We start from the raw sequence: 55776 nt of genomic DNA on the forward strand, positions 1-55776 counted from the left end.
ACGAGTCGGCGCCTCGGGTCACCTTTCTCGCCCGGGACGGGGGCCGGGGGTGGGCCGATCTGTGCCGGGTTGTCTCGGCCGCGCACGCCGGTGAGGGACCGCCGCTGCTGCCTCGGGGGGACAACCGGGGGGACGGGCTGATCGTCCTGCTCGGTGTCGAGTCCGATGTGGGGCGTGCGCTGGCCGCCGGGCGTCCCGATCGGGCGGCCCGGCTGCTCGAGCCCTGGCGGGAGGTCTACGGGGACTCCCTGCGGCTGGAGGCCGTATGGCACGGGCGTCAGGGCACCGGGCCGGGGTCGCTGCGGCTGGCCGCCCGTACCGTGGGCTTCGCCGCCGAGCAGCGGGTGCGGCCGGTGCTGAGCAATGCCGTGCGATACGCGGATCCCGGGCTGGGGCCGGTCGCCGATGTGCTGGACGCCGCGCGTCGGCTCGTGCCCATCGACCCCACCAAGGAACTGGACTCCGGTGAGGCCTGGCTCAAGGGCGCGGGGGAGATGGCGCGGGTCGCCGAGCGGGTCGTCGAGGCCGCGGGTTTTCGGCGCGATACCGCGCACCGGTTGCTGGAGCAGACCGGGGCCACTGCCGCCGAGTGTCTCGTCGATCCCGAGGACGATCTCGGTATCGGCACCGTCCACTTCCCCGAGCCGTATCTCGTCGGGGCCGGGCAGCGCACCGCCCAGCGGGCGCTCGCCTCGCGGGCGGTGGCGGGCATGGTGCGGCGCGGCTATGACGGCCGGCGGACGTACTGGGAGCGGATGCACCAGGAGCTGGACATCATCGCCCATCACGGCTTCGCTTCTTATTTTTTGACGGTCGCTCAGGTTGTTGACGATGTGCGGAGGATGGGGATCCGGGTGGCCGCCCGTGGCTCCGGCGCGGGGTCGCTCGTCAATCATCTGCTCGGTATCGCGCACGCCGATCCCGTGGAGCACGGGCTGCTGATGGAGCGCTTTCTGTCCAAGCGGCGGCCGGTGCTGCCGGATATCGATGTCGACGTGGAGTCCGCGCGGCGGCTCGAGGTCTATCGCGCGATCATCGACCGGTTCGGGAGCGAGCGGGTCGCGACCGTCTCGATGCCGGAGACCTATCGGGTGCGGCATGCGATCCGGGACGTGGGCGCGGCCCTGTCCATGGACCCGGCCGACATCGACCGCGTCGCCAAGTCCTTCCCGCACATCCGGGCGAGGGACGCCCGGGCGGCCCTGGACGAGCTGCCCGAGCTCAGGCAACTGGCGGGGGAGCGGGAGAAGTACGGGGAGCTGTGGGAGCTGGTCGAGGCGCTCGACGCCCTTCCGCGGGGGATCGCCATGCATCCGTGCGGGGTGCTGCTGTCCGACGCCTCCCTGCTGTCCCGTACGCCCGTCATGCCGACCAGCGGCGAGGGCCTGCCCATGTCGCAGTTCGACAAGGACGACGTCGAGGACCTCGGGCTGCTCAAGCTCGATGTGCTGGGCGTGCGGATGCAGTCGGCGATGGCGCACGCGGTCGCGGAGGTGGAGCGGGTCGCGGGGGAGCGGATCGATCTGGACGCGCTCGACTTCGAGCGGGGGGACGGCGACCCGGAGACGTACCGGCTCATTCGTTCGACGGAGACGCTCGGGTGCTTCCAGATCGAGTCGCCGGGGCAGCGGGACCTGGTCGGGCGGCTTCAGCCGGCCACCTTCCATGATCTTGTCGTCGACATCTCGCTCTTCCGGCCCGGTCCTGTCGCCGCCGACATGGTGCGGCCGTTCATCGAGGCGCGGCACGGGCGGGCGCCGGTGCGTTATCCGCACAAGGATCTTCAGGGGCCGCTGCGGGAGACGTACGGGGTCGTCGTCTTCCATGAGCAGATCATCGACATCGTGCACATCATGACCGGGTGCGGGCGGGACGAGGCGGACCGGGTGCGGCGGGGTTTGTCGGATCCCGAGTCGCAGGGGCGGATCCAGGTGTGGTTCGCGCAGCACGCGGCGGCGCGTGGGTACGACGCGGAGACCATCCGGCGGACCTGGGAGATCGTCGAGGCCTTCGGGTCGTACGGCTTCTGCAAGGCGCACGCGGTCGCCTTCGCGGTGCCGACCTATCAGTCGGCCTGGCTGAAGGCCCATCACCCGGCCGCCTTCTACGCGGGGCTGCTCACCCATGACCCCGGGATGTATCCGAAGCGGCTGCTGCTGGCGGACGCGCGGCGGCGTGGGGTGCCGATCCTGCCGTTGGACGTGAACGTGTCGGGGGTCGCCCATCGGATCGAACTGGTGTCTGAATCAGGGGGGTCGGGAGGCGTCTGGGGGCTGCGGCTCGCCCTCTCCGATGTGTACGGCATCAGTGAGGCCGAGGCGGCGCGGATCGCGGACGGGCAGCCGTACGCCTCGCTGCTCGACTTCTGGGAGCGCGGGCGGCCCAGTCGTCCGCTCGCTGGGCGGCTCGCACAGGTCGGCGCGTTGGACGCCTTCGGGGCCAACCGGCGTGATCTGCAACTGCATCTGACCGAGCTGCACCGGGGCGCCCGGAGCGGCGGCGGGGGACAGCTCCCGCTGGCCGGCGGGCGGAAGACGGCGGCGGCCGGGCTGCCCGACCTCAGCTCGGAGGAACGGCTCAGCGCCGAGCTGGGCGTGCTGTCCATGGACGCCTCGCGCAATCTGATGGACGACCACCGGGAGTTCCTGGACGAGCTGGGCGTGGTCAGCGCGCGGCGGCTGCGTGAGGCCCGGCACGGCGAGACCGTGCTGGTCGCGGGGGCCAAGGCGGCCACCCAGACGCCGCCGATCCGGTCCGGCAAGCGGGTCGTCTTCAGCACGCTGGACGACGGGACGGGCCTGGTCGACCTCGCTTTCTTCGACGACTCGCACGACGCGTGCGCCCACACCGTCTTCCACTCCTGGCTGCTGCTGGTGCGCGGGGTCGTGCAGCGGCGGGGGCCGCGCAGTCTGAGCGTGGTGGGCTCCGCCGCCTGGAACCTCGCCGAGCTGGTCGAGCTGCGCGCCGAGGGCGGCCTCGACGTGGTGGCGGCGCGGCTGGCGGCGCCCGTGGCCGAGGGGGACGGAGACGATCCGACGCACGGTCGGCGCATCCACATGCCGACCGGATACGAGATGCACCCGTGGGCCGATCTGCGACCGGCGGGTCAAGAGCCCTCACGGGTACGGAAGTTGTGGCACCAGAGTCCGGGGAGTGCGGGATGACCATCCTCTGCGTACGTTTCCAGCTGCCGCCGACGGACGAGACGGCCCTGCCGGGGCTGCTCGGACTGCTGGAGGACTTCACGCCGGTCGTTCAGGCCCTGGCGCCCGACGGGGCGCTGGCCGATCTGCGGGGCGCCGAGCGGTACTTCGGGCGCGACGCGCTCGAGCTGGCGTCGGTGATCCGGGTGCGCGCCCTCGCCCACCACGGGATCGACTGCGCGATCGGCGCCGGGCCGGGGCCGATGCTGGCCCGCGTGGCGCTGCGGGACGCCCGGCCGGGGGTGACCTGTGCCGTTCCCGAGGAGGCGGACGCCATCGCGGAGTTCCTCGCCGACAAGCCCGTCGCCGCGCTGCCCGGAGTCGGCGCCGCGACCGCCCGCACCCTGTGCGAGTACGGCCTCGACACCCTCGGCCTGGTCGCCGCCGCGCCGCTGTCCACGCTCCAGCGGCTGGTCGGCGCGAAGGCCGGGCGTGAGCTGCGCGAGAAGGCGAACGGAATCGACCGGGGCCGGGTCGTCCCGAACGCCGTCTCCCGTTCGCTGGCCACCGAACGCCCCTTCGCCCGCGACGAGCTGGACGCCGACCGGCATCGCCGCGCCCTGCTCTCGGCCGCCGAGGAACTGGGCGGCCGACTGCGCGCCCTGGACAAGATCTGCCGCACCCTGACCCTCACCGTCCGCTACGCCGACCGCTCCTCCACGACCCGCAGCCGCACCCTGAAGGAGCCGACGGCCCACTCGGCGGCGCTGACCAGGGTGGCGTACGGCATGTACGAGGCCCTCGGCCTCCAGCGCGCCCGCGTGCGTGCCCTGGCCCTGCGCGCCGAGGGGCTCGACCCCGCCGAGCAGGCCTCCTACCAGCTCACCTTCGACCCGCTCGACGAGAAGGCCCGCCGCCTGGAGGAGGTCGCGGACCGCGCGCGGGCGAAGTTCGGGCCGCATGCGGTGATGCCGGGATCGCTCGCCGCGTAGTTCCCCGTGCGCCGAGGTCAGTTGGCCCACGGGGGTGTGACGCGGGTGCCGTCGGCCAGTTCGGCTGTGAGGCCGATGGAGGTGGTGACCCAGGTGACCGCGGTCCGGTCGGTCGGGTTCTCGACGGTCAGGGTCGCTCCGGGGTTGATGATCAGGGTGTCGCCCGCCGTGATCCGGTCGGTGCGGTCGTCGAGCGTGACCAGCAGCTCGCCGTCGAGGAGATGGAGGATCTCCTCCCGGTTCACGGTGTGGGCCGGCGCCTTGGTCCCCGCGGGGATCTCGCCGCGCCAGGCGCACAGCTCCTTGCTGCCGGTCAGCGGGGTGGCGTAGGAGACGAAGCGGGCCCCGTGGATCTCATGGGTGACTGCCTCGGACGCGCGGACTACGGGCATGGGTGCCTCCTGGCGTGGACGGCGAGATGGCAAATGGTCAAGCAGCTTGACCATATGAGGCTATGGTCAAGCCGCTTGACTAATTCGTCAAGGGTGTTTCAATGCCACCGTGCAGAACTCCGAAGCCATGGCCCTGTCCGCCGCCCTGCTCGCCGTCGCCGGTGAGCTCACGCAGCGCATCAACGACGGCGTGGTCGCCCGCGGCTTCGAGGGGGTGCGGCCCGCGCACGGGTTCGCGTTCGCCAGGCTGGCCCCGGACGGCGCGACGGTCACCGACCTCGCCGTCCACCTCGGTGTGACCAAGCAGGCCGCGAGTCAGCTCGTCGACGAGATCGTGCGCAAGGGATATGCCGAGCGTCGACCGCATCCCGGTGACGCGCGGGCCCGGCTGGTCGTGCTCACCGAGCAGGGGTGGGCCTGCACGCGTGCCGCCGAGGAGGCCGCCGCGGATGCCGTCCGAGGCTGGGTGGACGTGCTCGGTGAGGGCGAAGTGCGGTCGCTGCTCGGGAGGTTGGGGCGTATTGCGCCCCATGGGCCTATCAGGCCTGCTTGGTGACGGTTCATCAGGGCTTGTGAATCCGCCCCTTACTATCACTGGAAGTTTTTACTGACGCGTAACTTCACACGTCTACTACTCGCCCGTAACTTGACGAGTGAACAGCATCCTCGTGATCCGGATCACAGGGCGTAAGGCCGTCGCACCTCCCCTTGAGCCGCAAGGAGATCACCCGATGCTGCCCTGGAAACGAGCGCTCAGACCCGTCGCCGCGCTGCTGCTGACCACCGCGGTCGCCGTCGTCCCCGCCACCACCGCCCAGGCGGCCGAAGCGACGGCGACCTCGCACAGCGGCTGGAACGACTACTCCTGCAAGCCCTCCGCCGCCCACCCCCGCCCCGTCGTCCTCGTGCACGGCACCTTCGCCAACTCCGTCGACAACTGGCTGGGCCTCGCGCCCTATCTGGTGAACCGCGGCTACTGCGTCTTCTCCCTCGACTACGGCCAACTGCCGGGCGTGCCCTTCTTCCACGCCCTCGGCCCCATAGACAAGTCGGCAGGGCAATTGTCGACCTACATCGACACTGTCCTCGCCGCCACCGGCGCCGCGGAGGCCGACCTCGTGGGTCACTCGCAGGGCGGCATGATGCCCCGCTACTACCTCAAGTTCCTCGGCGGTGCCGCCAAGGTGAACGCCCTCGTCGGCATCGCTCCCAACAACCACGGCACCACCCTGGCGGGGCTCACCAACCTGCTGCCGTACTTCCCCGGCGCCGAGGACCTGCTCAGCGCCGCCACCCCCGCCCTCGCCCAGCAGGTCGTCGGATCCGAGTTCATGACCAAGCTCAACGCGGGCGGCGACACCGTCCCCGGCGTCCGCTACACCGTCATCGCCACCAAGTACGACGAGGTGGTCACGCCCTGGCGGACCCAGTTCCTGAACGGGCCCGACGTGAAGAACGTCCTGATCCAGGACAAGTGCGCGGTCGATCTGTCCGAGCACGCGCTTCTGGGCCTGACCGACCGGATCGCCTTCCACGAGGTGACCAACGCGCTCGACCCGGCGCGTGCGACGCCGACCACCTGTGCGTCGGTGGTCGGCTGAGCGACTGCGCGACCGAACACCACCGGGGTCTGACCGGCCTGAGCCGCCGGTCAGACCCCGGAGCCTTGCGTCAGCGGCGTCCGCCGCCCGCCGCCCGTCGGCGCACCGACGCGAACAGGACCGCCGAACCGAGCGCGAGCGTCGCCGCACCGCCCATCGCGAGATACGCCGTACCGCTGTCACCGCCGGTCTCCGCGAGGTTCTCGGTGGCGCCGGCTGCCTTCGGCCGGTTGGCCGGGGCGGACCCGGACCCCTCCTCGTCGGCCGCCGCGACCGGCTCCGCCGACGTACTGGCGTCCTGGTCACCGTGGCCGTGGTGCTCGATCGTCGACTGGTCGGCGCCGGCCTCGATCTGCTCCTCGGAGGGCGCGGAGGCACTCGGGGCGGGGGCGGCCGCCTCGCTGTCGGAGCCGGAGCCGGAGTCGTCGGTGCTGCCGGAGCCGTTGCCCGAGCCGCCGGTGTCAGCGCCGCCGAACGCCACGTCCGAGCAGGAGTAGAAGGCCTCCGGGCTGTCCGAGCGCTGCCAGACCGCGTACAGCAACTGCTTGCCGGAACGCTGGGGCAGCGTTCCGGAGAACGTGTAGAAGCCGCCCGTGGCCGCCGGGTCGGTGGCCGTGGCCACCGGGTTCGCCAGGTCCAGGTCGTCCCAGGCCAGCGGCTTCGTCGGGTCGTATCCGGCCTTGGTGATGTAGACCTTGAAAGTGCCCTTGTGCGGTGCGGTCACGCGGTACTTGAAGGTGTGCGACCCGCTGCTCACGCTCGTCGCCGGCCAGTCGGCGCGGGCCAGGTCGAGGCCCTTGAACTCCTCGCTGTTCGCGCTGCACAGCTTGCCGTCCGGGATCAGCTCCTGGTGCCGGCCGTCCGCGTTGCCGATGCGTATGCCGTTCCAGTCGTACAGCGCCTGCGTACCGCCCGCCGCGACCGCCGCCTTGCACGCGCCGGACTTCGGGCTCTCCGGACCCTCCGCGTAGCACTGCGAGACCCGGCTGACCGGATCGCCCATCGAACCGTGCGCGGAGGCGGGCGCGGTGGCGAGGGCGGTGAGGGCGAGCGGGGTCAGGCCGAGGGTGGCGACGGCGGCGGCCTTGCGGCGTGCGGGCATGGAAGATCTCCTCAAGGGGGTTCTGACGCGTGGGGTGAATCCCGTGGGGGCGATCAGAAGCTAGCCCGAGGAAACCGCGAAATCGCCTGCTGGAGGCGGGTGATGGCGATCTTTAGGGTCGCCTTAAGGGAGTGCTGAGACTGCGATCAGGTAGGTACCGTCGCGGTATGACGGACCACGACATCAGGGCGGCGGTCGCCGCCGACGCACCAGCCGTGAAGGCCGTGACCGATGCCGCCTATCACCGCTACATCGAGCGGATCGGGCGGGCGCCCGTGCCCATGCTGGCGGACCACGCGGCGAACGTGGCCGAGGGGAAGGTGTTCGTCACCGGCGATCCCGTGACCGGCCTCGTCGTGGTCGAGGCGCACGAGGACCATCTGTTCCTCGACAGCATCGCCGTCCACCCCGACGCGCACGGCAGGGGCGTGGGGCGGCGGCTGCTGCACTTCGTGGACGCACACGCGCGTGCGCTCGGCCTGCCCGAGGTCAGGCTCTACACGAACGCGCTGATGTGGGAGAACCAGAAGATCTACCCGAAGTACGGCTACGAACTCATCGAGCGGCGCATGGACGGGCCGTACGACCGCGTCCACTACCGCAAGCGGCTCGACTGACGTGTCTCACCGGGGTCGACGGGCGTCTCAGCCGTCCGGCCACCAGACGCGCGCGATGTCCTTGCGGACCTCGGGTCGTCCCGAGGGGCGCTCGTCCGCCTCCTCCTGGACCCGGCGGGTCTCAGACTTCCTCTTCAGGGGCTTCTGCACGGTCACACGGAGCATGGCTGCCTCCTTCAGGGCCCACCGAGTTCCTCGTTCTTGTGGAGGTAGACCCTTCCGGGGAGAGTTCCTCATCGCCGCTGGTCCTGTCAGTGGCGGCTGTCACGATCCGACTGTCAGTGGCGGGTGTCACTCTTGGCCCATGACGAACGGTGAACACGCCATCACAGGCACGCAGGCGGGCCTGGACGTGGACTGGGACGCGGCCGCCGCGGACTTCGACGACGAGCCGGACCACGGCCTGCGCGACCCCGAGGTGCGCCAGGCCTGGGCGTCCCGGCTGCGGTCCTGGCTGCCCGAGCGCGCCTGCGACCTGCTGGACCTCGGCTGCGGCACCGGCAGCCTGTCGCTCCTCGCGGCCGAACAGGGACACCGGGTCACGGGTGTGGACCGGTCCCCGGCGATGGTGGACCTGGCCCGCGCCAAACTGGCCGGACGGGACGCGGCGTTCCTCGTCGGTGACGCGGCGGCGCCACCGGTCGGGGAGGAGCGGTTCGACGTGGTGCTCGTCCGCCATGTCCTGTGGACGCTGCCCGACCCCGGCAGGGTCCTGCGGCACTGGCGCGGGCTGCTGCGCCCCGGAGGACGGTTCGTGCTGGTCGAGGGGGTGTGGGGCACCACCACGCCGACGGTCGGCATACCGGCGGACCGGCTCACCGCACTCCTCGCCCCGCTAGCCGACGACCTCCGCGTGGAGCGCCTGTCCGGGGACGCGCGGCTGTGGGGGAGGGCGGTGGACGACGAGCGGTACGCGACCGTGGCGGTGGTGGCCTGACCCGGGCGCCCGGACAGGGCCTAGGCCATGAGCGCGCCGAGGCCGGTGCCGCGGGCCAGGTCCTCCAGGGCGTCCAGCGCCGCCACGGCGGCCGCGGCGGCCTTCGGGTCGGTCCGTTCGAGGCCGCTCTCGGCGAACTCGTCCTCGTCCAGGCGGCGTACGTCCGTGCCGTCGGCGGAGCACCACAGGTCCAGGTCGAGATCCTCGACGACCAGCTCGGCGCCGGACAGCGTCGCCGGGCGGGTGACGTCGCAGTACCAGCCCTTGAGGGCCCCCGTGGCGGCGCGGACCTCCTTCACCGCGTACCAGCGGTCCCGCCAGTAGTACTCGGTGAAGACGTCGCCCGGCTCGAAGCGGACGAAGCCGAAGTCGCGGACCCCGGTGCCGGCCCAGGGCGCGCGGACGGCGATCCGGGTGCCGTCGTCGGAGAGCAGCTCGGCCGCGTAACGGATCTTTGTACGGCCGGCCTTGACCAGGACGACGTCCAGCAGACGTCCCTGGTCAGTCGAGTTCACGGACATGGCGCACCTCCGTCGCGCAGATCTCGTAGCCGAACCACTTGTTGATCGCGAGCATGGGCCCGTTGCCGGTGTCGTTGCCCGTGAACGCCTCCGTGTACCCCGAAGCGCGGGCGCGGTGCAGGGAGTCGTTCTTCGCCAGCTTGGCCAGGCCGCGGCCGCGGAAGGCGCGCGCCGTACCGGTCATGACGGTGCCGTACCGGGTGCCGCTGTCCGTGCGGGCCGCGCTGAAGGCGGCGGGCCGGCCGTCGACCAGGACGACGGACGTCAGCTCGCGGCTGAAGAGGGGGTGCTGCCAGGTGTCCTGGAGCCAGGCCTCGTAGTCGGTGAACTCGTAGGCGATGTCGCTCGGTTCATCGGACAGCGTCTCCGCGTCCAGCTCGAACAGCGGATGCGGGTCGTCGGCGAAGTCGGCGCCCGTGCGCAGCTCCACGCCCGGTGGCAGGCTCCGGAGCGGGGGCAGTGTGCCGTTCGCCAGGTCCAGGCGCAGGAAGTGCGCCGAGCGGCTCTCACGGTAGCCGCACGCCTCGGCGAAGGCGCGGTTGCCGGGCTCGTCCAGGACCCAGGCGAACAGCCTGGTCGCGCCCACGGCGGCCAGATGCCGCTCGGCGGCCCGGACCAGCGCCGAGCCGGCGCCCCGGCCCGTGCGCTCCGGATGCACGTACACGTTGACGTAGCCCTGTCCGGGCTCCGGGCTCTCGTGGACGAGCCCGACCTGCGCCGTGCCGATCACCTCGCCGTTCTCCTCGGCGAGAAGCGGCTGGTAGTGGGCGTCGGGGTGCATGTGGGTGACGTCGTAGGAAACGGATTCCGGGGTGATCAGGTAGCAGGGGAGGGCGCGGTGGCGGACGTGGGAGAAGCCCTCGGCATCGGCTCGCACGTCGGGGCGGAGCGGGCGCACGGTAATAGTCATCACCGCGCACGCTATGAGGCGGAGCCGCCGGGGTGCCTCTCATTTTCCTGCGGTACGGGACAATCGCCCTGTGACCTTGAAGATCCACATCGATGACAGTGCCGCGCCGTACGAGCAGGTGCGGGCGCAGATCTCCGAGCAGGCGCGGTCGGGGGTGCTGCCGGTGGGGTACCGGCTGCCGACCGTGCGCGGGCTGGCCGAGTCGCTGGGGCTGGCGGCCAACACCGTCGCCAAGGCGTACCGGGCGCTGGAGAGCGACGGCGTGATCGAGACGCGGGGCCGCAACGGCACGTTCGTGGCGGCCGCCGGTTCGGCCGCCGAGCGTGAACTGGCGTCGGCCGCGCAGGCCTACGTGGAGCGGGCGCGGCGGCTCGGGCTCACGGAGGCCGAGGCGTCGGCGGCCGTAGGGGACGCCCTGCGGGCGGCGTACGGGGAGTAGTCAGCGCCCGGCCTTCGAGCGCGCCGCGAGCTCCGGCGTACGGGTGACGGCAAGACCCGCTCGGGCCGCCGCCCTCCCGAGGACCACCGCGTCCCGCACCGCCGCCCCGCCGGGGTCGTTGTTGAAGTACGCGTACATGTCCTCGGTGTCGGACCAGGTGGTCGCGATGCGGTCGACCCAGGTCTCCAGCGAACGCCGGCCGTAGCCGGGCCAGGGGCGGGCGCGGCCCTCGTGGAAGCGGACGTAGCCCCAGTCCGCCGTACGCCACAGGGGCGTCACCGGGCGGGCCTGGACGTCGGCCCAGCACAGGGCGGCCCTCCGGGACTCCAGAACCTCACGGGTCCGGGCCGTCCACCAGGACTCGTGGCGGGGCTCGACCGCGACCCGCGTGCCGGACGGGAAGCAGGCCAGACAGGCGTCCAGGAGATCGGGGTCGGCGCGCAGGGTCGGCGGGAGCTGGAGCAGCACGGGCCCCAGACGGTCACCCAACCCCTCGGCGTGGGACATCAGACGGTGCACCGGCTCCTCGGGATCCTTGAGGCGCTTGATGTGGGTGAGATACCGGCTCGCCTTCACCGCGACCACGAAGTCCCCCGGCACCCGGTCCCGCCACGCCTCGAAGTTCTCCCGCGTCGGCAGGCGGTAGAAGGCGTTGTTGATCTCGACCGTGGCGAAGTGCTCCGTGTACTCCTCGAGCCAGAGCCGCATGGGCACGTCGGCCGGGTACAGGACGCCCTTCCAGTCCCGGTACTGCCACCCCGATGTGCCGACGAACAGGGTCATACCCTCCATCAAAGCACTACAGATACAGCCCCGCGTCCGCCCCGTCCCGCGGGTCCGGCAGCGACGTCGGGGACGTGCCCCGCCGCAGCGCGTACAGCTCCGCCAGCGTGGCGCCCTCGCGGCCGATGCCCTCCTCCGTGCCCAGCCAGTTCGTCGCCTCCCGGCGGGTCAGCGCCCCCACCTCGATCCGGGCCAGACAGCGCCCGGGCCGGACGACGGCGGGGTGCAGGCGCTCCAGGTCCTCGTTGGTGGTGACGCCGACCAGGACGTTGCGGCCCTGCCCGAGCAGTCCGTCCGTCAGGTTGAGCAGGCGCGACAGCGCCTGGCCCGCCGTGTGCTTCGCCTCGCCGCGGATCAGCTCGTCGCAGTCCTCCAGGAGCAGCAGCCGCCAGCGGCCCTTGCCCGTCGAGTCGTCCTCGCCGATCGCGATGTCCATCAGATAGCCGACATCGCTGAAGAGCCGCTCGGGGTCCAGGACGCAGTCGACCTGGCACCAGTCCCGCCAGGAGCGGGCCAGCGTCCGCAGAGCCGACGTCTTGCCGGTGCCCGGCGGGCCGTGCAGCAGGAGCAGCCGGCCCGCGATGTCCTGAGGGGTCGTCTTCATCAGGCGGTCCATCGCGTCCGCCACCGGCGCGGTGTAGTTGGCCCGCACCTCGTCCCAGGTGCCCGCCGAGATCTGCCGGGTCGTGCGGTGCGGGCCGCGCCTGGGGGAGACGTACCAGAAGCCCATGGTCACGTTCTCCGGCTGCGGTTCGGGCTCGTCCGCCGCGCCGTCCGTCGCCTCGCCCAGCACCCGCGCCGCCAGCTCCTCGCTGGTCGCGGTCACGGTGACGTCGGCGCCGCGGTTCCAGCGGGAGATCAGCAGGGTCCAGCCGTCGCCCTCCGCCAGTGTCGCGCTGCGGTCGTCGTCGCGGGCGGCACGCAGCACCCGGGCGCCCGGCGGCAGCAGCGTCGCACCGGACCGCACCCGGTCGATGTTCACCGCGTGCGAGTACGGCTGCTCGCCCGTCGCGAAGCGGCCGAGGAACAGCGCGTCGACGACGTCGGACGGCGAGTCGCTGTCGTCGACGTTGAGCCGGATCGGCAGAGCGTCGTGTGGGTTCGCAGACATGCGGCCATGATCCGGCACAGGGCGGCCCGGTGCACCCGGTTTCCCCGGCGCGTACCGCGGGCGGCCCAGAGTGACGAAACCTGCCCCAGCGGCCGTCACCCCCGATACCGTTGTCCTTGATGGGACGTCATGGGTGGAATTCGGGGGCACGGCGGTGGCGGCTCACCGCGCTGCTCGGTGTGGGCGTGGCCGCTCTGGCCCTGGTGGTGACCCTGCTCAACACGCTTCCCGGGAACGGCGCGAGCACCGAGGGCACCACACGCGACGGCGACAAGGTGCACGGCAGCCCGACGGCCACGCCGGACGCCACGAACCCCGAGGTCGGCTGGGGGTTCACCCACACCCAGTACAGCGCGGACGAGGGCGCCGCCGCGGCCGTGAAGCGCGTCGAGGGGCGGCTCGCGGACGCCGGAGGGCTGCCGCAGATCCAGCACATCATGGGCTGGGGCGCCGACAACCCCGAACCGGTCGAGGGGCGCTACGACTTCGAGGCGATGGACCGCCGGATCGACTTCGTCCGCGCCTCCGGCAGCACCCCGGTCGTCACCCTGTGCTGCGCCCCCGACTGGATGAAGGGCGGCAAGGCCGGCGTCGACAACACGAACTGGAGCCAGGCCGCCCTGGAGACGGCACCCGAGCCCGAGCACTTCGACGACTTCGCCGCGCTCGCCGTGACCGTGGCCAAGCGCTATCCCGACGTACGCCACTTCATCGTGTGGAACGAGTTCAAGGGCTTCTGGAACGACGCCGAGGCCCGCTGGGACCACGAGGGCTACACGAAGCTGTACAACCTGGTCTACCGGGCGCTGAAGAAGGTCAACCCCGACATCATGGTCGGCGGGCCGTATCTCGTGATGGACAGCGTCGACCCGCGCGCGGAGGAGGCTTCGAAGGCCCTCACCGGCCCCTGGGGCGCCCTGGACCAGCGCACCGTCGATGCCTTCGCGTACTGGAACGAGCACAAGGCGGGCGCCGACTTCGTCGTCGTGGACGGCTCCAGCTACACCCGTGACGACGAGCTGCTGCCCGACGAGTTCACGGCCACCGACAAGTTCACGGCCGTCGGTCAGTGGGTGCGGAAGCAGACGGGCGATCTGCCGCTGTGGTGGGCCGAGTACTACGTCGAGCCCGCCGACGGCAACGACGACCGCAAGGGCTGGTCCGAGGCCCGTCGCGGTGCCGTCCAGGCCGCCGGGATGATCGCGCTGGCCAAGGGGGGCGCCACCTCCGGCTTCTACTGGAACCCGCAGGAGGAGAAGGGCACCGAGTGCGCCGGCTGCCTGTGGACGCCGACCGACACCGCGGGCGGCGGTGCGAAGCTGCCGATGTACGACCTGGTCGCGCGCTTCAGCAAGGAGTTCCGGCCGGGCACCGAGCACCGGCCGGTGTCCGTCGACAAGCCCGACGTCCGGGTCCTGGCCACGAACCACGTGATCCTCGCCGTGAACACCCTCGACCGGCAGACCAGCGCGAAGATCGACGGCGAGAAGGTCGAGCTGCAGGCCTATGAGGTCAGGTGGCTCGAACGCTGAGCCACCCGCCCCACTCCGCTACTTGATCGTCAGGAACCGCTGCACCAGCGAAGCCAGCAGCACCGCCAGCAGCGGCAGCGAGAACCAGAAGCTGCTCTGCAACCAGCGCAGCTGCCGCACGCTCGGCGCCATCGCCACCCGGACGATCTCGCGGGCCGCCAGCAGCACGATCAGCGCGAGCGCCGCGAGCCCCCCGACCACCGACCACGGTGTCCAGGTCACCTGCGGCCCGATCGGCCCGGGATCGGCCTTCGGCACCTCGCCCGCCGGCTGCTTGCCCAGCGCGTACATCGTCACGTCGGCGTTGGCGAAGACCTTCCTCAGCTCCTGCCGCTCGTCCAGATGCCGGATCAGCCGGGACTCCCACGTCGCCGAATAGCCCACGTCCATCCGGAGGTAGGCGACCTGACCCCGGTTGATCATCAGATACGAGTTCGGGCCCGCGTCCTTCAGCGACTTGACCAGCCCCGACACCAGCACGGGGTCGGCGGGCGCCAGCGTCGGCAGGTACTCCACCTTCTCCATGTCCTTCGCGCCCCACGGCATCGACGGCGTCACCACGTTGACCGGGTCGTCGCTCAGCCACAGCAGCCGCACGGTCGGATCGTCATGGGCGTACACGAACTCCATGGCCGCGACCTCGCCGGGCCGGATCCGCTCGAACGGCTCGTTGCCCCACCGGGCCACCAGGAAGCCGCCCATCAGCACCAGGCCCGCCATCAGCGCGGCCAGCGGGGCGAGGCTCACCCGGTCCTTCTCGCGCTCCTTCGCGGTGACGCCGGTGCGCGGGAAGAAGGCCAGACCGGTGAGCAGCGCCGCGCCGGGCAGGGCGAACATGAAGACGCGCAGCGCCATCTCACCGCCGTACGACTGCATGCCGAAGCCCAGGAACGGCACGAAGGTGAGGACGAGCAGCGAGCGCTCCCGGTAGTGGTGGAAGCGCCGGCGCCACCAGCCCCAGCAGGCGAAGGCCATCACACCGCCGGCCAGCAGCACCCGCACGTACAGCACGAGCTTGTGGGTGGAGCTGCCGCCCTCGATCCGGCCGGAGACGGACGAGGACACGTTGCCGCCGACGCCGCCGACCCCGCCGAAGAGTTCGTCGAAGTGCCCGGACCAGTACGGCTCGGCCATGAAGCCGATCCAGACCGTCACCATGACGCCGAACAGGATCGGCAGGCCGCGCAGTTCGGACTTGCCGATCAGCACGAGCCCGGTCAGCACGCCCAGCATCACGAACGGCGTGAGCTGGTGGGCCGGGACACTCGCCGCGAACAGCCCGATGACGACCGCGAGCAGCACGGCCTGCTGCCGCCGGTTCGCCGGCTCCACCTCGACCTCGCCCGGCCGCCGCTTCGTCCAGATCACGTGCGGCGCCCGGAACCAGACCAGCAGGATCGCGGCGAAGGCGAGATACAGCAGATATGTGAAGCCCTGCGGCGAGAAGTAGTCCTGGCCCACCCAGCCGCTGAGCACGAACACCCAGAGACCGGTCCACTTGGCCCGCCAGCTCGCCCGCATCGAGCGCACCAGCAGGAACATCGGCACCAGGTACAGCAGTTGCACGGCCAGCGGCCACCAGCGGATGACCTCGGTGAGGTCACCGACCCCGCACGCCTTGGCGAAGAAGGCGGCCACCGCGAAGAAACCCGGCCAGCTCCAGCGCGCGTCCAGATCGGGCACGGCCGACCCGGTGCGGTCGATGTAGTCGAGGAAGCCGAGGTGCTGCCAGGCCGTCGCGAACCGCGGCTCGACCTCGATCAGCGCGGGCAGGGCGTGCAGCGACACCACCGTCGCCAGCAGGGTGACCAGCAGCAACGCCCGGTGCTCCCGGCCCAGCCACAGCAGTGAGGCGAACACCACCGCCAGCAGCGCGGCCCCGACCAGCGTCGGCAGCGGCAGCACGGAGATCAGCCCGAGCCCGCCCATACCGTCCAGGTCGGCCTCGCCGAGCCGCAGCGCGGGCACCCAGTACAGCAGCAGCGCGGCGATCAGCAGACAGCCGAGGACGACCCCGAGACGGGTGGGCAGCAGCCGCTCACGCCAGGTCGGCAACGACGCGTCCGGCTGCCGTACAGGCTCTTCGTCGGGCATCGGCGGCTCTTCCCGTACGGCGGTCTCCTGCCGTACGGCAGCCTCCTCGCGCTCCTCCGGTCCGGCACTCTCCTCGACCTTGCCGGCGTTGAACGCGTCCTCGAACGGCGCGTCCACCTCGGCCGGCCCCAGCGACACCTCCGAACCCGGCGCACGCTCCTCGACCGGCAGCCCGACCTCCGGCTTGCGGGCCCAGGCCGGCCGGTGGTCCGGGCGGACCGGCGGGGTGCCCGTGGGCGGCGTTCCCGGTCCCGGGCGGACGTCGGGCCGGCGTTCCAGGTGGTCGAAGTCGACGTGGATGCCGAGCGCGAGGGTGTCGGTGTCGAGCGCCCACCCGGGCCCCCGCCTGCGCGCCCCGGGCACGTCGCGAGCCCCCAGGTCGGCGAGGTCACCGTCGGGTGCCGCGTCCTCGGGGACCTCGGCCGAGGACGCCCGCGCGATCCGGTACAGCTTGGGCGCGGCGATGGCGACGATCACGGAGAGCGAGACGATCTCGGCGACACCGGCGCCGGTCAGGCCCATACGGGGGAGCAGCACCAGCGTCAGACCCAGCACCGACGCGCACAGCAGGCCCTGCAGCCACGCCAGTCCGGCGGTGCGGCTCTGCGCGCGCAGGACCGCGAAGTACGTCTCCATGACGACCCGCAGCAGCGCCCCGACCGCGAACCAGCGCAGCAGCGGGGTCGCCGCGTCCGCGTAGCCCTGGCCGAAGACGCCCAGGATCCAGGGCGCTCCGAAGAACAGGACCGCGGCGACCGGCACCATGATCCGCGCCATGCGCCGCAGCGCGGCCCGGGTGTTGGCGGCCAGCCGCCTCGGGTCGTGCGAGCCCTCGACCGTGAGGGAGGCGCCCATGTTGATGGCGAGCAGATTGACCGTGCCGCCGATCGTGGCCGTGATGTAGAAGTACGCGTTGTCCTCGGCGGACACCCGCGCGGCCACGATCACCGGGATCAGATAGACCACGGCGAGGGAGAACAGCGAGCCGGTGTAGTCGCCCGCCAGGAACCGGCCGATCTCCCGCAGCGACGGCGGACGGGCGTGCTCCTCGGTGGCCGCCACATGGCGGGGCACCAGCCGCCGGAACACCAGCCAGCCCAGCGGCAGCACCGACACCGCGATGGCCGCGACCCACGACACGAAGACCCCGGCGGTGGGGATCGCCACCGCGAAGGCCACCAGCAGACCCAGCTTCACCGCCGAGAACACGGTGTTGCCGACCGGCACCCACACCGCGCTGCGCAGCCCCGTCAGCACACCGTCCTGCAGGGTGAGCAGATTCCAGGCGATGACGGCCACGACGAAGAAGAGTCCGCCCGCCGCCCCGTTCAGGAACCGGTACGACGGCCCCCACAGGTCCAGCGTCAGCAGGAAGGCGCCGGCCGCCAGTGCCACCACGACGCAACTGCCCGCGTACGTCCGGAAGATCAGACGGCCGCTCGCACGGCCCGCGACCGGGATGAACCGGGCCAGCGCCCCCGTCAGGGTCACCGCCGTCAGACCCGCGAGGAACTTCATCGCGGCGATCGCGGCGGACCCCTGACCCACCGCGGACTCGGAGTAGTAGCGGGCGGCGGCCAGCCAGAAACCGAGCCCCAGCACGGCGGAGACACCCGTGTTGATCATCAGGGCGTAGGCGTTGCGGAACAGCTGGCTGCCCCCGGAGGACCCGCCCAGGCCGGGCAGGCGAAGGCGGCGCCCCGACTGCTCGGGCGCCGTGGCGGCGGTCGATGCGGGCTCGGTCGTGGTCGTCGTGTCAGACACGGGAACGGATGGCCTTCCGGCGGACCTGTCGTGCTCTGCGGACCACGGCGTACCCCTTGGTGAGGGCGCGGTCCCTGGCGAAGGTGCGGGCGATGGCACGGCCCTCGACCATCCGCCCGAACTCCTCGACACCGGTGGTGCGGCGCACGGTCAGCCGGGTGAGGGCGTACGGCCCCTGCCGGCGCCGCGCGAGGCCGTTGTTGACGGCGAGTGCCTGGGCGTACCCGGTCTCGTGCACCGCCTCGCGCACCCGGCGGCTGGAGTATCCGTACGGGTAGGCGAACGACGCCGGGACGGTGCCGAGTTCGTCGCTGATGATCTCCTTGCACAGGATCAGCTCGGAGCGCAGCCTGTCGTCCGGGAGCTGGTCGAGCTGGGGATGCGTGTGGCTGTGGCCGCCGATCTCGACTTCCGCCTCGGCGAGTTCGCGCACCTGGTCCCAGTCGAGCATGGCGTCCAGGCCGCCGCCGGTGTCGTGCGGGCCCCTCAGCCAGCCCGTGGAGACGAACAGCGTGGCCGGGAAGCCGTGCTTGGCCAGCACGGGCAGGGCGTGCCGGTGCACGCCTTCGTAGCCGTCGTCGAAGGTGATCAGCACCGGCCGTTCGGGCAGCGGCCTGCCCGAGCGCCACCGCGCCGCGAGATCCGCCGTCCGCACGGGTGTGAGGCCCAGGTCGGCGATCAGCGCCATCTGTTCCGCGAACGCCTCCGGCGCCACCGACAGCTCGCGGGTGGCGTCGTTCGGCGAGGTGGAGACGGCGTGGTACATGAGGATCGGTACGCGCCCGTCGGTCATCTGCCGCCCCCCTCGATACCGGCCTCCCCCTCGGCGCCGGCTTCCCCTTCGATCCCCACCACCGAGTACGTGACCCCGCCCCGGCGCGCCCGGACACTCCCCACGACGTACCCACCGGCCGCCGTCAGCACCCCCGCGACGATCGCGCCGGCGCGCCCCGCGCCGCCCGGCCGGGCCAGCACGGCGTCCCGCAACCCGCGCGCCACCCCGGCCGGCAGCACCCGGGTGGTGTACCGGCGCTCGGACTCAAGTCCCTTGTCCGCGCCCACACTTCGGGCCACCAGCGCCTTGGAGAGACCCTCGGCGTACGTCCGCGTGCGGAAGTACCGGAAGTGTTCGCGCGGTCCGGGCACCCGGTGGTGGATCACCGCACGGTCGTCGATCAGCAGGACGGCGTCGGGCCGGGCCCGCGTGAGCCGGATGCACAGCTCCGTCTCCTCGCCGCCCAGCGGCAGCCGGTCGCCGTCGCGCCCGATGCCGGTGGCGAACCCGCCCGCGAAGTCGAACGCCGTACGCCGGAAGGAGGCGTTGCCACCGAGGACGTTGCGCACCTTCACCCGGCCGCGCGGTAGGCCACGGTAGGTGCAGCCCACCACCCAGTCGAACTCCTCCGGGAACCAGGCCGGCCGGCGCCCCGACGCCCAGATCGGCTCGGTGCGCCCGCCGACGGCCATGACGCTCGGGTCGGCGTACCCGGCCGCGAAGTGCCTCAGCCAGTCCCGCTCGGCCACGGCGTCGTCGTCGAGGAACGCGATCACCTCGCCGTAGGAGGCCGCGATCCCGGTGTTGCGCCCGGCGGACAGCCCACGGGGCCCGGCGTTGGCCAGCACCCGCACCTCGCCCCCGCCTTCCCCGGACTCCTTGTACTCCTTGGTCAGCCGGTCCAGGAGCGCCTCGTTGTGGTCGACGACCAGCAGCGTCTCCAGGGCCGGATACGTCTGCGCCCGCACCGAGGAGACCGCCGCGAGGATGTCCTCCCAGCGGTCCTCGGTGTACACGCAGATCACGACGGAGATGTCGGGACCGCTCAAGACACCTCTCCCCGCACCGAGTCGAGCATGGGGGAGTGGTGGCTCCGGCTGCGCAGGGCACGCCGGTTGGAGCGCTCCTGGAGGATCACCTTGAGCACCCGCAGCCCGTCCCGCACGGCCCGCAGATTGCTCGTGCCGTGGATGCGGAGGTACTCGTGGCTCGGGATCTCCTGCACCTTCAGCCCCGCCTTGACGACCCGGATGTTCATCAGGGTCTCCACCTCGAAGCCGGTGCAGTCGAGCTCGATCTTGTCCAGGCAGTGCCGCCAGAACGCGTTGTATCCGTAGCAGAGATCGGTGTAGCGGGCGCCGAACTTACGGTTGACGGCCGTGCACAGCGCCCAGTTGCCCAGCTTGCGGATGAAGGTCATGTCGTCGGTGCCGCCGCCGTTGGCGAAGCGGGACCCCTTGGCGAAGTCCGCGCCCGAGACCAGGGCGGAGACGTACGACAGGATCTCGTTGCCGTCGGCCGAGCCGTCCGCGTCGACCATCACGATGATGTCGCCGGTGGCCGCGGCGAACCCGGTGGTCAGGGCATCCCCCTTGCCCTTCCCGCGCTGGCGCACGACCTTGACGTCCGGCCACAGCTCACGGGCGACTTCGACGGTGTCGTCGGTGGAGTTGCCGTCCACCAGGACCACTTCGTGTATCCAGTCCGGAAGTGTCTTGAAGACGTACGGAAGGTTCTCCGCCTCGTTCATGGCCGGGATCACCACGCTGACCGGTGGCGCGATGGCCAGGTGCGAGGAGACGGGCCGGTACTTGCCGGCTGTGGACGGACCTTGGTCCGCGACCGCCGGGGGCAGAACAGAGCTCATGAGTCTGGTCCCTCTCGTCCGGTGGACCGCCCGCCCCTGGGCGGCCCGGTGTTGTGTCCGGTTCGAAAGGGGGGTTTCTCACGTACGGCACGGCCGGATGGATCTCCGTGCACGCGTGGTGAGCTGGCATGTCTGGCCGGCCACCGGTAATCGGCAGCCGGTCGCGCGGCACGACTCGGTCACAAGTGCGGACACCGTCACCGAGCACCCCCCTACCGCGCCCCGCGCCGGGACTGTCGCGGTCTTGAGCCCTCCCCTAGAGCCGCATACTGACAGTCCGATGCGAGTGAGATGTACGACGGTATTGATGATTGAGCCTGTATGGCAAGAGCTGGAACGAGCTCTCACGTTTTTGTTGGTTTGGCCGTAACCGGCCGTCTTGCACCGGCCGTCACCGACGTCCCGAACGGATCTTCCCCATGCTCTTGAGGAGGCGATCCGCCGGTTCGAACAGCTCCGGCCGTGCCTGCACGGTGTTGCGCAGCGCCCGGACCGGGGCACGCCGTGCCCGGTGTCCGAACGCGACCGGGTGACGCCGGGTCACCCACCCCTCCGACACCGTCAGCTCACGTGTCTTCAGGGAGTCCTTGTACTCCTTCTGGCCCCGGCCGAGGTCCAGGTAGGCGATGCCGTCGGCGGCGGCCGCCTCGGCCATCCGCAGATGCAGTACCAGACCGGGCGAGTACTTCGAGAACGCCGGGTCGTAGGCCGGGAACCAGCACGCCAGCACCCGCTCGCCGCGCAGCCCGAAGTGCGCGGCGATCGGCTTGCCGCCCGCGTACAGCACCGACAGGATCCCCGCGAACGGCTCCGAGCGGGTGTGGAACAGCTGCTCCACCAGCCGCGTGATCCACTCCTGCGCGAACCGGTCGCTGCGGCCGGTCCTGCGGTACTGCGCGGACTTCCACGCCATCAGCGTGCGCAGGGCCGCCGGATCACGCTCGTCGTGCACATACCGCACGCCCTCGTGGTCCCGGCCCAGCTTGCGCTCCTTGGCCAGCGTCGTCCGCGTGAACTTCGGTGACCGCTCCCGCAGTTGGCCCAGGTACGCCTCGTAGCCCTGGTCGACGTCCATGACCGGGGACGGGAACCTGCCGGAGGCCTCCGCCTCGAACGCCGCCTGGCCCTCCACCAGGTGGTCGAACTCCCATACGGCGAGCCCGCACGCCTTCAGCAGCTCCCGCGCGTCCCAGGTGAACCCGGGCCGGTGCACGACGCCCTGGGCGTCCGAGACGCCGAGACCGATGGCCCGGCCGACACCGGCCGCCGTGCGCTGGAACGGGAAGAACGCGGCCGGCTCGCCGCGCTCCCGGACGACCGCGATCCGCACCCCGCGCCGGCAGCGGCCGATCGCGAGCGCGAACTCGGGCGAGAGGAACGGGTTGCCCAGCTCGGGCGAACCCTGCAGATGGGCCTTGGACTGCAAAGAGGTCCAGGCCGCCCGGTCGGCGGAGCTCAGCTCGCCGGGGCGGTACACGCTGATGTCCACGTCAGTCAGTCCGCCTTCTCGACGTACGGCCGCGCAGCCGCCGTACCACAGCCAGCAGGAGAATGAGGGCGCTGATCGCGGTCACGGCCGCGATCCCGCCGAGCACCGACCACCGGTGCACGGCCAGCATGCCCTGGGCCACCAGCATGTCGACGACGACCGCGCCCGCCACGGCGGCCACGGTCCGGCCGAAGGGATCCAGCCCGCGCAGCGCGGCGGCGATCGCCCCGGCCGGCATCGCGAGCAGGAAGAACAGCGTGAACGGCCCACGCAGCGGCGAGCCAGAATCGACCAGCGCGAGCACCGCGCCGAGTCCCCCCACAGCCGTCGCGGCGCCCGCGAGCAGCGGCGTCAGGTCCCTCCCCGGCCCTGGCCGCGCACGCTCGGCGTCCTCGGACGCAGCTGTCTTGTTACCTATGGTCTGCATTGGCGACTTTGCCCCCCGACGCGCCGGATGCCGGGCTTCAATGTGGCTCAGCTCCGTGGTGGCCGTCAAGACGTCCCCCGGAACAGGGCGTTCCCCGGAGACGGCGGGCGTCTCCGGGGAACAGTGGGGTTCACATCGTGCGCTGCGGGGTTACGGAACGAGCTTCAGCAGCCGGTTGGGCGAACCGCTGCCGGGGCTGGTGACCACGTTCGCGGTGGCGCCGCTCGTCAGGGCCGAGGCGACCGCGGCCGGGGTGGCCGAGGAGTGGTTCGCCAGGTAGACGGCGGCCGCGCCCGCGACGTGCGGGGTCGCCATCGACGTACCGGAGATGGTGTTGGTCGCGGTGTCGCTGGTGTACCAGCCCGCCGTGATCGAGGAGCCGGGGGCGAAGATGTCCAGGACCGAGCCGTAGTTGGAGTAGCCGGCCCGGGCGTCGGAGCTGGTGGTGGCGCCGACGGTGATGCCCTCCGTGACGCGGGCCGGAGAGTACGAGGAGGCGTTGGCGCTGCTGTTGCCCGCCGCGATGGCGTAGGTCACGCCGCTCGCGATGGAGTTGCGCACAGCCGTGTCCAGCGAGGTGGAGGCGCCGCCGCCGAGCGACATGTTGGCGACCGAGGGACCGGAGTGGTTGGCGGTCACCCAGTCGATGCCCGCGATCACGCCCGCCGTGGTGCCGGAGCCGCTGTTGTCGAGCACCCGGACCGCGACGATGTTCGCCTTCTTGGCCACGCCGTACGTGGTGCCGGCGATGGTGGTGGCCACATGGGTGCCGTGGCCGTTGCCGTCGGAGGCGGTGGTGTCGCCGTCGACGGCGTCGTAGCCGTAGGAGGCACGGCCGCTGATCTGCTGGTGGGTGATGCGCACACCGGTGTCGATGACATACGCCGTCACACCGCTGCCCGCGCTGTCCGGATAGGTGTAGGTGCCGGAAAGCGGAAGCGCGGCCTGGTCGATGCGGTCCAGGCCCCAGGGCGCGCTGGACTGGGTGCTGTCGGCCAGGTGGACCGTCTGGTTCTGCTCGACGGACGCCACCGACGGGTCGGCGGCGAGTCTCTTGGCCTCGGCCGCGGAGAGGGTGGCGGAGTAGCCGTTCAGTGCGGCGCCGAACGTCCTGTTCACCGACCCGCCGTACTCCTTGATCAGGCCCTTGCCCGCGCTGGAGGCGGCCTTCAGGCCCGCGGTCTTCTTGAGCGTGACGATGTAGCTGTCCTTGACGGCCGTGGGGGAGCCGGCGGCCAGGACCTTGCCCTCGGCCGGGGCGGCCTGGGCGGGCAGGGAGGTGAGTCCGCCGACGAGGGCGGCGGTCGCCAGGCTGGTTATCGCGGCGAACCGGAACTTGTTGCTACGCAGTTGTGCCATTACGAGGGAGTCCTCCTCAAGGCGGTGCGCATGGGTGGTGCGCGCACATGTGGGGGGTGCGTGCGTGGGGTCGCAGGCACGACCTGGAACGTCGCGTTCCCGTTCTCGGGCCGAGGTAAAGGATCTGTGGTCCTGCCGTGACGGACAAGGGAGTTGACGACCTGTCAACAACCTTGTCATGAACGCGAAATCAAACCCATGGCGAACCCGCAGGACGGGTGCCGCGATGAGGGGAAAAGTCTTGGCATGGACACTTCCCGTCAACACGCGTAGTTGGTACGACGGTTATGGCAGAGATCCTGCTATAGGGAGGTTCCATGAGACGTTCCCGACTTTCCGTATACATCGCCTCACTCCTCCTCGCCGTCGGCACCGCCCTCACCGGGGCAGCCAGCGCGCAGGCCGCCGACACCGCCGCGATCGGCGGCTATGTGGCCCTCGGCGACTCCTACTCCTCCGGCCTCGGCGCGGGCAGCTACATCGGCGCCAGCGGCGACTGCAAGCGCAGCACGAAGGCGTACCCGTACCTCTGGGCCGCCGCGAACTCACCCTCGTCCTTCGACTTCACGGCTTGCTCGGGCGCTCAAACGGGTGATGTCACCGCCGGTCAGCTCGCCCCGCTCAGCCCCGCCACCGCACTCGTGTCCATCTCGATCGGCGGCAACGACGCCGGATTCGCCGACATCATGACGACCTGTGTGCTCCAGGGCGACAGCGCCTGCGTGGGCCGCATCAACACCGCGAAGGCGTTCGTCGACTCGACGCTCCCCGGCAGGCTCGACAGCGTCTACACGGCCATCCGCACCAAGGCCCCGTCCGCCCATGTGGTCGTCCTCGGCTACCCCCGCTTCTACAAGCTGGGCGTGTCGGGCTGCATCGGCCTCTCCGAGACCAAGCGCAGGGCACTCAACGACGCCGCCGACCACATCGACGCCGCGATCGAGAAGCGCGCCCTGGACCACGGCTTCACCTTCGCCGACGTACGCCCCGCCTTCACCGGGCACGAACTGTGCTCCGGCAGCGCGTGGATGCACGCTGTGAACTGGCTCAACATCCCGGAGTCGTACCACCCGACGGCCGCGGGCCAGTCGGGTGGATATCTGCCGGTGCTCGACAGCGCGGCCTGACGCCCCGCGGCTCCGCTACGAGCTCGGCGACTCGGTAGGCGTAGGCGAGACCCCGTCCGTCGGGGTCTCCGTCTCACAGGTCACCGAGAACGGCACCGAGTTCGACTTCGTCTCCACCGGGTCGCGGACCTCGACACTGATCTCGTTCTCGAACGTCCCGCTGTCGTCGTACGTCGTCACGAACGCCCGGTCCTGCTTGGTCCGCCCCCCGCCCTCCGGGAACGACAGGGTCTTCCAGCCCTGGTCCATGACATCACCGTCCGCGGACACCCAGCGATAACTCACCTGGGCCGGCAGCCGCCCCACAGTGAACGTCGCCGTGAAGGAGGGCGCCTCCCCGCTGGGCGGCGGACAGGCCCCGGAGTACTCGGTGTTCGACCCCGCCAGCGTCACCCGCACGGACTGCGGCGGGGGAGTGGTCGTACGGCTGCTGCTCGGGCTCGGCGTCGGATCCTGAGCCCCGCTGGCCGCGTTCTCGTCCCCGGTGTCGGTCTCGGTCGGCGAGACCCCGCCGCCCGTCTGCGCGTTGGTCCCCTCGCCGCCCTCCTTGCCGCCGTCGCCGTCCCCGCGGTCGAGCAGGGCGTACGTCAGCCCTCCCACGGCCAGCGCGAGGGCGGTGACGCCCGCGATCAGGACGTAGCGGGCGCGGCGGTCACGGTCGGGACGGACGGGGGCCGTGTCCCGGTAGGGAACGGCGGCCGAGGTGGGCCTGGTCGGTCCGGGCGGCGGGACAGGGGCCGTCGCCGCGGTCTTTGAGGGCGTCGGAAACGCCGCAACGGTCGGCGTGTACGGGGTCCCTCCCGCCGAGGGGGTACCCCCGGCCCCGATGATCCGCAGGTCCTGCTCGGCCCGGTCGGCCGACAGCCGCGCGGCCGGGTCCTTGCGCAACAGCCTCTCGATCACGGGGGCCAGCGGACCGGCCCGACGGGGCGGCGGCAACTCCTCGTCGACGATCGCCCGCAGGGTGCTCAGCGGGGTGTTCTGACGGAACGGGGAGTTGCCCTCCACGGCCGCGTACAGGAGCACGCCCAGCGACCACAGGTCGGACTCCGGACCGGGCGTGCGGCCCAGCGCCCGCTCCGGGGCCAGGAACTCGGGGGAACCGATGACCTCGCCGGTCATCGTCAGCGCGGAGCTGCCCTCGACCATCGCGATACCGAAGTCGGTCAGCACGACCCGGCCGTCGTTCGACAGCAGCACGTTGGCCGGCTTCACGTCCCGGTGCAGCACCCCGGCCGCGTGCGCCGCCCGCAGCGCGGCCAGCACCTCGGCGCCGATGTGCGCGACGCGCTGCGGACTCAGCGGGCCCTCGGCGTCCAACTGCTCGGCCAGCGAGATCCCGCGGACCAGCTCCATCACGATCCAGGGCCGGCCGTCCTGCGTGGCCACGTCGTACACCGTGACGACATTGCGGTCGGCGACCCGCGCCGCCGCCCACGCCTCACGCTCCAGCCGGGCGTACATCCGCTCGACCTCCGCGCCCGGCAGCCCGTGCGGCGCACGCACCTCCTTGACGGCGACCTCGCGGTGCAGCAGTTCGTCGCGGGCCCGCCACACAGTGCCCATGCCGCCCTCGCCGAGCGGGGACAGCAGGCGGTAGCGGCCGGCGATCAGACGTTCACTGCCAGATTCTTCGGACACGGGCGTCCCCCATTCGCATCCGTGCGCATTCTCCACAAAAGTAGCTCAGCCGAGTGCGGATGCCGCCCCCTGGAGAACCAATCCGGCCCCGATCAGTACGACGAGCACCGCGGATCCCAGTGGTGCGGTCCTGCGGACGAAGACCGTGAGGGGGTGAGCCATCCAGCGGGGCTGCCGGTCCAGCACCCTCGTCACTCCGCTACCCAGCCGCACGACGGCGAACCCGGCCGCGGTGAGGGTGAGCGCGAGCCCGACGCCGTACGCCACGACGAGCAGCAGCCCGAACCACGCCTTCCCGAGCGCCGCCGCGCCGACGAGCACGACGACCGCGGAGGGACTGGGCACGAGGCCGCCGGCGAAACCGAGCAGGATCGTGCCGCGGAGGGTGGGGGCCGTGGAGTGGGTGTGGGTGAAGCCGTTGTGGGTGTGGGTGAGGGAGCCGTGGCTGTGGTCGTGGCCGTGGTCGTGCTCGTGACGGTGGCTGTGGGCGTGGGCGTGGGCGTGGGCGTGCGCGTGGGAGTGGTCCGGTGTGGGTGCGGGGGCCTCCGCTGCGGTGTGGGCGTGCGCGGCGACCAGGACCGGTTGGCGCTCGTGGGCCCGGTCGGTCTCGTGGTCGTGAGCATGCCCGTGCCCGTGTGGATGGTCATGCCCGTGTGGATGGTCATGCCCGTGCCCGTGCTTCCGGACGTGCCAAGCCCGTCGTACGAGCGTCGCGCCCGCCGCGATCACCAGGGCGCCGCTCGCGATGCCCAGCCAGGTGATCACCGAGGGTGCCGCCGCCGAGCCGGCCGTCACGAGGAGGCCCAGGGCGACCACACCCAGGGTGTGCGTGACCGTCACCGAGGCGGCCAGGGGCAGGACGTCCTTCATACGGGCCCGGCCGCCGCGGGCCGCCGCAACCGCGGCCATCAGGGTCTTGCCGTGGCCGGGGGCGAGCGCGTGCATCGCGCCGAGGAAGATCGCGAGGACCAGGGCGAGGGCGGCGAAGCCGACGGTGAGGTCCTGGCGGGACACCAGGCCGTCCAGGGCCCGCGTCCAGCGGTCGGCGCCGCGCGGCAGGACGGAGGAGGCGGGGGTGTCCTGTGCCGCCTCGGCGAGGGCGGGGCCGCCCGGGCGCACGCGCAGCGACGCGCTCTTGGTGTCGGCCGGAGAGGACAGCAACTCCTCGGGGTATTCGGTCAGTTCGCGGGAGATCGACTCCTTCGGCACGTCCGAGGCGGCGAGTGTCATACGGTCCCCGCGCGCCGTGATCTCCCGCCAGCCGGGGCCGGACTCCGCGCCCGCGCCACGGAAACCGAGGGCGACCGTGGTGTCCTCCGGGAGCGGCGCCGTCAGCCGGCACTCCACGCGGAGGGTGTCGAGTCCCGCCTGGCCGGGACGCACGCGCGCGTGGCTGCTGGTCGGCGTCAGCTCGACCGTACGGCCGTCCACGGTGACCTCGCTGCCCCGCGCGGCCGCCGCGCACCGCTGCCGGGCCCACTCCGTCATCCCCGCCTTCTCGATGTCCGGCTCGGCCTGGGTCGCCGGGATCTCGGCGAGGTCCTCCACATGGTGGACGCGTAGTTCGCCGGGGGCGGCGACCAGGCCGTCGTAGCGGTTGACGGTGAAGTTGCCGAGGGGGTGCGCGCTCGCGTAGCCGGTGGGGAACAGCGCGAGCGCGCAGGCCGCCGTGAGGACGGCCGTGGCCGAGGCGAACAGACGACGCGGGGTCACTTGGCCGCCTCCAGGTCCTTGAGCGCCGTACGGGCTTCGCGGGCGCCCAGCGGGGAGAAACCGGGATTCAGTTCCAGCGCGGAATCCAGGTGCTCGCGGGCCTCCTCGGCGTGGCCGGTGGCGCGCTCGATGATCCCGCGGTGGTAGAGGAACGCCGCGTTGCGGTAGCCGGTGGCCGTCGCCTTGCGGGCGTAGGGAAGGGCTTCCTCGTCCTTGCCGTTGACGTGCAGTGCCCAGGCGAGGGCGTCCGCGGTGTGCACGGTCTGCCGGCGGTCCCACTCGGCGCGGGCGGCGCGCAGCGCGGAGGCCTTGTCGCCGTGGTCGGCTGCCGCGAGGGCCGTGTCGAGGTCGGCGTTGACGCCGTTGGCGCGGGCGAGGGCCGTCCAGGCGTCGACCAGGGCGTACTGGTCGTCGGCCCTGACCTTGTCGCCGGCCGCTTCGTACAGCTCGCCGAGTTCGACGAGGGGACCAGGGAGGGGGTAGCGGGAGACGACGTTCCGCAGGCCCTCCGTCGCGCCGGCCCGGTCACCGCTCGCGGCCTGGGCGCGGGCGCGGCCCTCCAGGGCGGGGACGTAGTTCTCGTCGGCGGCGAGGGCGCGGGCGTAGTGGGTGAGGGCGGTGTCGTAGTCACCCTGGTTCCAGGCGAGTTGGCCGAGCTGGGTGGCGACGTAGGTGATGTCGCCGGGGGTGGTGGCGGAGGAGAGGGCCTGTTTCAGTACCCGCTCGGCCGTCCGTACGTCGCCGCGCAGCTCCTGGACATAGGCGTAGCGCGTGAAGACCGGGATGCCCGGGCGTCGGTCGTCCGCTGTCTTCGCGGCCTTGGCGGCGTCGGCGTAGCGGCCCAGTTCGACGAGGGCGTCGGTGCGGGTGCACAGGGCGCGTTCGCTGTAGGGGTTCACCTTCAGGGCCCGGTCGGCGTACTTGAGGGCGTCCTCGAAGTCGTGCCGGGCGGCGGCGAGGGCGGCGCGGCCCGCGAGGGCCTGGTCGTTGTCGGGCTTCAGTTCCAGGGACCGCTCGAAGGCCTGTTCGGCCTGGGGGTAGCGGGAGGGGTCGCCCTTGGTGCGGGCCTGCTCGACGTAGGCGAGGCCGAGGGTGGCCCAGCCGGTGACGTCCCTCGGCTGGTCGCGGAGGTGGGCCTGGAGGGAGGTGATGCCGGTGGCGAGGTCGCCGGTGGTGAGGAGGCCGGGGGAGACGGCGGCGGAGGCGGGGGCGACGCCTTGGGTGTTGTTGTCGCGGGCCGCGCTGAGCGCCATGGAGCCGGCGGTGAGGGCTACGGCGAGCAGGGCGGAGCAGCCGGCCAGGTGGAGTGCCCGGCTGCGGCGGGCGGCCGCGGCGACTCGGCGCACGGCGGCGATGCGCTGCTCGCGGGCTTTGTCGCCCCCGCCGCCCCTACCCGTCCCATCCTCAAGGGGCTCCGCCCCTTCGACCCCGTTGGGGGCCGCGCCCCCAGACCCCGCTGTCGGCCCTTCGGGCCTCGTCCTCGAACGCCGGACGGGCTGTCGGGGTTCGCTGTCGTTCGTCCGCGGGGCCATGCCCTCTCCTCGATCGGCTGTCCAGCAGTGGCAGTTGTCACGTGCGGCGGCGCGGCCCGCGCCGTGGGGGATGAGTACTTCGCGGGCCGCGCCAGCTCTGTCGTGGGCCTAGTAGGCCCGCTCCCGCATCCGGCGCCACCACATCAGGGCCCCGCCGATCAGCAGGATCCCCAGGGCGCCGGCGCCCGCCGAGCCGGCGATCAGGGTCGTGTCGTCCATGCCGGAGGCACCGCCGGCCGGCTGGAGGGCGTCGCCGAGCTGGCTGCGGACGTCGGTCTCGCCGTCCGTGCCCTGGGCGAGCGGGCCGCGGGAGCCCTCGGTGGGCAGGGCTACGTACGGGAAGGCCTTCTCGAAGTCCTTGTCGTTCTTGTCGACGGCGTCACCCAAGTCGTTCTTGGCGCCCAGGAGTTCACCCTCGACGACCTGGAGGGATGCGTCGATCACGTCGTCGGTGAGGCGGCGGCCGTTCGGGAAGCCCGCGTTGTCGCCGTCGAGGACACCGAGCCGCTTGGGTTCGGCGGCCGGCTTGACCGAGGTGTTCAGGCGCAGCATCTCCGACGGGGTCACGTGCGGGGGCTGGTTGAGGTCCTTCACACCCTTGAGGAAGACGTCGACCAGGTCGTTGCGCGGTTCGTCGGGCGCCGGGATCTTGTAGATCGCCTCGATGAGCTTCGGCAGCTCCGGATTGGTGACGTTCTTCAGGAACTGGGCGTCCTCCCAGGGGGCGGACGCGTTGAACTTGTCCTTGTCCTTGAGGGGGTTGACGACCTCGTTCACCAGGGGGTTACCGAGACGCGAGACCTGCTCGAAGTAGCCCTGGGCGTTCTTGCGCTGGGTCGTCGACCAGATGCCGACGATCGGCTGCTCCGCCGACTCCGTGATCATGTGCGTCGGAACCTGGAGGGCGATCGAGTTGACGTTGTAGCCCTTGAGCGTGTCGTTGCCGACCTCGGAGAGGTTCCCGCCGTACAGGAGGTCGAAGACCCGCAGGTCCAGGAAGAACGGGTCGTCGGCCTGCCCGGCGAACGACGTCGCGTCGCCCGCGAGCTTGTGCACGGCCTGCTCGCGCAGCTTGGCGTAGTCCGGCATCGACGCCTTGCCGACGTTCGACGGGGCCACCGGCACGTCGTTGGCGACCTTCGTCTTCGACACCGGGTGCTGGTCCTTCAGCTTCAGCAGCTCGATGTCGTACGTCTGCGTGATGTTGAGGTCCTTGTCGTCGAGGCTCTCGACCGGACCGGTGTTGTACAAAAACGTCTTCTTGTTCTTGATGTGCGTGTCGAAGGTGAAGCGGTAGAGCAGATCGCCCTGTGCGTCACCGTTGTTGTCGATGTGGATGTCGTACTGCGCGTCCTCGGCGAACGTGAAGAAGTTCGGTCCACCGGCCGGCTCCTCGAACGGGATCCAGTTCCCGATGATCGTCGTCGTGTCCGGCTTGTCCGGGCTGACGAACGCGTACACGTCCGTGTTGTCGTACTGCGGGGTCCCCGAGATCAGTGGGGCCTCCCGGTGACTGGAGGCGGATGCCGCCCCCGGTTCCAGCGCGGTCACGCCGGCGGCTGCGAGCCCCCCGGCGGCCAGCGCACCACATACGAGGGTCGCGAGGCCCCTGCGTCCCGCACCGCTCCTGGAATTAGGTGTCATGCCGTCCGTCCTCAGTCCCAACTTGCCTGACGCACCCGATTCGGAGCCGTCGCCAGGGTGGATTGGTCGAATCCCAAGCGTTCTTACGGCCGAACTGAAAAGTTGTTTCATCGAGAGGCGACCCGCGTTTTCGGCCCGCTGATCCGTAACCCCATCCGGAGGTGGGTCCGTTGCGAATGCCTCGCGGGACGAGACGGCCGCGCTGCGGTCTGACTGGAGGGGGAGACGAGTTGGAGGCGGACGAGCTGCTGGTGCTCGTGGCGGGCGGTGATCAGAAGGCGTTCGAGGAGCTGTACGGGCTGGTCTCCGGGCCGGTGTACGGGCTGGTCCGGCGTGTGCTGCGCGACCCCGCCCAGTCCGAGGAGGTGGCCCAGGAAGTGCTGCTCGAACTGTGGCGGTCAGCGGCGAAGTTCGACCCGCATCGGGGCAGCGCCCTGTCGTGGGTCCTCACCCTCGCCCACCGCCGCGCCGTCGACCGGGTCCGCAGCGCCCGCGCGGCCGGTGAACGCGAACAACGCGAGGCCCTGCGCGCGAACCACCCGGCCTTCGACCACGTCGCCGAGGAGGTCGAGGCCGGACTGGAGCGTGAGTGGGTGCGCCGCTGCCTGGACCGGCTCACCGCGCTGCAACGCCAGTCCGTGACCCTCGCCTACTACGACGGCTACACCTACCGTGAGGTCGCCGAGCGGCTCTCGCTGCCGCTGGGCACGGTCAAGACCCGGATGCGCGACGGACTCACCCAGCTGCGCAAGTGCCTGGGAGGTGTCGCATGAGCTTGGTCGGTCGCCTGCTGCGCCGCGAGGACCTGCACTCCCTCGCCGCGCCCTATGCCCTCGACGCCCTGGAACCCGCCGAGCGGCTCCGCTTCGAGAAGCACCTGAAGTCCTGCGACAGCTGTGCCGCCGAGGTGCGGGCCCTGTCCGAGGACGCCGTCCGGCTCGCCTGGTCGACGGCCGCCCCGCCGCCGGCCGCGATGCGCGACCGGGTCCTGGCCGCCGTACGCACGACTCCGCAGGAGTCCGTCGGACGGGAGCCGGCACGCGCGCGTGCCACTCAGCTGCCGCCGCATGTGTGGGGCACCCAGCCGCCGCCGCGCACCCATGCGCCCAGGACGCGCCCTTTGCTCGTGCCGTTCGCCACGGTCACGGCCGCCGCGGCCCTCGTCGTCGCCTCCCTCTTCGCCGTCCAGGCGAACAGGACGCAGGAGCAGCTGGACGCCCAGCAGGCCCGGGCAAGTGAGATCGCTAACGTTCTCGCGGCGCCCGACGCCCGGGCGACCGCCGGCGAGGACGCGCGGGGGCGGACGATCGGAGTGGTCGCCTCCGCATCGGCGGGGCGGGCGATCGTCACTCTGAGCGGATACGGCGAGTTGCCGAGCGGCCGGGTGCACCAGCTCTGGCAGATGCGCCCCGATGTGCAACCACGCTCCCTGGGCCTCTTCGACGGCGACACGCCCTTGATCGCCTCCGGTCTCGACAAGAAAACGACGTCACTGGCTGTGACCGTCGAGCCGGACGGAGGCTCACCGCAACCCACCAGCCAGCCCGTTGTCCAACTCGCCCTGAAATCGGTTGGATTCGGAGAGTAATCAACGATGAGTCGTCAACACCCTTATGGGGAAGGTGAATCCTGTGACCGCGATACACGCGTGCCCCACCGGGGCGATAGGGTTAATCTGCCCGGGCCGGGTGGACTCGTACGGGTGGGGAGTGACATGGATCAGATAACAGTGCGCAGCAGGGCGAGGGTCCCTGCGATCACCTGCGGGAGCAGCGCGACCAGTTCGCGTCTGGACCGCCATCTCTCGGTGCTGGCGGGTCCCGCCGTGCCGCAGGGAGAAGCGGCCGAGGCGACCTCGCTGATGCGTGAGCTGACCAGTCGTGACACCACGCAGCGCAGCGACCAGGGCGCGCGGGTTCGCCGCGTCTCGCTCTTCGCGCCGCTGCGACGGCTCCGCCGCTCGCTCTTCGGCGGACGCTGACCCGTACCCCGGCGACCCTCGACGACCTCGAAGGCCCGCGCCCGGCAGATCACCCCGTACCGGCGCCGTAACACGCTGTCCCCGTCCGTCATCCCCACGGCAGGCAGCGGCGCCACGAAGGGCTCTCCGGGCGCGGGCACATCCCCCACCCCACCCCACCCCCCGCTCATCGGCCCGCGCCCCTTGTATAACAGGTGTGTCACGAGATCGGTCACGCAAGGGAGTTGACGGGCCTTCGTCACACGGTGACGATCACTCGCCGCGCGCGTACCGGCGTACGGCGAGCGGCACGAACACCGCGAGCAGGACCGCGCACCAGGCCAGCGACCCGGCGACGGGATGCGCGACCGGCCAAGCGGCGCCGTCCGGTACGGGCGCGTTGCCGAAGAGGTCCCGCAGGGCCATGGTGACCGCGCTGATCGGATTCCACTCGGCGAGCGTGCGCAGCCAGCCCGGCAGACCCTCCGTCGGGATGTACGCGTTGGACAGCAGCGGCAGGATGAACGTCGCCCCGCCCAGCTGACCGGCGGCCTCCTCGTTCCGGGTCAGCAGCCCGAGGAATATCCCGGCCCACGACGTCGCGAACCGGAACAGCAGCAACAGCCCCACCGCGCCCATGGCTTCGAGCGCCGATCCCTCGATCCGCCACCCCACCGCGAGCCCGACCAGCAGGAACGGCACGGTCCCGGCGGCCGTCACGATCAGATCCGCGGCCGCCTGTCCCAGCGGCACCGCGGCCCGGCTGACCGGCAGCGTCCGGAAGCGGTCCGTCACACCCCGGTGAACGTCCCCGGCGGCCTGGAACATGCCGGTCATCAGCCCGTTGGCCGCGGTCGCCACCAGCAGACCGGGCACCAGGAAGGACCGGTACTCCGCGCCGGGCATCGCGAGGGCGCTGCCGAAGACATAGCCGAAGAACAGCAGCATGGTGATCGGCATGGTCTGCGTCAGGATCAGCAGCCCCGGGTTGTTCCGGATCCGCCGCAACTGGCGGCCCAGCAGCGCGCCGCCGTCGTACGCCAGGGTGCTCATGCGGCACGCTCCTCTTCCTGGGAGACCTGGGTTTCCTGGACCTCCTGCGTGAGCCGCAGGAACACGTCGTCGAGAGTCGGTGGTTCGATGCTCACGTCGAGCAACGGCACGCCCGCGGCGTCGAGTTCGCGCACCAGACGGGGGAGCGTGAGTGTGGCGTCCCGGGTGACCGCGACGACGGCGCGCCGCTCGTGGTCGAACGACGGCTCGGCGCCGGTGAGTTGGTCCAGTACGGCCGCCGCCTTCACCATCACGTCCGGGTCGGTCACGACGACCTCGACATGTGCGCCGATCAACGACTTGAACTGGGCGGGCGAACCCCTGTGCGCGACCCGTCCCCGGTCCACCAAAGCGATGTCGTCGGCGAGTTGATCGGCCTCCTCCAGGTACTGCGTGGTCAGCAGCACCGTCGTGCCGTCGGCGGTCAGCTCCCGCACGGCGTCCCAGATCCGGTTGCGGCTGGCGGGGTCGAGGCCGGTCGTGGGCTCGTCCAGGAACAGCACCTCGGGGCGGCGGACGAGACTGGCCGCGAGGTCCAGGCGGCGTCGCATCCCGCCCGAGTACGTGGAGGCCGGCCGGTCGGCCGCCTCGGTCAGCCCGAAGCGGTCGAGGAGTTCGTCGGCCCGCTCGGCGGGCCCGCGAACCCGGTGCAGCCGGGCGAACAGCCGGAGGTTCTGGCGGCCGGTGAGGTCGCCGTCGACCGACGCGTACTGGCCGGTGACGCCGATGGCGCGGCGCACGGCCGCCGGGTCCCGCAGCAGATCGTGGCCGGCGACCCGGGCCGAGCCGGCGTCCGGGCGCAGCAACGTGGTCAGCAGCCGCACGGCCGTGGTCTTGCCCGCGCCATTGGGGCCGAGGAGGCCGCAGACGGTGCCCTGCGCGACGGCCAGATCGAGTCCGCGCAGGGCGTGGACCTCGCCGAATCGCTTTTCCAGACCTTCACTAAGTACAGCGTACGTAGAAGTCATGGGTCGACCATAGCGCACTACGTACGGTGTACGTAACTAGGATGGTGTGCGAGGTGATGATGGATGGCGGGCAAGGCGGCCGAGCCCGGAGTGATCTGGGCGCGACCCGAGCGGACGGGGCGCGGGCCGAAACCGGCGTTCACCCGTGCCGACATCGCGGCGGCCGCGGTGCGCATCGCCGACGCCGAGGGGCTCGACGCGGTGTCGATGCGACGGGTGGCCGGTGAGCTGGGCTGCGGCACGATGTCGCTGTACAACTACGTGCCCCGCAAGGAGGACCTGTACGAGCTGATGGTGGACGCCGTCGGCGGGGAGCACGAGCTGTGGGAGCCGGGCGGGGACTGGCGGGCGGAGATGCGCCGGGTCGCCCAGCAGACGCGCGAGCTGATGCACCGGCATCCGTGGATGACACGACTGATGTCACCCGTCTACGGCTTCAGCCCGAACGCCCTGCGGTACCTGGAGCACGGCTTGGCCTGCCTGGATCCGCTGGAGGCGCCCTACGGCATGAAGATGCAGCTCCTCGGGATGCTGAACGGCTGTGTGACCTCCTACGTCGCGACCGAACTGGCCGCCGCCGAGCGCACCCGGTCGCTGCCCTGGTCGGCGGAGCAGGAGAACGCGGTGCGGATCGCCTACCTCGGGAGTCAGGTGGCCACGGGGGCGTATCCGAGAATGGCCGCGGCGTTCACGGAGGATCCGGGGCCGATCGATCTCGACGGGGCGTTCGAGCTGATGCTGAACCGGATGCTGGACGCGTTCGCGCCCAGGGACGACCGGATCGACTAGATCAACGCGAACTGGCCTTCCGGGCCTTCCTCGTGGTGGTCCAGCACCGACGCAGGCCTGCGTGCGGACTCGGGGACCGGCAGGACGCCGGCCTCGCGGAGGTCGGTTGCCGTGAGGGGCGACGTCAGCTCCTCCTGCATGGGCCGGAGTTCGGCCAGCAGTGCCAGTACCGTGATCAGCTCCAGCAGCTCCGACGTCCACGCCTGCGGCCAGGTCGTCGGCCGGATCGCCGCCAGGGTGCCCGGCTCGGGCTCCGTGACGCGGGCGGTGAACCACTGCTCCAGGACCTTCACTCCGGCCACCTCGTAGTCCCAGGCCTGCGGCGGGACCGGTGAGATGCGACCCTCGTCCAGCAGCAGGGCCTCCTCGCCGCGGTCGTACTCCAGCGCCAGCGGGCGGGAGGGCAGCGGCGCGCGGACGTACGGGCGACGACCGCCGGGCAGTTTCGGGCGGTCGCCGTTGCGACGCATCAGCCACAGGGCGCGGCGGCCCGACTCCACACCGCGTGCCCACAGTTCCGGGTCGGTGGTGAGGGGGACGGTGAGGTCCGGGCGGGCGGCCGCCAGCGTCCAGGCGAGCAGGTCCAGCGGTTCGACCGGTAGGCCGAGCCGGTCCCGGAGGTGCTCGACGAGGCCCGGTGCCAGGTTCGGCTCCGTGCCGCCCGGGCGGCGGTACAGCGGGCGGACGCGGCCCGGGCGCAGCAACGGGAGCAGGGAGGTCGCGAGCAGGCCGGACTCCGGGGTCTCCAGGACGAAGACCTGGTGCTCGTCCGCCACCCGCCACAGCTCGGGCCGGGCGGCGTCGATCAGACGGTGGTCGGGGATCAGCCACTGCTCGTCGAAGGGGGCGTGCAGGACCCGTACCGGCTCCGGGCAGGGGCCCGAGGCGCGGATCAGCTTCTCCGTGCCGGCGGACCGGCCGGGGAGCTGGCCGACGGCCGAATGCAGTGTGCGGGAGCGCGTCGGCTGCAGCAGGGCCTCCCGGTCCGTGCCCTCGGCCTTCACGAAGGCGTCCCAGCGGGCTTTCAGGGATGCCGCGTCGGGGCCCGTCGGCCACCCCCGGCCGAGCCGCGGCGGTGCGACGGACCACGGCATGAGGTCCGCCAGCGGCGGAGCGTCGTCGTGCGTCACGCTGGGCATCGTACGACCTGGCTTCGGCGCGCGGGTCAGTTGGCTTCCAAGGTCACCGTGAAGGAGAAGCGGTCGCCCCGGTAGTGGATGACCGCCGCGTCCAGCACCCGTCCCTCCGCGTCGTACGTCACGCCCGTGTAGTGCAGGATCGGGCTCAGCAGTGGGACTTGGAGCAGCCGCGCCGTCTCCGGGTCGGCGAGGCGCGCCTCGACCGTGTCCGTGATGCGGCTGATGTCCGCCCCGACCACGTCCCGCAGCACCTTGGTCATCGGCCAGCGGACGAGGTCGTCCAGGTCGATGCGGGCGGCGAGTTCGCGGCGGACGTAGTTGCGGGCGTGGTTGGTCGGCTCGCCCGTCTTGTCGTCGCTGCGCAGCCGGTGGTACGTCGCCACCTCGTCGACGTCCGGGAAGAACTCGGCGACTTCGGCGGGCACGGGCACGGTGCCGTGCTCCAGCAGCTCGGTCACCATGCCGGACTGCTGCGCCACGATCGCGTCCACCGAGCCGAGCAGCCGCACGGGGGCGCCCCGGCGGACGTCCGGCTCGATGAACGTGCCCCGTCGCCGGTGACGCGTGATGAGGCCCTCGTCCTCCAACTCCTTCAGCGCCTGCCGCATCGTCAGCACGCTCACGCCGTAGTGCTCCGCCAACTGCTCCTCGGTGGGCAGCCGCAGCGGGTCCTGCGGACGGCGGCCGAGTATCGAGGCACGCAGCGACTGCGACACCTGGTACCAGAGCGGCAGCTTGCGGTTCAGGACGATCGAGTCAGGGGCGAAGGAGGTCACGGGGCCATCCGTACCGGTAGGGGATCTCTACTGCAACCGAACGACCGTCAAATCGTGCGGAAGTGCCGTTCCATGCCCTCCCAGACGTCGTCGTAACGCTGTTGCAGGTGCTCGGCCCCGGCCGCCTGCGGGGTCAGCGTCACCGGCCAGCGGGTCTCGAACATGAACGCCAGCCCGTCGTCGATCTTCTGCGGCGTCAGCTCCGCGGCGCTCGCCTTGTCGAACGTCTCCCGGTCCGGGCCGTGTGCCGACATCATGTTGTGCAGCGAGCCGCCACCGGGCACGAAGCCTTCCGCCTTCGCGTCGTAGGCGCCCTCGACCAGGCCCATGTACTCGCTCATCACGTTCCGGTGGAAGTACGGCGGCCGGAAGGTGTCCTCGCCCACCAGCCAGCGCGGCGCGAAGACCACGAAGTCGACGCCGGCGAGACCGGGAGTGTCGGACGGGGACGTCAGCACCGTGAAGATCGACGGGTCGGGGTGGTCGTAGGAGATGGTGCCGATCACATTGAAACGGCGCAGGTCATAGACGTACGGCACATGGTTGCCGTGCCAGGCGACCACGTCGAGGGGTGAGTGGTCATAGGTGGCCCTCCAGAGGTTTCCGCAGAACTTGTTGACCACCTCCACCGGCCCCTCGCCCTCCTCGTACGCGGCCACCGGGGCCATGAAGTCCCGGGCGTTGGCGAGGCCGTTGGCGCCGATGGGGCCGAGGTCGGGGAGGTGGAAGGGCGCCCCATAGTTCTCGCACACATAGCCCCGGGCAGAGTCATCCAACAGCTCCACACGGAAGCGCACCCCACGTGGGATCAGCGCCACATGTGCCGGCTCCACATGCAGCAACCCGAACTCCGTGTGCAGCAGCAGCCCGCCGCGCTCCGGCACGATCAGCAGCTCGCCGTCGGCGTCGCTGAAGACGCGGTCCATGGACGCGTTGGCGTGATAGAGGTGCACGGCCATGCCGGTGCGCTGGGTCGCGTCGCCGTTGCCGCCCAGCGTCCACAGGCCGGCTAGGAAGTCGGTGCCGGGGGCCGGTGCGGGCAGGGGGTTCCAGCGCAGTCGGTTCGGATCCGGCACGGACTCGGTGAACGGTGCCGTACGGATCGCGCCGTTGTCGGTGCGTGTGAACGCCGGGTGGGCGGCCGACGGATGGATGCGGTACAGCCAGGAGCGACGGTTGTGGGCCCGCGGCTCGGTGAACGCCGTACCGCTCAGCTGCTCCGCGTAGAGACCCAGCGGGGCGCGCTGGGGTGAGTTGCGACCCTCGGGGAGGGCGCCGGGCACCGCCTCCGAGCTGTGCTCGTTGCCGAAACCGGAGAGGTAGGTCAGCCCTTCCGCGGTCTTCCGCGATTCCCCGCTCATGATCGCTCCTTCGCGTCTTATTCCTATGCTTCACCGTAGGATTGCGGTTTCGCAAGCGCAAGAGATCAGCGGAGCCTCCCCTTCGAGTACGACGAGAACCGGACGCGAACCAGACTTCAGGGGGATCCGGCTGTCGGACCGGTGTTCTAGTCTCCCGGGCATGTCATGGACCCGGTCCCCGCTCGCCGCGCTCGCGGTCTGTGTCCTGCTGCTGACCGGAACCACGGGCTGCGACTCCGATGCCGCTCCGGACCAGGGGCAGGAAGCGGCGTCGCCCTCCCCGGTGGGCAAGGTCCTCGACGAGACCGACGACGAGGGGCGGCACTACCGCGAGGTGGACGAGGACCAGGCGCCCGAGGTCGGCATAGAGGTGCAGCCGGACGCGGACGGCGACGACGGGAGCTGGGACGTGCGGCTGGCCGTTCGCAGGTTCCGCTTCTCGCCCGCCGATGCGGGGGATCGGGTGGTCGCCGGGCGCGGGCTCGCGTACCTCTATGTCGACGGGCGTCTCGTCACCAAGCTGCGCACCCCCGAGTACCGCCTCCCGGCCGGTCTCGTCCCGCGCGGCACGCACCAGCTCACCGTGCGGCTGCACGCCGACGACGGCACGGTGTGGGCCGTGGAGGACGGCCCCGTCCAGAGCACGGCGGACATCACGGCATCGGAGTCCGAGCCGACCCTGACGCCGTCGTCGGAGCCGGAGCCGGAGCGGACCCTGACGCCGTCCCCGTCCGCCGCGGCACTGAGTGTGCCGGGTGCCCGTCTCCGTACTGGGGGTCGATGTTCCCCGGACCGAGCCGGAAAGGCATGATGAAGACCGTGCCCCACCCAGAAACGCTTCGCCGGGCGCCCGTGCAGCGGCGCAGCGCCGAACGGCTCACCCGGATCCTCGATGCCTGCGCCGACCTCCTCGACGAGGTCGGCTACGACGACCTGAGCACCCGGGCCGTCGCCCAGCGGGCCGGCGTCCCCATCGGCTCCGTCTACCGGTTCTTCGGCAACAAGCGCCAGATGGCCGACGCCCTCGCCCAGCGCAACCTCGAGCGCTACACCGCCCGCGTCACCGAACGCCTCAAGGGTGCCGGTGACGGAGGCTGGCGGGTGGCGATGGACGCCGTGCTCGACGAGTACCTCGCCATGAAGCGCACCGCGCCCGGCTTCTCCCTCGTCGACTTCGGCAACCAGATCCCCGTCGGCACCCGCGGCGAACCCAACACCCGCGTCGCCGACCGCCTCACCGACCTGCTCTCCGGCTTCCTCGGCCGCGAACCGGACGACGACCTGCGCCGCAGCTTCCTCATCGCCGTCGAAACCGCCGACACCCTGGTCCACCTCGCCTTCCGGGTGTCCCCGGGCGGTGACGACCGGATCATCGAGGAGGCGCGGGAGATGTTGCGGGCCTATCTGGCGCGAGTGCTGGACTGACGGGGCCGCGCTGGCAGGGCTCCGCCACCGGGACTCCGGCCGGCGGCTCGCGAATTTCCGACCTCATTCCCTGTCGGGACTCCCCTCCGTGCATACCGGTCGGTATGCTCGGCCCTGAATCGCGCGCCACCGCCGCCGCCACTCCGGGAGGACCCGTGTCCCGCACCGCACTGCGCATCTGCCCCCTGTGCGAGGCCACCTGCGGCCTGACCCTCACCATCGAGGGGACCGAGGTCACCAGCGCCCGCGGTGACCGCGACGACGTGTTCAGCAAGGGGTTCATCTGCCCGAAGGGCGCCTCCTTCGGGGCCGTCGACGGCGACCCCGACCGGCTGCGCACCCCGCTCGTGCGCAAGGACGGCGAGCTGCGCGAGGCCACCTGGGAGGAGGCCTTCGACGCCGTCGCCGCCGGGATCCGCCCGGTCGTCGAGCGGTACGGGCCGAACTCGGTGGGCGTCGTCCTCGGCAACCCCAACGTGCACACCATGGCCGGCGCGCTCTACCCGCCGGTCCTGCTCGCCGGCCTCGGCACCCGCAGCGTCTTCACCGCCTCCACGGTCGACCAGATGCCCAAGCACGTCTCCAGCGGACTGCTCTACGGCGACGCCCTCGCGATCCCCGTACCGGACCTGGACCACACCGACCATCTGCTCCTGATCGGGGCGAACCCGCTGGAGTCCAACGGCAGCCTGTGCACCGCCCCCGACTTCCCGGGCAAGCTCAAGGCGCTCAAGGCCCGCGGCGGCACCCTCACCGTCATCGACCCGCGCCGCACCCGCACCGCCAAGCTCGCCGACCGGCACATCGCGATCCGGCCCGGCACGGACGCCCTGCTCCTCGCGGCGATGGCGTACACCCTCTTCGACGAGGGCCTCGTGGATCCGGGCGAACTGGCCCCGTACCTCCAAGGGCTCGACGAAATCCCCGACGCCGTACGGGACTTCACCCCCGAAGCCGTCGCCGAGGCCTGCGACGTGGACGCCGGCACGATCCGCGTCCTCGCCCGCGAACTCGCCGCCGCCCCCACCGCCGCCGTCTACGGCCGTATCGGCAGCTGTACCGTCCCGCACGGCACCCTGGCCAGCTGGCTCGTCGACGTCCTGAACATCCTCACCGGCAACCTCGACCGCCCCGGCGGCGCGCTCTTCCCGCAGGCGGCCACCGACAGAACGCCCCGCCCCGCCGGCCCCGGCCGCGGCTTCGCGCTCGGCCGCTGGCACTCCCGGGTGAGCGAACACCCGGAGGCGAAGGGCGAGTTGCCGCTCTCCGCGCTCGCCGAGGAGATCGACACCGGCACGGACGAGGGCGAGCCGATCCGCGCCCTCGTCGCCGTCGCCGCCAACCCCGTCCTGTCCGCCCCCGACGGCGACCGGCTCGACAAGGCCCTGGGCTCGCTCGACTTCATGGTCAGCGTCGACCCGTACCTCAACGAGACCTCGCGCCACGCCCATGTCGTACTGCCGCCGCCACCGCCCTCGCAGAGCCCGCACCACGACTTCGCCTTCAACACCCTCGCCGTGCGCAACCAGGTCCGCTACACCCGCCCCGCCGTCCCGCTGGAGCCCGGCCGGATGGCCGAGACCGAGATCCTGGCCCGGCTCATCCTCGCCGCGACCGGCATGCACGGCGCCGACCCGTCCGCGGTCGACGACCTGGTCATCGGCCAGACCCTCGGCAAGGCCGTCAAGGAGCCCCACTCTCCGGTCCACGGGCGTGACCCGCACGAACTCGCCGCGCTCCTCACCGGCCTCAGCGGCCCCGAGCGGCGGCTCGACATGATGCTGCGCCTCGGCCCCTACGGCGACGGCTTCGGCGTACGACCGGACGGGCTGACCCTGGAGAAGCTGCTCGCGCACCCGCACGGCATCGACCTCGGGCCGCTCGCGTCCCGGCTGCCGCAGCCGCTGAAGACCGTCAGCGGCAAGGTGGAGCTGCTGCCGCGCCCCATCGCCGACGACCTGCCCCGCCTCAGGGCGGCCCTGCGCGAGCGCGCCGACGGGCTCGTCCTGATCGGCCGCCGCCATCTGCGGTCCAACAACAGCTGGATGCACAACATCCCCGCCCTCACCGGCGGCTCCAACCGCTGCACCCTGCACATCCACCCGGAGGACGCCACACGGCTCGGGGTTCGGGACGGGGCGGACGTACGCCTCAAGGGCGCCGGGGGAGAGGTGACCGCCCCCGCCGAGGTCACCGATGTCGTGCGCCCCGGCGTGGTGAGCCTGCCGCACGGCTGGGGCCACGACCGCCCCGGCACCCGGCTCAGCCACGCCGCCGCCGACCCCGGCGCCAACGTCAACCAGCTCCTCGACGGCAGCCTCCTCGACCCGCTGTCGGGCAACGCGGTGCTCAACGGGGTGCCGATCGAAGTGGTCCCGGTGGCCGAAAAGATCACGCCTCTGACCTGAGCAAAGCTCTGACCTGGAGTTTTGCGCTTATTGCTCGCATGTCAACGTCTTGTTAACGCTGTTTGAACGGACCTAACGTCGTCCCACCGCCGGCCCTGGTGGGTCGTTCAAGGGCGAACGTTAGGTATCCACTCATGCTGACCATCCTTGGCTTCGCCATGATCGCGACCTTCCTGGTCCTGATCATGATGAAGAAGATGTCGCCGATCGCGGCGCTCGTGCTGATTCCGGCACTGTTCTGCGTCTTCGTCGGAAAGGGCGCCAAGCTCGGTGACTACGTCATCGAAGGTGTCACCAGCCTCGCCCCCACCGCGGCGATGCTCATGTTCGCGATCGTCTACTTCGGTGTGATGATCGATGTCGGCCTCTTCGATCCGATCGTCCGGGGCATCCTGAAGTTCGCCAAGGCCGACCCGATGCGGATCGTCGTCGGCACGGCGATCCTCGCCGCGATCGTCTCCCTCGACGGCGACGGCTCGACCACCTTCATGATCACCGTCTCGGCGATGTACCCGCTGTACAAGCGCCTGAAGATGAGCCTGGTCGTGATGACCGGTGTGGCCGCGATGGCCAACGGCGTGATGAACACCCTGCCGTGGGGCGGCCCGACCGCCCGCGCCGCCACCGCGCTGAAGGTGGACGCCAGCGAGATCTTCGTCCCGATGATCCCGGCCCTCGCCGTCGGCCTCCTCGCCGTCATCGTCCTCTCGTACTTCCTCGGTCTGCGCGAGCGCAAGCGGCTCGGCGTGCTCACCCTGGACCAGGTCCTGGTGGAGGAGAAGGTCGAGGAGAAGGAGACCGAGACCGTCCTGGTCGGCGCCGGCTCCGGTGCGGGCGGCACGGGCAAGGACGCGGTCGCCACCGGCGGCTCCGGCTCCGGCACCGACGCCGAGGACGACGACGAGGACGAGAAGAAGCGCTTCCAGGTCCTCGACCCGAACCGGCCCACCCTGCGCCCCAAGCTCTACTGGTTCAACGCGTTGCTCACGGTCGCCCTGCTCACCTGCATGATCATGGAGTGGCTGCCGATCCCGGTGCTGTTCCTGCTCGGCGCCGCGCTCGCGCTCACCGTGAACTTCCCGCACATCCCGGACCAGAAGGCCCGCCTCGCCGCCCACGCCGACAACGTCCTCAACGTCTCCGGCATGGTCTTCGCCGCCGCCGTCTTCACCGGCGTCCTCCAGGGCACCGGCATGGTCGACCACATGGCCAAGTGGATGGTGGACGTCATCCCCGAGGGCATGGGCCCGCACATGGCCCTGGTCACCGGCATCCTGAGCCTCCCGCTCACCTACTTCATGTCGAACGACGGCTTCTACTTCGGCGTCCTCCCCGTCCTCGCCGAGGCCGGCGCCGCGCACGGCGTCACCCCGCTGGAGATGGCCCGCGCCTCCCTGGTCGGCCAGCCGCTGCACATGTCGAGCCCGCTGGTCCCGGCCGTGTACGTCCTGGTCGGCATGGCCAAGGTGGAGTTCGGCGATCACACCAAGTTCGTCGTGAAGTGGGCCGCCCTCACATGCCTCGTCATCCTCGGGGCAGGGCTGCTCTTCGGAATCATCTGACCTTTCGACGGAGGATCTCCCTATGGCGCCCGGTGGGAACCGCGGCTGGCTGCTCCGCCTCGTCATCGCCTTCAGCTTCGCGCAGGGGGCGGTGTCGATGGCCCGGCCCGCCGTCTCCTACCGGGCGCTGGCGTTGGGCGCGGACGAGCGCGCGATCGGCGTGATCGCGGGCGTCTACGCCCTGCTCCCGCTCTTCGTCGCCGTCCCGCTGGGCCGCCGCACCGACCACGGGCGCTGTGCCCCGTTGCTGCCCGTAGGCGTCGTGCTGATATCCGGGGGCTGCGCGCTGAGCGGCCTCGCGGACTCGCTGTGGGCGATGGCGGTCTGGAGCGGCGTCATGGGCCTCGGCCACCTCTGCTTCGTGATCGGCGCCCAGTCCCTCGTCGCCCGCCAGTCCGCCCCGCACGAACAGGACCGCAACTTCGGCCACTTCACCATCGGCGCCTCGCTCGGCCAGCTGGTCGGCCCGATCGCCGCCGGCGGGCTGATCGGGGGCCGGGACATGGCGGGGACGAGCGCGGTCGCCCTGCTGGTGGCGGGCGCGGGCGGCGCGGTCGCGCTGACCTCGCTGTGGCGCATAGAGCGCCGTACGACGGCCGAGTCCCGCAAGGAACGGGCCGACCGCGTCCCCGTGCAGCGCATCCTGCGCGCCCGGGGGGTGCCCGCCGGCATCTTCATCAGCCTCGCCGTGCTCTCCGCGACCGACATCCTCACCGCCTACCTCCCGGTGGTCGGCGAGCACCGCGGGATCGCGCCGTCCGTGATCGGCCTGCTGCTCAGCCTGCGCGCGGCGGCCACCATCGCCTGCCGGCTGGTCCTGACGCCCCTGCTGAGGCTGCTCGGCCGGACCCTGCTGCTGACCGTGACCTGTCTGCTGGCGGCCCTGCTCTGTGCGGGGATCGCGCTTCCGGTGCCGGTGTGGGCGCTGGCCCTGATGCTGGCGGTGCTCGGCTTCTGCCTCGGCGTCGGCCAGCCGCTGTCCATGACGACGGTCGTCCAGGCGGCCCCCGACGGCGCCCGCTCCACCGCCCTCGCCCTGCGGCTGACCGGCAACCGGCTCGGGCAGGTCGCGGCGCCGGCCTCGGCGGGCCTGATCGCGGGGCTCGCGGGGGTGGCGGCGCCGTTCGTGATGCTCGGGGCGCTGTTGCTGCTGTCGGCGGGGACGGCGCTGCGGGCGCCGGCGAATGCGGCGGGGGAGTCGAAGAACCCCGGCGAGCGCGGTGAGCGGGGCTGGTCCAGGTCGCGGCTACGGCGAAAGAGTGGAATTTAGCGGAGCGTAGGGCGCTGCGCCCGCGATTCGACGTGCGCATGTGAAAGAGAGTCAGACAAAGCGCGATTTGTACGAAAATCGTCTGACTCGGAGGATTCGCATGCCCACCACGCCTCTTCAACGCCGCGCCGGAATGCGCATCGCCGCCGTCACGGCGCTGACCGCCGCGCTGACCCCGCTCTCCGGCCTGCCGACGGCGGGCGCCGCGCCGATGGCCCCCGGGGACAACGGCACGCTCAAGATCCACACGGCGCCGTGGGACGGGGTCGCACGCACGCCGTACGGTGACGCGATCGACGAGCCGAGGGTCTGCCGCTTCTACCTCGACGCCGCCAACTTCGAGACCATCACGGCCGTCAACTGGAACATCAGGACTCAGCCCGAGGTTCCGAGCGGCGCCACGCTCCGCGGGACCCTCAATCTCGCGGGCGGCATCGGCCACACCGAGGACCTGAACCTGCCCGACGGGCAGTACCGGCTCGCCTGGTCGTTCACGGGCATGACCGGTGCCGAGCGGGAGAAGACGTTCACGGTCGACTGCCGGGCCTCGATGTCGACGCCTTCACCCGGTCCGCAGGGCGGTCCGCCCGCCGGGGGCGGCGGTATCGCGCGCGATGAGGCGTTCACCACGGTCGCCGGCGCGGGTGCCGTGGGCCTGGCCGCGGTGGGCGGGGTGGTGTGGTTCCGGCTCCGTCGTCGCTCGCATGGCGCGTAGGAGGCGGCGAAGGCCCTGGTACCGGAGGCGCGCCTACCGCCTGGCGAGGACGGCCGTACTGGCCGTTCTGCTGGTGGTGGTCGGCATCCGGATGAGCGAGCGGAGGGAGCCGCCCGCCGGAGCGGTCGTGTCGGCTCCCGGCTCCCCCGAAGCCTCCGATGTCCGTGCCGGCGTCACCGCGTCCGGTGACGCCGGCACGGACGCCCGCGCGGAGGGCACCGGTCCCGGTGCCGCCGCCGACGCCCGCCCCGGAACCGGGGCCCGGCCCGACGCCGCGGCAGCCACCGGACGCGAGGCGGTGACCCCGACCCCGACCCCCTCGCCCTCCCGCCCGGCCCCCTCGGGCAAGGCCCGCAAGCGCGCGGCGCCGCCTCGCACCCTGCCCCGCTCCCGTGCGACCCGACTGGTCATCCCCTTCGTCGGCATCGACGCGCCGCTCATCGACCTCCGCCTCGACAGTGAGCGGCGCCTGCCCGCGCCCCCGGAGGACGAGCCGGACGTGGCCGGCTGGTACGCGGACGGGCCGTCACCCGGCGAGCAGGGCACCGCCATCGCCGTGGGTCACCTCGACACCAACACCGGCCCCGCCGTCTTCGGCGGCCTCGGTGAACTCAAGCGCGGCAAACGCGTCGAGGTCCGCCGCGCCGACGGACGCACCGCCGTCTACTCGGTCGACGTCATCAAGTCGTACGACAAGGACAAGTTCCCCAACGATGAGGTGTACGGCGCCCGCAAGCGCCCGGAGCTGCGGCTGATCACCTGTGGCGGCAACTACGACCGCAAGACCGGGTACTCCGGCAACGTCGTCGTCTTCGCCCATCTCATCGCGACCCGCGAGCCGTCCAAGGCGGCCGAAAAGCGCTGAACGCGATCGTCCGCTTTCTCACTTGCCGGACCGGCATGCCCGATCCCGCCCATTGTCTTCCCTCGGCCGCACACATTCCGTTAACTTCCGTGACTCACACGCCCCGTACGACCCGCACGAGGCGTTCGACCGCGGAGCAAATGAGCCCTCGGGGGCAGCCGTCATGACACGCGCCATATCCCTGCACGACGTGAGCAAGGCATACCTGCGAGGCGTCCGCGTCGTGGACCGCTTCTCGCTGGACATCGAACCCGGCGAGTTCCTCGTCCTCCTCGGGCCCTCCGGCTGCGGCAAGTCCACCGTGCTCAGAATGATCGCCGGCCTCGAGGACATCGACGAGGGCGAGCTGCTGCTGGACGGCGAGTACGCCAACGACCTGCTGCCCGCCGCACGGCGGATGGCGATGGTCTTCCAGAACTTCGCCCTCTACCCGAACATGACCACCCGCGACAACATCGGCTTCCCGCTGCGCATCGAGGCACCCGGCGCGGACCCGCGCCCGCGCGTGGACACCACCGCCCGCATGCTGGGCATCGAGGACCTCCTCGACCGCTTCCCGGCCCAGCTCTCCGGCGGCGAACGCCAGCGCGTCGCCATGGGCCGGGCCATCGCCCGCCACCCCACCGCGTTCCTGATGGACGAGCCGCTGTCCAACCTCGATGCCAAGCTCCGGGGCCACCTGCGCGCCGAGATCTCCGCCCTCACCCGCGAGCTGGGCGTCACCACGGTGTACGTCACCCACGACCAGGCCGAGGCGATGTCCCTCGGCGACCGGGTCGCCGTCATGCGCGGCGGCGTCCTCCAGCAGGTCGGCACCCCCCGCTCGGTCTACGCGCTGCCCCGCAACGTCTTCGCCGCCGCCTTCATCGGCACCCCGCGCATCAACCTGCTGCGCGGTGTCGTACGGGCCCCGCTGGACGGCGCGATGACCATCAGCCTCGGCAAGCAGTACCTCCGGCTGCCCGAACCGCTCACCCTGGACCACCAGTTGCTCCGCGTCCAGCAGGGCCGCGAGGTCATCGTGGGCCTGCGCTCGGAGGCGGTCCGGATCGCCGCGCCCACCTCCGCCCGCCCGGGGGAGGTGCACATCACGGGCCTGGTCGAGCATGTGGAGTTCCAGGGCCACGAGGTCCTCGTCCACTTCAACACCGGCTCGCGCCCCGCCGTCGTACCCGACCTGGAGGCCCCGCGCCCGGTTCCCCCGGCCCGGCGCCGCCGCCGTGACACCGGCACCGTGCTGGAGCGGCTCCGCACCCGGGCGGGCGCCCTGCGTGCCGGGCCCGTGGTGACGCTGGAGCATCCGGCTGACGCCGCCCCGGACCCGGCGCCCCCCGAGGGCCGCCTTCCCGGCGACCTGATCGTCCGCACCACCCCCGACTTCGACCTCCGGAGCGGCATGCAGGTGCCGCTCCTCGTCGACATCGCCCACCTGTTCGTCTTCGACCACCACGGCGAGCGGATCTGCCCGGATCCGGCTCGGCTGCCCGATCTGGAGGAGTGAAATCCGCGCGGTATGGCTAGTTATGTGCCATGAACGTGCACTTCACCCGAACTCGGGCCGTCCTCACCTCCGTTGGCCTCCTGCTCGCGGTCGCCGCGCCGACCGCGTACGCCACCCTCGACGACGCGGACACACCAGCCCCCGCCGAGCCGCGGCGCGGACAGCCGTACGTCGAGACCCAGCTCTTCTTCGGCACCGCACGCCCCGACGGCGGTCCGGCCGTCACCGACCGGCAGTTCATGGCCTTCGTCGACAAGGAGGTCACGCCGGAGTTCCCGGACGGGCTCACGATCCAGTCCGGGCGCGGACAGTGGCGGGACGCGAGCGGGACGATCGAGAAGGAGCGGTCGTACGAACTGATCCTGCTCTACCCGCGGACGGAGGCGGACAGCAGCGACCGCAGGATCGAGGAGATCCGCCGGGCCTACGAGAAGGCCTTCGGCCAGGAGGCCGTGGCGAGGGTGGACGACGAGGCGCGCGTCGACTTCTGATGTCATAGGACGTCTGGCGCACAAAAACTATCGCCGCTAGTTTATGTGTCGGACGTCCAGAGGGCCCGCCCGGGAGGAAACGCGATGAAGGCACACGACGGCATGTACATCGACGGCGCCTGGCGCCCCGCCGCGGGCCGGGATGTGATCGAGGTGGTGAACCCGGCCGACGAGCAGGTCGTCGCCCGGGTCCCGGCCGGCACCGCGGCCGATGTCGACACCGCCGTACGGGCCGCCCGCGCCGCCCTCCCGGCCTGGGCCGCCACCCCGCCCGCCGAGCGCTCCGCCCGGCTCACCGCGCTGCGCGACCTCCTCGACGCCCGCAAGGACGAGATCGCCGAGACGGTCACCGCCGAGCTCGGCGCGCCCCTGAAGTTCTCCCAGGCGGTCCACGCGTCCGTGCCGATCGCGGTGGCGGGCTCGTACGCCGAGCTGGCGGCGACGTACGCCTTCGAGGAGAAGGTCGGCAACTCGACCGTGTACCACGAGCCCATTGGCGTGGTCGGCGCGATCACGCCCTGGAACTACCCGCTGCACCAGATCGTCGCCAAGGTCGCCCCGGCGCTCGCGGCCGGCTGCACGGTGGTGGTGAAGCCCGCCGAGGACACCCCGCTGGTCGCCCAGCTCTTCGCCGAGGCGGTCCACGAGGCCGGCGTCCCCGCGGGCGTCTTCAACCTGGTCACCGGCCGCGGCCCGGTCGCCGGCCAGGCGCTCGCCGAGCACCCCGGCGTCGACCTGGTCTCCTTCACCGGCTCCACGGCCGTCGGCCGGCAGATCGGCGCGGTGGCCGGCGCGGCGATCAAGAAGGTCGCCCTGGAGCTGGGCGGCAAGTCCGCCAACGTCATCCTGCCGAGCGCCGACCTCGCCACGGCGGTCAACGTCGGCGTCGCCAACGTCATGTCCAACTCCGGGCAGACATGCAGCGCCTGGACACGCATGCTGGTGCACCGGGACCAGTACGACGAGGCCGTCCGGCTGGCCACGGCCGCCGCCGCGAAGTACGGCGAGCGCATCGGCCCGGTCGTCAATGCCAAGCAGCAGGAACGGGTGCTCGGCTACATCGAGAAGGGCGTGGTCGAAGGGGCGCGCGTGGCCGCGGGCGGCCCCGAGGCCCCGCGCGAGCTGGGCTACTACGTCAGCCCGACCGTCCTCGCCGACGTGACGCCCGACATGACCGTCGCCCAGGAGGAGATCTTCGGTCCGGTCCTGTCGATCCTGCGCTACGAGGACGAGGACGACGCCCTGCGCATCGCCAACGGCACCGTCTACGGCCTCGCGGGCGCCGTCTGGGCGGGCGAGGAAGCGGAGGCGGTGGCCTTCGCGCGCCGGATGGACACCGGGCAGGTCGACATCAACGGCGGCCGCTTCAACCCGCTGGCCCCCTTCGGCGGCTACAAGCAGTCGGGTGTGGGCCGCGAACTCGGCGCACACGGCCTGGCCGAGTACCTCCAGACCAAGTCCCTCCAGTTCTGAGCCAGTCCAAGGGAGCTTCCCCCATGGCCGTCCGTGCCGCCGTCCTGCCCGCCATCGGTGCCCCGCTGGAGGTCACCGAGATCGACCTGCCCGACCCCGGACCCGGCCAGGTCCGAGTCCGCCTCGCCGCCGCCGGCGTCTGCCACTCCGACCTGTCCCTGTCCAACGGCACCATGCGCGTCCCCGTGCCCGCGGTCCTGGGCCACGAGGGCGCGGGCACGGTCGTAGCCGTGGGCGAGGGCGTCACCGACCTCGCGCCCGGCGACGGTGTCGTCCTCAACTGGGCCCCGTCCTGCGGCAGTTGCCACGCCTGTGGGCTCGGCGAGGTCTGGCTGTGCGCCAACGCGCTGAACGGCGCCGCCGACGTCTACGCCCGCACCGCCGACGGCACCGACCTCCACCCCGGCCTGAACGTCGCCGCGTTCGCCGAGGAGACGGTCGTCTCCGCCGGCTGCCTCCTGCCGCTCCCGGACGGCATCCCGCTCACCGACGCCGCCCTGCTGGGCTGTGCCGTCCTGACCGGCTACGGCGCCGTGCACCACTCAGCGCGGGTCCAGCCGGGGGAGACGGTCGCGGTGTTCGGCGTCGGCGGGGTCGGCCTGGCCGCCCTCCAGTCGGCCCGGATCGCCGGCGCTGCGAAGATCGTCGCGGTCGACGTGTCCCCGGAGAAGGAGGAGCTGGCCCGCGCGGCCGGCGCCACCGACTACGTGATCGCATCCGAGAACACGGCCCGCGAGATCCGTGGTCTCACCGGCAAGCAGGGCGTGGACGTGGCCGTCGAGTGCGTGGGCCGGGCGACCACGATCCGTACGGCCTGGGACTCCACCCGCCGCGGCGGCCGCACCACCGTGGTCGGCATCGGTGGCAAGGACCAGCAGGTCACCTTCAACGCCCTGGAGATCTTCCACTGGGGCCGCACCCTCTCCGGCTGTGTCTACGGCAACTCCGACCCGGCCCGCGACCTGCCCGTCCTCGCCGAGCACATCCGCGCCGGACGCCTGGACCTCGGCGCGCTGGTGACGGAACGGATCGCCCTGGAGGGCATCCCTGCGGCGTTCGAGAACATGCTCGCGGGGAAGGGCGGCAGGGCCCTGGTGGTGTTCTAGCCCGGCCCGCCGAGCGCGCCCCGGTCTCCGTGGGAGGCCGGGGCCCCAGGCGTGCCCTGACCCCGTTCTCCGTGCCATGTACAGGCAAAAACTGCTGCTGTGCGACCCGTTGACGTCCATACCGTCCGGTCAGTACGTTCCGGGAACCCGAGCCACCCCCCGTTCCGTCCCCCGCACCCCCGGAGTGTGCACGCATGGACACGGCACCTTCCGCTCAACCGCTCACCACCCCCGCTCCCGCCGACGGCAATCGCCGCCGGGTAGCCACCGCGGCCGCTCTCGCGTCCGCCGTGGAGTGGTACGACTACTTCGTCTTCGGTATCGCCGCCGCCCTGGTACTCGGCGACCTGTACTTCCCGGCCGGCAGCCCCACGGCCGGAGTGCTCGCCTCCTTCGCCACCTTCGCCGTCGGCTTCCTCGCCCGCCCCCTCGGCGGCATCGTCGCCGGCCAGCTCGGCGACAAGCGCGGCCGCAAGCCCATGCTGGTCCTCGCGCTCACCCTGATGGGCCTCGCCACCACCGGCATCGGCCTGCTCCCGACCTACGACACGATCGGCGTCGCCGCCCCGATCCTGCTGGTCCTCTTCCGGGTGCTCCAGGGCATCGCCGTGGGCGCCCAGTGGGGCGGCGCGATGCTGATGGCCACCGAGTACGCCCCCGAGGGCAAGCGCGGCATCTACGGCAGCTTCGTCCAGCTCGGCGTCCCCATCGGCGTGGTGACCGCCAACACGGTGTTCCTGCTCGCCGGGGCGTTCACGACCGACGCGGAGTTCGCGGCCTGGGCCTGGCGCGTGCCGTTCCTCGTCGGCCTGTTCGTCCTCGCGCTCGCCTGGTACATCCACACCCGCGTCGAGGAGACCCCCGAATTCCGGGAGGCGGAGAAGAAGCTCGCCGAGAAGGAGAAGGGCGAGCAGTCCTCACCGCTGCGCACGATCCTGCGCGGCCACCTCGGCACGGTCCTCCTCGCCGGTGGCTCCTTCGCCGTGAACACCGCGACCTTCTACATCATCATCACCGGCGTGCTCGACTACACGACCCGCGAACTCGGCATGAAGAAGAGCGCCGTCCTCACCGTCTCGCTCTGCATCAGCCTCACCCAGCTGGTGCTGATCCCGGCCGCCGCCGCGCTCTCGGACAAGATCGGCCGCATCCGTATCTACGCGATCGGCGCGGCCGGCATCGGCCTGTGGGCGGTACCGCTGTTCCTGCTGATCGACACCGGTTCGCTGCTGTGGCTGGCGGTCGGCACGTTCGTCGCCAGCTGCTTCCTCAGCATCATGTACGGCCCCCAGGCGGCCCTGTTCGCCGAGCTGTTCACGCCCGAGATGCGCTACACGGGAGCCTCCCTCGGCTACCAGATCGCGGCCGTGCTCGGCGGCGGTCTCGCGCCGTTCATGATGGTGCTGCTGCTGGAGGCCACCGGCACCTCAATGGCGGTCTCCGGCTACATCATCGGGCTCTCGGTGATCGCCCTGCTGTCCATCAAGGTCCTCGCGGACCGGGCGCGTGCCCGCTGACTCACGCCGATTCGCGGGTCTGCTCGGGTTGCGGCGCGGCCGCCACGACCCGGGCGGACCGCGTCCGGGACCGCGACACGGCGACCCCGGCCAGACACAGCGCCCCGCCCGCCAGAGTCAGCAGCCCCGGCACCTCGCCCAGCGCCAGCCAGGACATCAGCACGACCAGCGCGGGCACCGCGTACGTGGTCGCGCCCATGCTGCTGGCGGTCGTACGGGCGAGGGCGTACGCCCAGGTGGTGAAGGCCAGCGCCAGCGAGAAGACGCCCAGATAGACCAGGTTGAGGGTCGCGGAGAGGGAGGCGTCGGCCGCGTCGCCGATCAGCTGCCCGGCGAAGGGCAGACACAGGACCGCCCCGACCAGGCACCCGTACGTCGTCACCTGGAGCGCGCTCGCGTGACCGAGGGCCGGCTTCTGCGCCACGACACCGCCCGCGTATCCGATCGCGGCGAGCAGACACAGCACCACCCCGAGCACCGAGGACCCGCCCCCGCCCGACATCGACAGTCCCACGGTCACCGCACCGGCGAAGGACACCGCCATCCCCGCCAGCAGCCGCGGCGGCATCGGATCGCCGAGCACCCGGGCGGCCAGCAGCGCGATGAGGATGGGCCCGATGTTCACGACCAGTGCCGCCGTACCGGCGTCCACCTGTTGCTCGCCCCAGTTCAGCACCACGCTGTAGAACCCGAACCACAGCAGCCCCGATATCGCGATCCCGGGCCAGGCCGCCCGGGGCGGCGGCCCTTCCCCCCGGACGAGACAGATGACCCCGAGCACCAGGGCCCCGACGAGCAGCCGTCCCAGGGCGAGGGCGCCCGGCGAGTACTCGTCGCCCGCGCTGCGGATGGAGACGAAGGCGGAGGCCAGAGGACGACGGTGACGGTGGCCGCGCCCGCTGCGAGGAGTTCGGTGCGGCGGGTGGGGTGGGCAGGGGGGACGTTCATCATGCTCCAGAGGCTAGGTACGGACGGGTTCGGAGGCTCGCGGATTTCGGACGGGGCGTTCGCCCCCGTCGGGGCGCTCAGCGCAACGTCGCTGACTCGATGCCCAAGAGTTCAGCCAGTGCCTGCTCACCCGCGGCCGTCACCTTCACCGCCCGCTCCGACCCGATCCGCACGCACCACCCCGTGTCGAGGGCATGCCGGCACAGCGCCGCGCCCGCGACACCCGCAAGGTGGGGGCGCCGCTCGGTCCAGTCCAGGCAGGCGCGGGCCAGCGGGCGTCGGCCCTTGCGGTTCAGGGCGATACCGGTCGCGTCGAACCACCGCAGTCCCGCGTCCGTCAGCGCGAACCCCGTGTCCTGCCGCAGCAGCCCGCGCGAGGTCAGCGCGTCCGTGACCGCGATGCCGAGCCGCCCGGCGAGATGGTCGTAGCAGGTGCGGCCGCGGGCCATCGCCGACCCGGCGCTGGACTCCCGCAGGTTGCGCGGCCGTGCGGCGGCGCTCGGCGACACCTGCGCGGCGAGGTCCTCCACCAGCTGGGCGACGCGCGCGTCGGCCAGCCGGACGTACCGGTGCCGTCCCTGCCGCTCCTCGGTGAGCAGCCCGCCCGCGACGAGCTTGCCCAGATGCTCGCTCAGCGTGGACGCGGCGACCCCGGCGTGCCGCGCCAGTTCACCGGCGGTCCAGGCCCGCCCGTCGAGCAGCGCCAGCAGACAGGCCGCCCGGGTCTCGTCGGCGATGAGCGCGGCGAGGCGGGCGAGATGCGGTGCCTGGGGGTCCTTGGTGGCCATGCGGTCCAGGATGGGGCACGGACACTTCGGTGGGTGCCGAAGGGTGCTACGCGGTGCGCCTGACCTGCTCGTACTGCTGCGCGAGGCCGTCCAGCAGCGCCGTCAGCCCCGTCTCGAAGGCCCGCTCGTCGATTTTCTCCTGCTGCTCG

50 protein-coding genes and 1 pseudogene (2 of these 51 running past the window's edge) are annotated in these 55776 nt (G+C 71.6%); 25 read left to right on the forward strand and 26 right to left on the reverse strand.

Translation table 11 applies throughout. The annotated features are described in order from the left end of the window. Both ACZ4UU_RS22355 and ACZ4UU_RS22360 read left to right on the forward strand, forming a co-directional pair. Positions 1-3164, forward strand: partial view of a DNA polymerase III subunit alpha gene (locus ACZ4UU_RS22355; RefSeq protein WP_471905146.1) — the 3' portion only. It extends 280 nt beyond the left edge of the window; 3164 of the gene's 3444 nt are visible here — the last part of the coding sequence; the start codon falls outside the window, past its left edge; the stop codon is at positions 3162-3164. Continuing rightward, the gene (locus tag ACZ4UU_RS22360) at positions 3161-4135 is read left to right on the forward strand and encodes a DNA polymerase Y family protein (protein WP_471905147.1); all 975 of its coding nucleotides are present in this window, start codon (positions 3161-3163) and stop codon (positions 4133-4135) included. Before ACZ4UU_RS22355 ends, ACZ4UU_RS22360 begins: the two co-directional genes overlap by 4 nt. 17 nt (positions 4136-4152) lie before the next feature. Here ACZ4UU_RS22360 and ACZ4UU_RS22365 read toward each other — a convergent pair whose 3' ends face one another. Further along, positions 4153-4527: a cupin domain-containing protein gene (locus tag ACZ4UU_RS22365; protein ID WP_471905148.1), complete on the reverse strand. Its 375-nt coding sequence runs from the start codon at positions 4525-4527 to the stop codon at positions 4153-4155. Between the two features lie 109 nt (positions 4528-4636). On the opposite strand from ACZ4UU_RS22365, the gene ACZ4UU_RS22370 reads away from it, so the two are divergent. Continuing rightward, positions 4637-5083 (forward strand): MarR family winged helix-turn-helix transcriptional regulator, encoded by a 447-nt coding sequence (locus ACZ4UU_RS22370; protein WP_471905149.1) that lies wholly within the window; start codon positions 4637-4639, stop codon positions 5081-5083. 175 nt (positions 5084-5258) lie between these two features. Beyond that, positions 5259-6128 carry an esterase/lipase family protein gene (locus ACZ4UU_RS22375; RefSeq protein WP_471905150.1) on the forward strand — a complete coding sequence of 290 codons (870 nt, stop codon included), beginning with the start codon at positions 5259-5261 and terminating at the stop codon, positions 6126-6128. Positions 6129-6198: 70 nt separating this feature from the next. Here the strand turns inward: ACZ4UU_RS22375 and ACZ4UU_RS22380 are convergent, their stop codons facing one another. Then, positions 6199-7230 (reverse strand): lytic polysaccharide monooxygenase auxiliary activity family 9 protein, encoded by a 1032-nt coding sequence (locus ACZ4UU_RS22380; protein ID WP_471905151.1) that lies wholly within the window; start codon positions 7228-7230, stop codon positions 6199-6201. A gap of 167 nt (positions 7231-7397) precedes the next feature. On the opposite strand from ACZ4UU_RS22380, the gene ACZ4UU_RS22385 reads away from it, so the two are divergent. Further along, entirely contained in the window at positions 7398-7847 is a 450-nt protein-coding gene (locus ACZ4UU_RS22385) for a GNAT family N-acetyltransferase (RefSeq protein ID WP_471905152.1), read from the forward strand. A gap of 27 nt (positions 7848-7874) precedes the next feature. Here ACZ4UU_RS22385 and ACZ4UU_RS22390 read toward each other — a convergent pair whose 3' ends face one another. Next, the gene (locus tag ACZ4UU_RS22390) at positions 7875-8012 is read right to left on the reverse strand and encodes a hypothetical protein (protein WP_471905153.1); all 138 of its coding nucleotides are present in this window, start codon (positions 8010-8012) and stop codon (positions 7875-7877) included. A gap of 139 nt (positions 8013-8151) precedes the next feature. On the opposite strand from ACZ4UU_RS22390, the gene ACZ4UU_RS22395 reads away from it, so the two are divergent. Continuing rightward, positions 8152-8784, forward strand: coding sequence for a class I SAM-dependent methyltransferase (locus tag ACZ4UU_RS22395; protein ID WP_471905154.1), 633 nt, complete (start codon positions 8152-8154; stop codon positions 8782-8784). Positions 8785-8804: 20 nt separating this feature from the next. Here the strand turns inward: ACZ4UU_RS22395 and ACZ4UU_RS22400 are convergent, their stop codons facing one another. Together ACZ4UU_RS22400 and ACZ4UU_RS22405 are read right to left on the reverse strand one after the other, a co-directional pair. Next, entirely contained in the window at positions 8805-9305 is a 501-nt protein-coding gene (locus ACZ4UU_RS22400; RefSeq protein WP_471905155.1) for a ribonuclease FAU-1 family protein, read from the reverse strand. Then, positions 9286-10215, reverse strand: a complete 930-nt coding sequence (locus ACZ4UU_RS22405; protein WP_471905156.1) for a GNAT family N-acetyltransferase — start codon at positions 10213-10215, stop codon at positions 9286-9288. Before ACZ4UU_RS22405 ends, ACZ4UU_RS22400 begins: the two co-directional genes overlap by 20 nt. A 70-nt stretch (positions 10216-10285) precedes the next feature. On the opposite strand from ACZ4UU_RS22405, the gene ACZ4UU_RS22410 reads away from it, so the two are divergent. Further along, positions 10286-10654: a GntR family transcriptional regulator gene (locus ACZ4UU_RS22410; RefSeq protein WP_471905157.1), complete on the forward strand. Its 369-nt coding sequence runs from the start codon at positions 10286-10288 to the stop codon at positions 10652-10654. Here ACZ4UU_RS22410 and ACZ4UU_RS22415 read toward each other — a convergent pair whose 3' ends face one another. Both ACZ4UU_RS22415 and ACZ4UU_RS22420 read right to left on the reverse strand, forming a co-directional pair. Next, positions 10655-11437, reverse strand: a complete 783-nt coding sequence (locus ACZ4UU_RS22415) for a DUF72 domain-containing protein (protein WP_471905158.1) — start codon at positions 11435-11437, stop codon at positions 10655-10657. 16 nt (positions 11438-11453) lie between these two features. Continuing rightward, positions 11454-12548: a DUF5925 domain-containing protein gene (locus ACZ4UU_RS22420; protein WP_471905159.1), complete on the reverse strand. Its 1095-nt coding sequence runs from the start codon at positions 12546-12548 to the stop codon at positions 11454-11456. A gap of 119 nt (positions 12549-12667) precedes the next feature. On the opposite strand from ACZ4UU_RS22420, the gene ACZ4UU_RS22425 reads away from it, so the two are divergent. Beyond that, on the forward strand, positions 12668-14080 hold the full coding sequence (locus ACZ4UU_RS22425) for a GH39 family glycosyl hydrolase (RefSeq protein WP_471905160.1): 1413 nt from the start codon (positions 12668-12670) through the stop codon (positions 14078-14080). Between the two features lie 18 nt (positions 14081-14098). Here ACZ4UU_RS22425 and ACZ4UU_RS22430 read toward each other — a convergent pair whose 3' ends face one another. From ACZ4UU_RS22430 to ACZ4UU_RS22460, 7 genes are all read right to left on the reverse strand, one after another. Further along, a complete protein-coding gene (locus tag ACZ4UU_RS22430) occupies positions 14099-17938 on the reverse strand; it encodes a lipopolysaccharide biosynthesis protein (protein ID WP_471905161.1) in 3840 nt (1279 codons plus the stop codon). Further along, entirely contained in the window at positions 17931-18731 is an 801-nt protein-coding gene (locus ACZ4UU_RS22435; protein WP_471905162.1) for a polysaccharide deacetylase family protein, read from the reverse strand. The genes ACZ4UU_RS22430 and ACZ4UU_RS22435 overlap by 8 nt, the downstream gene beginning before the upstream one ends. After that, entirely contained in the window at positions 18728-19762 is a 1035-nt protein-coding gene (locus ACZ4UU_RS22440; protein WP_471905163.1) for a glycosyltransferase family 2 protein, read from the reverse strand. The genes ACZ4UU_RS22435 and ACZ4UU_RS22440 overlap by 4 nt, the downstream gene beginning before the upstream one ends. Further along, positions 19759-20580 (reverse strand): glycosyltransferase family 2 protein, encoded by an 822-nt coding sequence (locus ACZ4UU_RS22445; protein WP_471905164.1) that lies wholly within the window; start codon positions 20578-20580, stop codon positions 19759-19761. The genes ACZ4UU_RS22440 and ACZ4UU_RS22445 overlap by 4 nt, the downstream gene beginning before the upstream one ends. Before the next feature lie 391 nt (positions 20581-20971). Further along, positions 20972-22069 carry a GNAT family N-acetyltransferase gene (locus tag ACZ4UU_RS22450; RefSeq protein ID WP_471905165.1) on the reverse strand — a complete coding sequence of 366 codons (1098 nt, stop codon included), beginning with the start codon at positions 22067-22069 and terminating at the stop codon, positions 20972-20974. Position 22070: 1 nt separating this feature from the next. Continuing rightward, complete coding sequence (locus ACZ4UU_RS22455) at positions 22071-22496, reverse strand: hypothetical protein (protein WP_471905166.1); 426 nt, start codon at positions 22494-22496, stop codon at positions 22071-22073. Between the two features lie 150 nt (positions 22497-22646). Continuing rightward, positions 22647-23855 (reverse strand): S8 family peptidase, encoded by a 1209-nt coding sequence (locus tag ACZ4UU_RS22460; RefSeq protein WP_471905167.1) that lies wholly within the window; start codon positions 23853-23855, stop codon positions 22647-22649. A 317-nt stretch (positions 23856-24172) separates the two neighbouring features. Between ACZ4UU_RS22460 and ACZ4UU_RS22465 the strand changes: the two genes are divergently transcribed. Beyond that, on the forward strand, positions 24173-24982 hold the full coding sequence (locus ACZ4UU_RS22465) for an SGNH/GDSL hydrolase family protein (RefSeq protein ID WP_471905168.1): 810 nt from the start codon (positions 24173-24175) through the stop codon (positions 24980-24982). Positions 24983-24997: 15 nt separating this feature from the next. Here the strand turns inward: ACZ4UU_RS22465 and ACZ4UU_RS22470 are convergent, their stop codons facing one another. The 4 genes from ACZ4UU_RS22470 to ACZ4UU_RS22485 all read right to left on the reverse strand — a co-directional run bounded on the left by ACZ4UU_RS22470 (position 24998) and on the right by ACZ4UU_RS22485 (position 31512). Then, a complete protein-coding gene (locus ACZ4UU_RS22470) occupies positions 24998-26623 on the reverse strand; it encodes a serine/threonine-protein kinase (RefSeq protein ID WP_471905169.1) in 1626 nt (541 codons plus the stop codon). Positions 26624-26668: 45 nt separating this feature from the next. Next, positions 26669-28336, reverse strand: coding sequence for a HoxN/HupN/NixA family nickel/cobalt transporter (locus ACZ4UU_RS22475; RefSeq protein WP_471905170.1), 1668 nt, complete (start codon positions 28334-28336; stop codon positions 26669-26671). After that, on the reverse strand, positions 28333-29868 hold the full coding sequence (locus tag ACZ4UU_RS22480) for a tetratricopeptide repeat protein (RefSeq protein WP_471905171.1): 1536 nt from the start codon (positions 29866-29868) through the stop codon (positions 28333-28335). Before ACZ4UU_RS22480 ends, ACZ4UU_RS22475 begins: the two co-directional genes overlap by 4 nt. Before the next feature lie 108 nt (positions 29869-29976). Beyond that, positions 29977-31512 carry a DUF4331 domain-containing protein gene (locus ACZ4UU_RS22485; protein WP_471905172.1) on the reverse strand — a complete coding sequence of 512 codons (1536 nt, stop codon included), beginning with the start codon at positions 31510-31512 and terminating at the stop codon, positions 29977-29979. Positions 31513-31742: 230 nt separating this feature from the next. On the opposite strand from ACZ4UU_RS22485, the gene ACZ4UU_RS22490 reads away from it, so the two are divergent. From ACZ4UU_RS22490 to ACZ4UU_RS22500, 3 genes are all read left to right on the forward strand, one after another. Then, complete coding sequence (locus ACZ4UU_RS22490) at positions 31743-32285, forward strand: sigma-70 family RNA polymerase sigma factor (RefSeq protein WP_471905173.1); 543 nt, start codon at positions 31743-31745, stop codon at positions 32283-32285. Further along, on the forward strand, positions 32282-33100 hold the full coding sequence (locus tag ACZ4UU_RS22495; RefSeq protein ID WP_471905174.1) for an anti-sigma factor: 819 nt from the start codon (positions 32282-32284) through the stop codon (positions 33098-33100). The genes ACZ4UU_RS22490 and ACZ4UU_RS22495 overlap by 4 nt, the downstream gene beginning before the upstream one ends. 126 nt (positions 33101-33226) lie before the next feature. Then, positions 33227-33493, forward strand: a complete 267-nt coding sequence (locus ACZ4UU_RS22500) for a hypothetical protein (RefSeq protein ID WP_471905175.1) — start codon at positions 33227-33229, stop codon at positions 33491-33493. Positions 33494-33745: 252 nt separating this feature from the next. On the opposite strand, the gene ACZ4UU_RS22505 is transcribed toward ACZ4UU_RS22500, so the two are convergent. Together ACZ4UU_RS22505 and ACZ4UU_RS22510 are read right to left on the reverse strand one after the other, a co-directional pair. Then, on the reverse strand, positions 33746-34525 hold the full coding sequence (locus tag ACZ4UU_RS22505) for an ABC transporter permease (RefSeq protein WP_471905176.1): 780 nt from the start codon (positions 34523-34525) through the stop codon (positions 33746-33748). Next, positions 34522-35493, reverse strand: coding sequence for an ATP-binding cassette domain-containing protein (locus tag ACZ4UU_RS22510; protein ID WP_471905177.1), 972 nt, complete (start codon positions 35491-35493; stop codon positions 34522-34524). Before ACZ4UU_RS22510 ends, ACZ4UU_RS22505 begins: the two co-directional genes overlap by 4 nt. 63 nt (positions 35494-35556) lie before the next feature. Here ACZ4UU_RS22510 and ACZ4UU_RS22515 point away from each other — a divergent pair, with 63 nt between their 5' ends. Then, on the forward strand, positions 35557-36282 hold the full coding sequence (locus tag ACZ4UU_RS22515; RefSeq protein ID WP_471905178.1) for a TetR/AcrR family transcriptional regulator C-terminal domain-containing protein: 726 nt from the start codon (positions 35557-35559) through the stop codon (positions 36280-36282). Here the strand turns inward: ACZ4UU_RS22515 and ACZ4UU_RS22520 are convergent. From ACZ4UU_RS22520 to hmgA, 3 genes are read right to left on the reverse strand one after another with little or no spacing between them, the layout of a single operon-like run. Next, positions 36279-37421 carry a type ISP restriction/modification enzyme gene (locus ACZ4UU_RS22520; RefSeq protein WP_471905179.1) on the reverse strand — a complete coding sequence of 381 codons (1143 nt, stop codon included), beginning with the start codon at positions 37419-37421 and terminating at the stop codon, positions 36279-36281. The two genes, ACZ4UU_RS22515 and ACZ4UU_RS22520, sit on opposite strands and share 4 nt — an antisense overlap. 26 nt (positions 37422-37447) lie before the next feature. After that, on the reverse strand, positions 37448-38197 hold the full coding sequence (locus ACZ4UU_RS22525; RefSeq protein ID WP_471905180.1) for a GntR family transcriptional regulator: 750 nt from the start codon (positions 38195-38197) through the stop codon (positions 37448-37450). Between the two features lie 47 nt (positions 38198-38244). Further along, the gene (gene hmgA / locus ACZ4UU_RS22530) at positions 38245-39558 is read right to left on the reverse strand and encodes a homogentisate 1,2-dioxygenase (protein ID WP_471905181.1); all 1314 of its coding nucleotides are present in this window, start codon (positions 39556-39558) and stop codon (positions 38245-38247) included. Between the two features lie 160 nt (positions 39559-39718). Here hmgA and ACZ4UU_RS22535 point away from each other — a divergent pair, with 160 nt between their 5' ends. The 12 genes from ACZ4UU_RS22535 to ACZ4UU_RS22590 all read left to right on the forward strand — a co-directional run bounded on the left by ACZ4UU_RS22535 (position 39719) and on the right by ACZ4UU_RS22590 (position 53891). Then, positions 39719-40369, forward strand: coding sequence for a hypothetical protein (locus tag ACZ4UU_RS22535; RefSeq protein ID WP_471905182.1), 651 nt, complete (start codon positions 39719-39721; stop codon positions 40367-40369). Further along, positions 40369-40983: a TetR/AcrR family transcriptional regulator gene (locus tag ACZ4UU_RS22540; RefSeq protein ID WP_471905483.1), complete on the forward strand. Its 615-nt coding sequence runs from the start codon at positions 40369-40371 to the stop codon at positions 40981-40983. The genes ACZ4UU_RS22535 and ACZ4UU_RS22540 overlap by 1 nt, the downstream gene beginning before the upstream one ends. 155 nt (positions 40984-41138) lie before the next feature. Continuing rightward, positions 41139-43391 carry a molybdopterin oxidoreductase family protein gene (locus tag ACZ4UU_RS22545; RefSeq protein WP_471905183.1) on the forward strand — a complete coding sequence of 751 codons (2253 nt, stop codon included), beginning with the start codon at positions 41139-41141 and terminating at the stop codon, positions 43389-43391. Between the two features lie 134 nt (positions 43392-43525). Then, entirely contained in the window at positions 43526-44953 is a 1428-nt protein-coding gene (locus tag ACZ4UU_RS22550; RefSeq protein WP_471905184.1) for a CitMHS family transporter, read from the forward strand. 22 nt (positions 44954-44975) lie between these two features. Further along, entirely contained in the window at positions 44976-46223 is a 1248-nt protein-coding gene (locus ACZ4UU_RS22555) for an MFS transporter (protein WP_471905185.1), read from the forward strand. Positions 46224-46323: 100 nt separating this feature from the next. After that, positions 46324-46938, forward strand: coding sequence for a hypothetical protein (locus tag ACZ4UU_RS22560; RefSeq protein ID WP_471905186.1), 615 nt, complete (start codon positions 46324-46326; stop codon positions 46936-46938). Then, on the forward strand, positions 46928-47803 hold the full coding sequence (locus tag ACZ4UU_RS22565; protein ID WP_471905187.1) for a class F sortase: 876 nt from the start codon (positions 46928-46930) through the stop codon (positions 47801-47803). Before ACZ4UU_RS22560 ends, ACZ4UU_RS22565 begins: the two co-directional genes overlap by 11 nt. A gap of 163 nt (positions 47804-47966) precedes the next feature. After that, positions 47967-49304, forward strand: a complete 1338-nt coding sequence (locus ACZ4UU_RS22570; protein WP_471905188.1) for an ABC transporter ATP-binding protein — start codon at positions 47967-47969, stop codon at positions 49302-49304. A 29-nt stretch (positions 49305-49333) separates the two neighbouring features. Further along, the gene (locus tag ACZ4UU_RS22575; protein ID WP_471905189.1) at positions 49334-49795 is read left to right on the forward strand and encodes a DUF3574 domain-containing protein; all 462 of its coding nucleotides are present in this window, start codon (positions 49334-49336) and stop codon (positions 49793-49795) included. Positions 49796-49879: 84 nt separating this feature from the next. Next, positions 49880-51268, forward strand: coding sequence for an aldehyde dehydrogenase family protein (locus ACZ4UU_RS22580; RefSeq protein ID WP_471905190.1), 1389 nt, complete (start codon positions 49880-49882; stop codon positions 51266-51268). A gap of 23 nt (positions 51269-51291) precedes the next feature. Continuing rightward, positions 51292-52374, forward strand: coding sequence for a Zn-dependent alcohol dehydrogenase (locus tag ACZ4UU_RS22585; protein ID WP_471905191.1), 1083 nt, complete (start codon positions 51292-51294; stop codon positions 52372-52374). Positions 52375-52568: 194 nt separating this feature from the next. Continuing rightward, positions 52569-53891, forward strand: a complete 1323-nt coding sequence (locus ACZ4UU_RS22590; protein ID WP_471905192.1) for an MFS transporter — start codon at positions 52569-52571, stop codon at positions 53889-53891. Position 53892: 1 nt separating this feature from the next. Here the strand turns inward: ACZ4UU_RS22590 and ACZ4UU_RS22595 are convergent. The 3 genes and pseudogenes from ACZ4UU_RS22595 to ACZ4UU_RS22605 all read right to left on the reverse strand — a co-directional run. Next, positions 53893-54839 (reverse strand): annotated as a pseudogene (locus ACZ4UU_RS22595) (DMT family transporter). Between the two features lie 77 nt (positions 54840-54916). Then, positions 54917-55627, reverse strand: coding sequence for an ArsR/SmtB family transcription factor (locus ACZ4UU_RS22600; RefSeq protein WP_471905193.1), 711 nt, complete (start codon positions 55625-55627; stop codon positions 54917-54919). 46 nt (positions 55628-55673) lie between these two features. Beyond that, positions 55674-55776 carry the final stretch of a TetR/AcrR family transcriptional regulator gene (locus ACZ4UU_RS22605; protein WP_471905194.1) on the reverse strand. Its footprint extends 539 nt past the window's final position, so only the last 103 of its 642 coding nucleotides appear in the window; its start codon lies beyond the right edge, outside the window — the gene reads right to left on this strand; the stop codon is at positions 55674-55676.

It is taken from the genome of Streptomyces sp. NPDC028907 (assembly GCF_055564995.1).

Bases quoted from the DNA above. Each gene is read 5' to 3' on its own strand.
- ACZ4UU_RS22360 (WP_471905147.1), top strand. From the start codon at position 3,161: ATGACCATCCTCTGCGTACGTTTCCAGCTGCCGCCGACGGACGAGACG.
- ACZ4UU_RS22365 (WP_471905148.1), bottom strand. From the start codon at position 4,527: ATGCCCGTAGTCCGCGCGTCCGAGGCAGTCACCCATGAGATCCACGGG.
- ACZ4UU_RS22375 (WP_471905150.1), top strand. From the start codon at position 5,259: ATGCTGCCCTGGAAACGAGCGCTCAGACCCGTCGCCGCGCTGCTGCTG.
- ACZ4UU_RS22380 (WP_471905151.1), bottom strand. From the start codon at position 7,230: ATGCCCGCACGCCGCAAGGCCGCCGCCGTCGCCACCCTCGGCCTGACC.
- ACZ4UU_RS22385 (WP_471905152.1), top strand. From the start codon at position 7,398: ATGACGGACCACGACATCAGGGCGGCGGTCGCCGCCGACGCACCAGCC.
- ACZ4UU_RS22390 (WP_471905153.1), bottom strand. From the start codon at position 8,012: ATGCTCCGTGTGACCGTGCAGAAGCCCCTGAAGAGGAAGTCTGAGACC.
- ACZ4UU_RS22395 (WP_471905154.1), top strand. From the start codon at position 8,152: ATGACGAACGGTGAACACGCCATCACAGGCACGCAGGCGGGCCTGGAC.
- ACZ4UU_RS22400 (WP_471905155.1), bottom strand. From the start codon at position 9,305: ATGTCCGTGAACTCGACTGACCAGGGACGTCTGCTGGACGTCGTCCTG.
- ACZ4UU_RS22405 (WP_471905156.1), bottom strand. From the start codon at position 10,215: ATGACTATTACCGTGCGCCCGCTCCGCCCCGACGTGCGAGCCGATGCC.
- ACZ4UU_RS22415 (WP_471905158.1), bottom strand. From the start codon at position 11,437: ATGACCCTGTTCGTCGGCACATCGGGGTGGCAGTACCGGGACTGGAAG.
- ACZ4UU_RS22420 (WP_471905159.1), bottom strand. From the start codon at position 12,548: ATGTCTGCGAACCCACACGACGCTCTGCCGATCCGGCTCAACGTCGAC.
- ACZ4UU_RS22425 (WP_471905160.1), top strand. From the start codon at position 12,668: ATGGGACGTCATGGGTGGAATTCGGGGGCACGGCGGTGGCGGCTCACC.
- ACZ4UU_RS22435 (WP_471905162.1), bottom strand. From the start codon at position 18,731: ATGACCGACGGGCGCGTACCGATCCTCATGTACCACGCCGTCTCCACC.
- ACZ4UU_RS22445 (WP_471905164.1), bottom strand. From the start codon at position 20,580: ATGAGCTCTGTTCTGCCCCCGGCGGTCGCGGACCAAGGTCCGTCCACA.
- ACZ4UU_RS22455 (WP_471905166.1), bottom strand. From the start codon at position 22,496: ATGCAGACCATAGGTAACAAGACAGCTGCGTCCGAGGACGCCGAGCGT.
- ACZ4UU_RS22460 (WP_471905167.1), bottom strand. From the start codon at position 23,855: ATGGCACAACTGCGTAGCAACAAGTTCCGGTTCGCCGCGATAACCAGC.
- ACZ4UU_RS22465 (WP_471905168.1), top strand. From the start codon at position 24,173: ATGAGACGTTCCCGACTTTCCGTATACATCGCCTCACTCCTCCTCGCC.
- ACZ4UU_RS22480 (WP_471905171.1), bottom strand. From the start codon at position 29,868: ATGGCCCCGCGGACGAACGACAGCGAACCCCGACAGCCCGTCCGGCGT.
- ACZ4UU_RS22485 (WP_471905172.1), bottom strand. From the start codon at position 31,512: ATGACACCTAATTCCAGGAGCGGTGCGGGACGCAGGGGCCTCGCGACC.
- ACZ4UU_RS22495 (WP_471905174.1), top strand. From the start codon at position 32,282: ATGAGCTTGGTCGGTCGCCTGCTGCGCCGCGAGGACCTGCACTCCCTC.
- ACZ4UU_RS22500 (WP_471905175.1), top strand. From the start codon at position 33,227: ATGGATCAGATAACAGTGCGCAGCAGGGCGAGGGTCCCTGCGATCACC.
- ACZ4UU_RS22505 (WP_471905176.1), bottom strand. From the start codon at position 34,525: ATGAGCACCCTGGCGTACGACGGCGGCGCGCTGCTGGGCCGCCAGTTG.
- ACZ4UU_RS22510 (WP_471905177.1), bottom strand. From the start codon at position 35,493: ATGACTTCTACGTACGCTGTACTTAGTGAAGGTCTGGAAAAGCGATTC.
- ACZ4UU_RS22515 (WP_471905178.1), top strand. From the start codon at position 35,557: ATGGCGGGCAAGGCGGCCGAGCCCGGAGTGATCTGGGCGCGACCCGAG.
- ACZ4UU_RS22520 (WP_471905179.1), bottom strand. From the start codon at position 37,421: ATGCCCAGCGTGACGCACGACGACGCTCCGCCGCTGGCGGACCTCATG.
- hmgA (WP_471905181.1), bottom strand. From the start codon at position 39,558: ATGAGCGGGGAATCGCGGAAGACCGCGGAAGGGCTGACCTACCTCTCC.
- ACZ4UU_RS22535 (WP_471905182.1), top strand. From the start codon at position 39,719: ATGTCATGGACCCGGTCCCCGCTCGCCGCGCTCGCGGTCTGTGTCCTG.
- ACZ4UU_RS22540 (WP_471905483.1), top strand. From the start codon at position 40,369: ATGAAGACCGTGCCCCACCCAGAAACGCTTCGCCGGGCGCCCGTGCAG.
- ACZ4UU_RS22550 (WP_471905184.1), top strand. From the start codon at position 43,526: ATGCTGACCATCCTTGGCTTCGCCATGATCGCGACCTTCCTGGTCCTG.
- ACZ4UU_RS22555 (WP_471905185.1), top strand. From the start codon at position 44,976: ATGGCGCCCGGTGGGAACCGCGGCTGGCTGCTCCGCCTCGTCATCGCC.
- ACZ4UU_RS22560 (WP_471905186.1), top strand. From the start codon at position 46,324: ATGCCCACCACGCCTCTTCAACGCCGCGCCGGAATGCGCATCGCCGCC.
- ACZ4UU_RS22565 (WP_471905187.1), top strand. From the start codon at position 46,928: ATGGCGCGTAGGAGGCGGCGAAGGCCCTGGTACCGGAGGCGCGCCTAC.
- ACZ4UU_RS22570 (WP_471905188.1), top strand. From the start codon at position 47,967: ATGACACGCGCCATATCCCTGCACGACGTGAGCAAGGCATACCTGCGA.
- ACZ4UU_RS22575 (WP_471905189.1), top strand. From the start codon at position 49,334: ATGAACGTGCACTTCACCCGAACTCGGGCCGTCCTCACCTCCGTTGGC.
- ACZ4UU_RS22580 (WP_471905190.1), top strand. From the start codon at position 49,880: ATGAAGGCACACGACGGCATGTACATCGACGGCGCCTGGCGCCCCGCC.
- ACZ4UU_RS22585 (WP_471905191.1), top strand. From the start codon at position 51,292: ATGGCCGTCCGTGCCGCCGTCCTGCCCGCCATCGGTGCCCCGCTGGAG.
- ACZ4UU_RS22590 (WP_471905192.1), top strand. From the start codon at position 52,569: ATGGACACGGCACCTTCCGCTCAACCGCTCACCACCCCCGCTCCCGCC.
- ACZ4UU_RS22600 (WP_471905193.1), bottom strand. From the start codon at position 55,627: ATGGCCACCAAGGACCCCCAGGCACCGCATCTCGCCCGCCTCGCCGCG.